The sequence below is a fragment of the Streptomyces sp. R44 genome, from assembly GCF_041053105.1.
Taxonomy (GTDB): domain Bacteria; phylum Actinomycetota; class Actinomycetes; order Streptomycetales; family Streptomycetaceae; genus Streptomyces.
In genome coordinates, this window is the sequence record NZ_CP163444.1 from 7,027,429 (window position 1) to 7,083,044 (window position 55,616).

The following is a 55,616-nucleotide window of genomic DNA, read 5'->3' on the forward strand; positions in this document are numbered from 1 at the left end:
GGCAGCTGACACCGACCGGTACCGACGCCCGCTTCCGGGGCCTCGCGCCGGTCGACCGCAGGACCGCGTGGGCCGCGGGCTCGAAGGGCACGGTGCTGCGCACCACCGACGGCGGCCGCAGCTGGCGAAACGTATCGCCGGCCGGGGCGGGCGACCTGGAGTTCCGCGACGTCGAGGCCTTCGACGCCCGCCGGGCCGTCGTCCTCGCCATCGGGGAGGGCGAGGCCTCCCGGGTGCTGCGCACCGAGGACGGCGGCGCCACCTGGACCGAGTCCTTCCGCAACACCGACGCGCGGGCCTTCTACGACTGCATGACCTTCTTCGACCACCGGCACGGACTCGCCATGAGCGACCCTGTCGACGGCAAGTACCGGATCCTCTCCACCCGCGACGGCGGCCGCTCGTGGGAGGTGCTGCCGAGCGCCGGGATGCCGGACGCGCTCCCCGGCGAGGCCGGCTTCGCCGCGAGCGGCCAGTGCCTCGTGTCGGCCGGACCGCGCGACGTGTGGCTCGCGACGGGCGGCGGCGCCACCGCGCGCGTCCTCCACTCCGCGGACCGCGGACTGACCTGGACCGCGACGGAGACCCCGATCCCGGCCGGCGACCCGGCCCGCGGCGTCTTCGGGCTCGCCTTCCGCGACCGTGCCCACGGCATCGCCGTCGGCGGCGACTACCGCAAGGACCAGCCGTCCCCGCAGGCCGGAGCGGTCTCCGCCGACGGCGGCCGCAGCTGGCTCGCCTCGGCCACGCCGCCGCCCGCCTACCGTTCCGGCGTCGCCTGGCTCCCGCACAGCAGGACCGCCGCGCTCGCCGTCGGACCGACCGGCACCGATCTCACCACCGACGGCGGCCGCACCTGGCGCACGGTCGACACCGGCTCGTACGACACCGTCGACTGCACCCCGGACGGCTCCTGCTGGGCCTCGGGGGAGAAGGGCCGCATCGCCCGGCTGACCAACCACGACTAGGAGGGCGGCTGCTCCCGGTACGCGGCGATCCCGTCGGCCGTCTTGGTCGCGTAGAACTCCGTGATCCGGTACGCGCACACGCCCTCGACGCTGAACGGGTCGGCCGCCGCGATCCTCTCGATCTCCGCGCGGTCGACCCCGGCGGCCAGGATCACCCCGCCGTCCCGCGGGTTCTTCCGCCCCGACGCCAGGAACACGCCCTCGGCGTACTGCGCGTCCAGCCACTCGACGTGCGCGTCGAGCAGCGCGTCCACCCGCTCGACGGGCGCGGTGTAGGTCAATTCCAGTACGAACATGATCGCCAGGCTACCCGCCGCCGCCCCGGGCGCCCGGGGGGCCCGGGTCTCCCTCAGCGAAGACCGCGCTTCTCGCGTTCGGCCTCGACCAGCTCCTCCATGAGGGCCTCCGGGTCCACGGTGTACGCGGTGTCGTCGAGGGCGTCGTGGTCCCGGGTGCCCAGCGGCAGGCCGAGCGCGGCGAGGTCGGCGGCGAGCCGTCCGAACGCGTCGCGCTCGTCCTGGTGGCTCGCCCGATCGGCGGCGGCCCCCTCGGTCAGCGTGCGGCCGGCCATGGGCCAGAAGGTGAACTCGGTGTCCAGCTCTATGAGGCGCCAGGCCCGCTCCGAGGGTTCGTCGGGGTGCAGCCAGTAGCCGATCCACCCCTTTCCGCCCTTCGCCACGAGCTTGACGTGCCGGGCCATCTCCGCGGCCCCGGCGTTCACGGCCCGCATCTCCGGGTCCGCGCCGCCTCGACGTAACAGCGGTGTCCGACAAGGGGCCGGGCAGGCCGGTGACCGCGGGCCTCGCCGTGATGCGGGACCGGACGAGGTCCTAGGGTGGCCCGCATCATGACGATCATCGAGATTCCGGCGGGCTGGCCCGCAGACGAGGGCGCCGCACGGGCCGTCCAGCAGGAGCTGCGCGGGCGGCTCGTGCGCGACGAGGAGGGGCCCGCGGTCGGCGAGGGCCACGTCACCGGCCTCGACGTGGCCTACGACGACGAGCGGGACCTCGTCGCCGCCGCGGCCGTCGTGCTCGACGCGCGGACCCTGGACGTGGTGGAGGAGGCCACCGCGGTCGGCAGGGTCTCGTTCCCGTACGTCCCCGGGCTCCTCGCCTTCCGCGAGATCCCGACCGTGCTGGCCGCGCTCGACGCCCTCACCGCCGACCCGGGCCTCCTGGTCTGCGACGGGTACGGCCTCGCCCACCCCCGCCGCTTCGGGCTCGCCAGCCACCTCGGGGTGCTCACCGGACGGGCGTCCGTCGGCGTCGCCAAGAACCCCTTCACCTTCACCTACGAGCAGCCCGGCCCCGCGCGCGGCGACGCCGCCCCGCTCCTGGCCGGGGGCGAGGAGGTGGGCCGGGCCCTGCGGACCCAGGCCGGGGTGAAGCCGGTGTTCGTCTCGGTCGGCCACCGCGTCTCCCTCGCCAACGCCTGCGCGCACACCCTCCAGCTCTCGCCGCGCTACCGGATCCCGGAGACCACCCGGCGCGCCGACTCGCTCTGCCGCCGGGCACTCAAGGAGGCACTCGGGTCCGTCTGAGTACGCGTACGGATACCGGTCCGCCGCCCGGACCGGCAGAGTGGAGTTCATGACAACTCCCCTTTCCGCTCCGCCGCGTTCGACCGGGCGCGGCCTGACCCTGGTCCTCGCCACCGCCGGAGTGCTCGCCCTGGCCTGGACCTGCGCCATCCTGTACGTCCTCACCAGCTGGACGCTCGGGTGATCGGGCGGCTGCGGTGTGTCGTCCTCGACTGCCCCGATGCCCGCGAACTCGCCGAGTTCTACCGGATGTTGATCGGGGGCGAGGTCGAGAGCCCCGATCCCCGCTGGGCCGTCGGCGAAGGCTCCGCCGTCCTGTTGGGCGCGGACGGCCCGGTCCTCGCCTTCCAGGGCGTCGCCGACCACCGTCCGCCCGTGTGGGGCGCGCCCGAGCAGCAGTTCCTCCTCGACGTGCGGGTCGACGACCTGGCCGCCGCGCACGAGGCCGTCGTCGCCCTCGGAGCCGTACCGCTCGACGGGGAGACCGGCGAGGCCCTCTGGCGTGTGTACGCGGACCCGGCCGGCCACCCTTTCCGGCTCGTACGGCCCTGACCGCCGGGACCGGTGGCGAGGGAACGCCCTCGCGCCGCCGGCCGTTGGGCGGGCATGGTGATGATGGTCGGCCTGATGGTCATGGCGGTGGTCGTCCTGGTGCCGTTCCTGCTCGGCGCTGCCCGGCACGTGGTCCTGCGGACCGGCCGGCCCAGGTGGGTGCGGCGCCTCCTCGCCGCCCGCGCCAAGGACACCCCGACCGGTGCCGGCCTCACCGCCACCGACGAACTGCTCGCCTTCCTGAACGCGAACAAGCGCGTCCAGATCGAGCAGCGCGAGGAGGAGCGCCTGATCCGCCACGACGTCCAGGACGGCGCCCCGCCCCGTACCGGCGTCGACCTGGACGCGGGGACCGCCGTGATCCGGTCCGGCGGATCAGGTGCGGACGGGCGCTAGGTGTTCTGTCTTGGGAGGTTGTGGACGGGTGAGCCAGGTCTCGGTGGAGGGATCTTGAACAGGTGAGGGCCTTCCGGTTCGGTGTGGATTGCGACGTCTACACCTGACCGAAAGGCCCTCGTGCCCCACCGTAATGCACCCCTGACCGAGACCGGGCGCCTGCGTCTGGCCCGCTGTGTGGTTGAGGACGGCTGGCCGCTGCGGCGTGCCGCCGAACGCTTCCAGGTCTCACCGACCACAGCCCAGCGGTGGGCTGCCCGCTACCGCCACGACGGCGAAGCGGGCATGACCGACCGATCCTCACGCCCTCGTCACAGTCCCGGGCGGACCCCGACCCGCACCGAGCGGCGAATCATCAAGGTCCGTGTCCTGCGGCGCTGGGGCCCGGCCCGCATCGCCCACCACCTGCGACTGGTGCCCTCAACCGTGCACCGGGTCCTGACCCGGTTCGGGCTGGCCCGTCTGACCCATCTGGACCGTGCAACCGGCCGGAACATACGCCGCTACGAACGCGAGAAGCCCGGCGAACTGGTGCACGTGGACATCAAGAAGCTCGGCAACATCCCCGACGGCGGCGGCCACAGGGTGCTGGGCCGCCAGGCCGGCCGCAAGACCCGCAAGAACGCCGGCTACAGCTACATCCACACCGCCGTCGACGACCACTCCCGCCTCGCCTACAGCGAGATCCACACCGACGAGAAGAAGGAGACCGCCACCGCCTTCTGGCAGCGGGCCCACGCCTATTTCACCAGCGTCGGGATCACCGTGGAACGCGTCCTGACCGACAACGGCTCCTGCTACCGCTCCCGCGACTGGCGCGACAGCCTGACGGCAGCCGGGATCACCCACAAGCGAACCCGGCCCTACCGACCCCAGACCAACGGCAAGGTCGAACGCCTCAACCGCACCCTCCTCGACGAGTGGGCCTACGCCCGCCCCTACCACTCAGAGCAGCAACGACGCGACGCATTCCCCAGCTGGCTGCACACCTACAATCACCACCGCGGACACACCGCGCTCGCAGGCAAACCACCCGCCAGCCGCGTCCCCAACCTCACAGGGCAATACAGCTAGGGCCCGTCCGGAACGTCCCGCCCGGGCCGCGACGCCCGGCGCGGTCCCAAGGCCTGGCCTCTCTTTCGGAACAGGCTGAGGGGCAGGCGCTAGCCCCGGTGCGCCACCCGGAAGCGGATGCCCGCCGCCCGCAGGCGGGCCGTCAGGGCGTCGCCCATCGCGACCGCCGTCGTCACCTGGCCCGCCGTCTTCGGCAGGGGGTCGAAGGCGAGGCAGAGGGCCGACTCGGCGAGCATCCTCGCCGTCTCGTCGTAGCCCGGGTCGCCGCCCGAGACCTCGGTGAAGACCCGGCGTCCGCCGCCCTCGCCGACGAACCGGACCGAGAACCAGCTGCGGGCGCGCCGCTCGGCCGACGGGCCCTCGCCCGAGGAGTAACGCCCCATCAGCCAGGAGCGGACCGGCGGCAGTTGGGCCGCCGCGACGCCCGCGCCGACGACGGCGGCGCCCCCGAGGGCCATCGGGAGGGTCTTCACGGAGGCGTAGTGCCGGTAGCGGAAGTCCGGTCCGTAGCGTTCGAGGGCCGCCGCCGAGCGGGCCACCACCTGCGGGTCGAGCGTCGGCAGCGGCAGCGCCCAGGTGCCCGTCTCCCGGCTGAACCGGGGCCCGCCGAGCGGTGCGCGGGCCCGCCGGCCCACCAAGCGCGGTTCGTGCAGCCGCCGTTCGTGCGCGGCCCGCAGGATCTCCCGGCCCCGGCCGAACGCGGTCAGCGCCGAGGCGAAGGTGCCGCCGGAGAACGCGGCCCCGGCCCGGACGAAGCCGTCGACGCGCAGCGGTACGTCCTGCGGCAGCTGGCGGACGGTGAAGTAGACGCCCAGGTCGTGCGGGACGGAGTCGAAGCCGCAGGCGTGCACGATCCGGGCGCCGGTCTCGCGGGCCCGCGCGTCGTGCCGTACGAACATGAGGTCCACGAACTCGGACTCGCCCGTCAGGTCCAGATAGTCCGTGCCCGCCTCCGCGCAGGCCGCGACCAGACCCTCGCCGTACCAGACGTACGGGCCGACGGTCGTGGCCACCACCCGCGCGGATTCGGCGAGTTCGCGCAGCGCGCCGGGATCGGCCGAGTCGGCGACGACCAGCGGGAGGTCGGCGAGGTGCGGCCGGCCGGCGGCGAGCCGCTTCCGCAGGGCCTCCAGCTTGCCGAGGCTGCGTCCGGCGAGCGCCCAGCGGCACTCCGCCGGGGCGTGCTCCGCCAGGTACTCCGCGGTGAGCTCGCCCACGAAGCCGGTCGCCCCGAAGAGCACCACGTCGTACGGTCTGGCTCCGGTCTCGCGTCCCACGCCCGCCCCTGTCTCCATCAAGCCCCTCGTCTCGGCCGTACCGCGCCGCCGCGCGCGGTTGTCGTCGGCGGAGGATAGCGGAAGTCCGCCCCCGCGCATTTTCCAAGCGCTTGCTCGGCCGGGGGGCTTGTGCCGAGTGGAACACGTTCCTAGCATCTCCGGTGTTACATCATTGGTGTCACACACTCCTGGGGGCTCGATGAGCACGACGCACACCGCCCGCAACGGCCCGCTGACGGGCGTGCGCGTGGTCGAACTCGCCGGGATCGGCCCCGGCCCCTTCGCCGCCATGCTCCTCGCCGACCTCGGCGCCGACGTCGTCCGCGTCGACCGCCCCGGCGGCGCCGGCCTCGGCATCGACCCCGCCCGCGACCTCACCAACCGCAACAAGCGCTCCGTCCTCGTCGACCTCAAGGCCGAGGACGGCCCCGCCACCGTGCTCGACCTCGTCGAGCGGGCCGACATCCTGGTCGAGGGCTACCGGCCCGGCGTCGCCGAACGCCTCGGCGTCGGCCCCGAGGCCTGCCTCGCCCGCAACCCGCGCCTCGTCTACGGCCGGATGACCGGCTGGGGCCAGGACGGGCCGCTCGCCGCCACCGCGGGACACGACATCGGGTACATCGCGATCACCGGCGCCCTCGGCATGATCGGCCCCGACCCGGACGGCCCGCCGACGATCCCCGCCAACCTCGTCGGCGACTACGCGGGCGGCTCCCTCTACCTCGTCATCGGCGTCCTCGCCGCCCTCCAGCACGCCCGGACGCACGGCGAGGGCCAGGTCGTCGACGCCGCCATCGTCGACGGCACCGCACACCTCACCACCATGATCCACGGCATGCTCGCGGCCGGCGGCTGGCAGGACCGCCGGGGCGTGAACCTGCTCGACGGCGGCTGCCCCTTCTACGGCGTGTACGAGACCTCCGACGGCGGCCACATGGCGGTCGGCGCGCTGGAGGAGCAGTTCTACGCGGAGTTCGTCCGCCTCCTCGGCGTCGAGGACGTCGCCCCGGCCCGCCGTGACCTCGCCCGCTGGCCCGAGCTGCGCAAGGCCGTCGCCGACCGCTTCCGGAGCCGTACCCGCGAGGAGTGGACGGCCGTCTTCGAGGGGACGGACGCCTGCGTCGCTCCCGTCCTCTCCCTGCGCGAGGCACCGGCCCATCCGCACCTCGCCGCCCGCGCCACCTTCGCCGAGCGGGACGGGATCGCCCAGCCCGCCCCGGCGCCCCGTTTCTCCGTCACTCCCGGCACCCTCCGCACGGGCCCCGCCCTGCCCGGTGCCGACACCGCAGAGGTCGCCCGCGACTGGGCCGTACCCAGCCTGAAGACTCAGGAGCCCGAAGCATGAAGCGTCAGCTCTACACCGAGGACCACGAGGCCTTCCGGGCGGTCGTCCGCACCTTCCTGGAGAAGGAGGTGCTGCCTCACTACGCCCAGTGGGAGAAGGACGGCATCGTCTCCCGCGAGGCCTGGCTCGCCGCCGGCCGGCAGGGGCTCCTCGGGCTCGCCGTCGACGAGGAGCACGGCGGCGGCGGCAACCGCGACTTCCGGTACGCCTCCGTCCTCGCCGAGGAGTTCACCAGGGCGGCCGCCCCCGGACTCGCCATCGGCCTGCACAACGACATCATCGGCCCCTACCTCACCAAGCTCGCCACCGACGAGCAGCGCCGCCGCTGGCTGCCGGGCTTCTGCTCCGGCGAGATCATCACCGCCATCGCCATGACCGAGCCCGGCGCCGGCTCCGACCTCCAGGGCATCCGCACCACCGCCGAGGACCACGGCGACCACTGGATCCTCAACGGCTCCAAGACCTTCATCTCCAACGGCATCCTCGCCGACCTGGTGATCGTCGTCGCGAAGACCACCCCCGAGGGCGGCGCCCACGGCCTCTCCCTCCTCGTCGTCGAGCGCGGCATGGAGGGCTTCGAGCGCGGCCGCAACCTCGACAAGATCGGCCAGAAGTCCCAGGACACCGCCGAACTCTTCTTCACGGACGTCCGCGTCCCCAAGGAGAACCTGCTCGGCGAGCTCAACGGCGCCTTCGTCCACCTCATGACCAACCTCGCCCAGGAGCGCCTCGCCATCGCCGTCGCCGGCATCGCCGGGGCCGAGCACCTCCTGGAGCTCACGACGCGGTACGTGAAGGAGCGCGAGGCCTTCGGCCGGCCGCTCGCCAAGCTCCAGCACGTGCGGTTCGAGATCGCCGAGATGGCCACCGAGTGCGCCGTCACCCGCACCTTCGTGGACCGCTGCATCGCCGAGCACGCCGACCCGACCGGCCTCGGACTCGACCCCGTCAACGCCTCCATGGCCAAGTGGTGGGCGACCGAGCTCCAGAAGCGGGTCGCCGACCGCTGTCTGCAACTGCACGGCGGGTACGGCTACATGAGCGAATTCCCGGTCGCCCGTGCCTTCACCGACGGCCGGATCCAGACCATCTACGGCGGGACGACCGAGATCATGAAGGAGATCATCGGCCGCTCCCTCCTCGGCTGACCCCGTCCCGCACCCCTCGAAGAACCCTCATCGCGAAAGGCTTTCCGTGAGCACCGAAGCGTACGTGTACGACGCGATCCGCACTCCGCGCGGACGCGGCAAGGCCAACGGCTCCCTGCACGGCACCAAGCCCATCGACCTGGTCGTCGGTCTCATCCGGGAGATCCAGGCCCGCCACCCCGGACTCGACCCGGCCGCCATCGACGACATCGTCCTCGGCGTCGTCGGCCCGGTCGGCGACCAGGGCTCGGACATCGCCCGCATCGCCGCCATCGCCGCCGGACTCCCCGACACCGTCGCCGGCGTCCAGGAGAACCGCTTCTGCGCCTCCGGCCTCGAAGCGGTCAACATGGCCGCCATGAAGGTCCGCTCCGGCTGGGAGGACCTCGTCCTCGCCGGCGGCGTCGAGTCCATGTCCCGCGTCCCGATGGCCTCCGACGGCGGCGCCTGGTTCGCCGACCCGATGACCAACCTGGCGACCAACTTCGTCCCCCAGGGCATCGGCGCCGACCTCATCGCCACCATCGAGGGCTTCAGCCGCCGCGACGTCGACGAGTACGCCGCCCTCTCCCAGGAGCGCGCGGCCGCCGCCGTCAAGGACGGCCGCTTCGCCCGCTCGATCGTCCCCGTCAAGGACCGCGCCGGACTCACCGTCCTCGACCACGACGAGTTCCTGCGCCCCGGCACCACCGCCGACACCCTCGCCCGCCTCAAGCCCTCCTTCAAGGACATCGGCGAGCTCGGCGGCTTCGACGCGGTCGCCCTGCAGAAGTACCACTGGGTCGAGGAGATCGACCACGTCCACCACGCGGGCAACTCCTCCGGCATCGTCGACGGCGCCTCCCTCGTCGCCATCGGCTCCAAGGAGGTCGGCGAGCGGTACGGGCTCACGCCCCGCGCCCGGATCGTCTCGGCCGCCGTCTCCGGCTCCGAGCCGACCATCATGCTCACCGGCCCGGCCCCCGCCACCCGCAAGGCCCTCGCCAAGGCCGGCCTCACCATCGACGACATCGACCTGGTCGAGATCAACGAGGCCTTCGCCGCCGTCGTCCTCCGCTTCGTCAAGGACATGGGCATCTCCCTGGACAAGGTCAACGTCAACGGCGGCGCCATCGCCCTCGGCCACCCGCTCGGCGCCACCGGCGCGATGATCCTCGGCACCCTCGTCGACGAGCTGGAGCGGCAGGACAAGCGCTACGGCCTCGCCACCCTCTGCGTGGGCGGCGGCATGGGCATCGCCACCGTCGTCGAGCGCGTCTGACCGTCCCGTCCGCACCCCTCTTACGGAGAAGCAGCAGTCATGAGCGAGAGCACCACCATCCGCTGGGAGCAGGACGAGACCGGGATCGTCACCCTCGTCCTCGACGACCCCAACCAGTCCGCCAACACGATGAACCAGGCCTTCCGGGCCTCGATCAAGGCGATCGCCGACCGCGTGGAGGCCGAGAAGGACTCCATCCGCGGCATCATCTACACCTCCGCGAAGAAGACCTTCTTCGCCGGCGGCGACCTCAAGGACATGATCAAGGCGGGCCCCGAGCACGCCCAGGACATCTTCGACAGCGCCATCGAGATCAAGAATGCGCTGCGCCGGATCGAGACCCTCGGCAAGCCCGTCGTCGCCGCGATCAACGGCGCCGCGCTCGGCGGCGGCTACGAGATCGCCCTCGCCTCCCACCACCGCGTCGCCCTCGACGCCCCCGGCTCCAAGATCGGCCTGCCCGAGGTCACCCTCGGCCTGCTGCCGGGCGGGGGCGGCGTCGCCCGCACCGTCCGCCTCATGGGCATCACCGACGCCCTCCTCAAGGTGCTGCTGCAGGGCACCCAGTACGCCCCGAAGCGCGCCCTGGAGAACGGCCTCGTGCACGAGGTGGCCGCCACCGCCGAGGAGATGATGGCCAAGGCCATCGCCTTCATCGACGCGCACCCCGAGTCCCACCAGCCCTGGGACGTCCCGGGCTACAGGATCCCCGGCGGCACCCCGTCGAACCCGAAGTTCGCCGCCAACCTGCCCGCGTTCCCGGCCAACCTGCGCAAGCAGCTGAACGGCGCGCCCTACCCGGCGCCGAAGGCCATCATGGCCGCAGCCGTCGAGGGCTCACAGGTCGACTTCGAGACCGCGATCACCATCGAGTCCCGCTACTTCACCGAGCTGGTCATCGGCCAGACCGCGAAGAACATGATCCAGGCGTTCTTCTTCGACCTCCAGGCGGTGAACTCGGGCGCGAGCCGCCCGAAGGGCGTGGAGAAGAAGCAGGTCCGCAAGGTCGCCGTCCTCGGCGCCGGCATGATGGGCGCCGGCATCGCGTACTCCTGCGCCCGCGCCGGCATCGAGGTCGTCCTCAAGGACGTCTCCGCCGAGTCCGCCGCGAAGGGCAAGGCGTACTCCGAGAAGCTCTGCGCCAAGGCCGTCTCCCGCGGCCGTACGACGCAGGAGAAGGCCGACGCCCTGCTCGCCCGCATCACGCCCACCGCCGAGGTGGCGGACCTGGCCGGCTGCGACGCGGTCATCGAGGCGGTCTTCGAGGACACGGCTCTCAAGCACAAGGTCTTCCAGGAGATCCAGCACGTCGTCGCCCCCGACGCCCTGCTCTGCTCCAACACCTCGACCCTGCCGATCTCCGTCCTCGCCGAGGGCGTCGAGCGCCAGGCCGACTTCATCGGCCTGCACTTCTTCTCGCCCGTCGACAAGATGCCGCTCGTCGAGATCATCAGGGGCGAGCGGACCGGCGACGAGGCGCTGGCCCGCGCGTTCGACCTGGTCCGCCAGATCAACAAGACGCCGATCGTCGTCAACGACTCGCGCGGCTTCTTCACCTCCCGGGTGATCGGCCACTTCATCAACGAGGGCGTCGCCATGGTCGGCGAGGGCATCGAGCCCGCCTCGATCGAGCAGGCCGCCGCCCAGGCCGGCTACCCGGCGAAGGTCCTCTCCCTCATGGACGAGCTGACCCTCACCCTCCCGCGCAAGATCCGCAACGAGACGAAGAAGGCGGTCGAGGAGGAGGGCGGCACCTGGGTCACGCACCCGGGCGAGTCCGTCATCGACCGCATGGTCGACGAGTTCGGCCGCCCCGGCCGCAGCGGCGGCGCGGGCTTCTACGAGTACGGCGAGGACGGCAGGCGCGGCAAGCTCTGGCCGGGGCTGCGCGAGCACTTCACCAAGCCCGGGTACGAGATCCCGTTCCGCGACATGCAGGAGCGGATGCTGTTCTCCGAGGCCCTGGACACCGTCCGGCTCCTGGAGGAGGGCGTCCTCACCTCGGTCGCCGACGCCAACATCGGCTCCATCATGGGCATCGGCTTCCCGGCCTGGACCGGCGGCATCCTGCAGTACATCAACGGCTACGAGGGCGGGGTCGCCGGCTTCGTGGCCCGCGCGCGCGAGCTGGCGGAGACGTACGGCGAGCGGTTCGCCCCGCCGGCCCTCCTGGTGGAGAAGGCCGACCGGGGCGAGACCTTCACCGACTCCTGAAGGCCGTCCGCAGCTCCTCGCTCAGCGAGCGCTGAAAAGCGGTGAGGAGGGCCTGGACCACCATCGGCTGCATGTGCGCCGAGAGCGACTTCATCGCGCTCAGGTGGTCCGGGTCCTCCCCGCTCTCCCGGTACGGGCTCCACACCTCGTCCCGGAAGAGCCGGGAGAGCTCCTGGGCGGCCGCGCGCGCGTGCTCCAGGAGCACCGTCCGGGAGGCGAGGATCGTCTCGTGCTCGATCGGCACGTCGAGCAGCTCGACCCCGAGCCGCAGCAGCGCCCCGTCGAGCCGGTACGTGTCGGCCTCGTCGGTCCGGTCGAGCACGCCCATCGCGGCCAGCCGGTCCACGTCCCGCTCGGCCAGCGCCCGCCCGGCCCGCCGCTCCAGCTCGCGCAGGGTGATCGTCTCCGCGGACTCGGGCGCCCAGGAGGCCACGAGGGCCCGGTGGATCGCGAGGTCCTGCGCGCTGAGATCGGCCGGCAACTGCTCCAGATACCGCTCGATCGCGGCCAGCGTCATCCCCTGCCGCTGCAACTCCTCGATGAGCGCGAGCCGCGACAGATGGCCGGCGTCGTAGCGCCCGACCCGCCGCGGCCCGATGACGGGCGGCGGCAGCAGCCCCCGGGTCCCGTAGAACCGCACGGTCCGCACCGTGACCCCCGCCCGAGCGGCCAGCTCGTCCACGGTGTAGCCGGGCACCAGGTCCTCGTCGCTCGCGTCGTCCTCCATGGTTCAACAGTATTGCTGTCTCACCATCGCTGTAAAAGACCTTGGCGGGTCCGGATCAGCAGGGCGTGGGGGAGGACAGGGCCGTGTCGACGGAGGCGTAGGTGACGCCGTGGTCGGCCAGCGCCTCGGCGACGACGCCGCCGAGGACGGTGAGGGCGAGCAGGAGGTGCTCGTCGCCGATCTCGCGGTCCTTGCGGGCCAGGGCCAGGCGGAGCGACTTCTCCAGGACGGTCTTCGCCTCGCGGGAGAAGCCGAGGCGGCCCGACCACCACCCGCTGTCCTTGCGGTCGCCGGCCAGCGCGCCCGCGCCGTGGCTCTCCTCGACGCGCTCGACGATCGCGCCGACGTCGATGCCGAGGCCGGCCAGGGCCTCCGCGTCCGCCCGGGACAGTCCGGCCCGGCGCCGCGCGTCCGAGAGCGCGGAGACCAGGGACGGGCGGCGCTCCGGCGGGCACAGCCGGCCGAGCACCGCCGCCGCGCGGGTGTCCTCGCGGTCGAGCAGGGCCAGGAGCAGGTGCTCCGGGGTGACGGCGGCCGCGCCGCCGCGCTCCGCGTACGCGGCCGCCCCCCTCACCGTGGCGCGCGCGGCCTTCGTGAACCGTTCGAACATCACTGCCTCCCGTACTTCTTGTGGACGGCCTGCCGGCTGACACCCAGCTCGGTCGCGATCTCCTGCCACGACCATCCGTGGTTGCGCGCGCTGCGCACCTGGACGGCCTCCAGCTGTTCCAGCAGTCGCCGCAGTGCGGAGACGGCCCGCAGTCCGACCCGGGGGTCGCGGTCGCCGGCCCGTGCGGCGAGATCGGTCGCATCGGTCATGCTGTCAATGTAGGTTGACGCCGGGAGGGATGTCAACCCTGGTTGACATCCGGTGTGCGGCCCCCTGTCAGTGCCGCCTCCTACGGTGATCCCATGACCGTGATCGAGTACGTACGAGGGGACGCCACCGCACCCCGGGGCAAGGGCGTCCGGATCGTCGCCCACGTCTGCGACGACCTGGTGCGGACAAGGCCGTCGAGCTGGGGGCCTCGGTCCACAGGCCCCGGATCGGCTGCGGACTCGCGGGCGGCAGGTGGGACCGGGTGGAGCCGTCGGTCCGGGAGCGGCTGACGGCGCGGGGGATACCGGTCACCGTGTACGACTTCGGTGGGTAACGGGCGCGGGGGCGGGGTGTCGTAGGAGTGTTCGACCCGGCGGGCTAGAGTCGGCGGCTGTTCACAGTCGGGGGCACAGGAGTGCAGGGGGAGAGATGTACGCGCAACTCAGGGAGACGGCCGACGAGTTGGCCGGGGTCCTGTGGCGGGAGCACACCGTCTACCGGGAGCGGGGCGGCGGTGTGGTGATCCGCGGCGAGCACGTGCGCCGCTGGATCAGCCTCGCCCCGACCGGGGGCAAGGACCGGGCGCTGCTGCGGGCCGGGCGGATCCTGGACGGCGGGACGACCGCCCCGGCCCGTACGGAGGTGGTCGTCGACCTGACCGCCGGGACGGCGGAGCTCGCGGCCGTCTGCCGCCGGCTGCTCGCCGAGGTCGCCGCGGCCGCCGCGCCCGCCGAGCCGGTGCGGGAAGAGGGAAGGGACAGGAAGGCGGGGCGGGCGGCTCGCGCCGACCGCCCCGCCCGGCCGCCCCGCAGGGAGCGGCACACGAGTCTCGGTTCCTTCTTCGTCCTGCTCTGCGTCGCCGGAGTGCTCGGTGTCTGGCTGTACGGCGTCTTCGGCGGCTACGGGTACTGACCCGGGTCAGTACGCCGTGACGGGGTAGTGGTCCGAGAGGTTCGTGTAGGTGTACTGCGTGCCCCAGCTGGACACCGTCCACGGCGCGCTCCGCTCCGGGACCACGTTGTTGGTCCAGCCGGCGGGCCGGGCGTTCCCGGAGCGGTAGAGGACGTAGTCGAGGTCCTCGCGCGGGTCGTCCGGGTAGCGGTAGGACGCGATCGAGTTCAGCTCGGTGTCGAAGGAGTACGGGTGGCCGGTGCGGGCGTCGGCCGGCGCCAGGTCCGCGTCGGCGAGCATCGTGCCGTACTCGGGGCTGTGCGAGTCGACGTTCATGTCACCGGCGACGATGACCTGCTCGTTCGCCGGGATGTTCTTGGCGTCGAGGAAGGCGTCGATCGTCTTGAACTGCCGGCTGCGCATCTGCGCCGCCTCGCCCGCCGAGCAGCCCGGGTCGGTGGACTGGGCGTGCGTGCCGACGACGTGGACGCGGGTGCCGTTCACGTCGAGCACCGTGTAGGCGAAGCCCTTGTTCGAGTACCAGTCGGCACCGCAGGCGTCCTTGTAGACGTACTGCTCCTTGCGGACGATCGGCCACTTGCTGAGGATCGTCACGCCGCCGTCCTCGGGCGTGGTCGAGGAGTAGGACCCGCCGGTGGCGTCCCAGCCGGTCTTGCTGCGGCCGACGACGGGCGTCTGGTACGGGTACTGCGCGGCGGCGTTCGCCTTGAGGGCGTCCGAGGCGGAGTTGTCGAAGATCTCCTGGAGCACCACGACGTCCTGCCCCTGGAAGAAGGGGGCGGCGGGGATCGCCTTGGCCCGGTGGTCCTGGCCCCAGTTCGGGTACAGGGTCTTGGAGAACAGGAACGTGTTGTACGTGAGCACCTTCAGGCGCGGGGCCTCCGTGGAGGCGGCGGACGCGGCCGGGGCGGCCGTCGCCAGGGTGGCGGCGGCGAGCGCGAGCGAAAGGGCGGCGCCGGGGGCGCGGCGGAGCGCGGCGAACGACACGTGAACTCCCATGGGTACGTGGGGGGTTGGGCTGGCGCGCACATACAATCAGCCGTGGTTACCTTCCGGTAGCCTCCGGGTGCCGGGAATCTTGCCGAGCCCGCAAGATCACGCCAACTCTCCTCACGGTGTCCGATTTGACGTGATTTGGAGCAGGTAGAATGCGCGCATGACCCTCGCTACGAACTCCACTGTCTTCAAGATGGACCTCGGTCCGCTCAACCCCGTCTGGGCCGAGCTCATCCTCGGTCTGGTGTTGTTCGGGATCACCTTCCTGATCCTGGCGAAGGGCATCCTTCCGAAGATCAAGCGCACCCTCGACGAGCGCGACGACGCCATCGAGGGCGGCACCGGCCGCGCCGACGACCTGCGCGCCGAGGCCACCGCCATCCGCGAGCAGTACGAGGCGGAGCTCGCCGAGGCCCGCCACGAGGCCGCGCGCATCCGCTCCCAGGCCACCGAGGAGGGCTCGGCCGCCATCGCCGCCGCCCGCGCCGAGGGCCAGGTCGAGCGCGACGCGATCCTCGCCGCCGGCACCGCCAGGATCGCCGAGGAGCGCGCCGCCGCCGAGCGCGAGCTCAACGCCGACGTCGACGCCTGGGCCCACGCCCTCGCCGCCCGCATCGTCGGCGAGCCGGTCGGCGCCGACCGCGCCTGACCCCGTACTCCCCGGAAGGGGCCGTCACCCGGGCCGCAGCGCCCGCGTGACGGCCCCTTCGTCATGGGTGCAGCCTGGACAGAGGAGGAGAAGGCGATGGCCATGGACCGTGTGAAGCCGCTCGACCGGGCCCCGGCCGGTCACGAGCCCGTACCGCCGCCCGTCGGCGGAGTGCTGTGGAGCGTCGCGGGGGACGTCCGGGCGCTGCTGATGCTGCCCGCCGCCCTCACCCTCCAGGTCGCCCACCCCGCGATCGGCGCCGGCGTCGACGACCACTCCGTCTTCCGTACAGACCCCTGGGGACGCGGCGAGCGCTCCCTGCGCTCGCTCCAGCTGTGGATCTACGGCGGCGAGGAAGCCGCCAGGGAGGGCCGCCGGCTCCGGGAACTGCACCGGACCATCCAGGGCACCGACGCCCACGGCCGCCGCTACCACGCCCTCACCCCGGCCTACTACTCCTGGGTGCACGCCACCGGCTTCCCCGTCTACCGGCACGGGCTCCGCCTCCTCGCCCGCCCGCTTACCGAGGCGCAGGAACGGCAGCTGTACGCCGAGTGGCTCCAGGTCGGCCGGATCCTCGGCATCCACGACCGGGACATGCCGCAGACGATCGAGGCGTTCTGGCCGTACTACCGGAAGGTCCTCGCCGAGGAGATCGAGGCCACCACCGTCGTACGGGAGCTGCTCGACACGGATCTGCCGCTGCCCGCCCCGGACCGCGGCCCGCTGCCGCTCCGGCTCGTCCTCCGCCTCCTCTGGCCCGTCCTGCGCCGCCCCTTCCTGCGGCTGCGCGCCTTCCTCACCGTCGGCCTCATGCCGCCGGACGCCCGCGAGGCCATCGGCCTGGAGTGGACGGACGCCCAGGAACGCGCCCTGCGCCGGTTCGCCCGGATCGTCCGGGCCGTGGTCCCGGTCCTCCCCGAGCGCCTGCGCTACCTGCCCCTGGCCCGGAAGGCCCGCGAGGCCGCCCGCCGCGCCCAGCGCTGACGGACGGCCTCGCGGTGCCGGGTCCCTCGGGGTTCCTCGGGATCAGTGCCCGGCGTGGTTCCCGGGAGCCTCGTTCTCGTGGATCGTGTTCGTCTCCGCGATCTTCTTCCACGACTTCGGCTGGGCGGGCTTCGCCGGCTTCGCGGCGGAGCGGGACGACGGCGCCGCCGCCGGGGCGGACAGGCCCGCCGCCGTCGCCGAGGAGGCGGCCGGCTTCGACGGCTGGTACAGCCAGGTGTCGAAGAGACCGGCGAGCGGCTTGCCGGAGATCCGCTCCGCGTACCGCACGAAGTCCGAGACGTGCGCGTTGCCGTAGGCGTTCTCCTGCGGCCAGCCCTTCAGGATCGCGAAGAAGTCCTCGTCGCCGAGCTCGTTGCGCAGCGCCTGGAGCGCCAGCGCACCCCGGTCGTACACGGCGATGTGGAACTGGTTGTCGGCGCCCGGGTCACCCGGCTTCACCGTCCAGAACGGGTCGTCGGCCGTCCGCGTGGCGTACACGTAGTCCGCCAGCTCCTGGGCCGTGCCCTCGCCCTCCTTCTCCGACCACAGCCACTGGCTGTAGCGGGCGAAGCCCTCGTTGACCCAGATGTCCTTCCAGTCCTTGACGGACACGCTGTCGCCGTACCACTGGTGCGCCAGCTCGTGGACGACCACCGACACGTTCGCGCCGTTGGCGAACTGCCGCGGGCTGTAGAACGGACGGGTCTGCGTCTCCAGGGCGAAACCGCTGGTCACGTTCGGCACGTAGCCGCCGAGGGAGTTGAAGGGGTACGGCCCGAAGACCGACTCCAGCCACTCCGCCACCTCGGTCGTGCGCTCGATCGAGGCGCGCGCCGCGCCCGCGTTGTCGCCGAGGTCCTTGCTGTAGGCGTTGAGGACGGGCAGCCCGTTCGCGGTCTTGTCCGTCGTGATGTCGAACCTGCCGACGGCCAGCGTCGCCAGGTAGGTCGCCTGCGGCTTGTTGGAGCGCCAGTTGTAGCGGGTCCAGCCGAGCCGCGAGGACTGCGACTGCAGCACACCGTTGCTGATGGCCTGGTGGCCGTCCGGCACCAGGACCGACACGTCGAAGGTCGCCTTGTCCAGCGGGTGGTCGTTGGACGGGAACCACCAGACGGCCGAGTCCGGCTCCTGCGCGGCGACGCCGCCGTCCGGGGTGCGGGCCCAGGCCGACCAGCCGTCGATCTTGAACTCGGAGGGCTTGCCCGCGTAGCGGACGACCACCGAGATCGACGTGTTCTTCGCCAGCGGGCTCGCCGGGGTGACCTCCAGCTCGTGGTCGCCCGAGGAGGCGAACTTCGCCAGGCGCCCGTTCACCCGGATCTCACTGACCTTCAGACCGAGGTCCAGGTTGAAGCGGGACAGGTCCTGCTTGGTGGTGGCCAGGATCGTGGCCGTGCCCTCCAGCAGGTCCGTGGCCGGCTGGTACTTCAGGCGCAGGTCGTAATGGGAGACGTCGTAGCCGCCGTTGCCGCTGGCGGGGTAGTAGGAGTCGCCGATGCCCGGGGCGCCCGGGGTGAAGGAGGCGGCCGATGCCGGGATCGCCAGCAGCAGCGAGGCCGCGAGGGCGCTCGGAACGATGAGTCTGCGGTGCACGGGTGCTCCCCAAGTCATAAGAAACGTAAGACGCGCGGGTGGTCGTCGGTCCTTAGTTCGGACCCTATTCAGCCCCCCGACGCACCGTCACGTCCAGAGGACCCCCTGTCACACGATCGCCATTCGGCCGACATGTACCGTGCGCCACCCGAATCCCACCCGAATGCCTCCGGCACTCTTTTGCCCGGGAGTTGACCGGGGTACGTTCCGGCGCATGCCGATGCGAAAGCGGAGAACCCGCGGAGCCCGACTGACGTACGGAACCCTCGTGTCCGCGGCCACGGCCGCCCTGTTCGCCACCCTGGTCACCCCCGCCGGAGCCCTGCCGGAACCGGCCGCGCCCGCCGCGCCCTTCGTACGGGAGTCCCGCCCGGTCCACTCGTACGCCGACGCCATCCGTGAGTCCGTCTGGGTGGACACCGGCCTCGACGGCGACGGCGACGGACGCGCCGACCGGGTCGCCGTCGACATCGTGCGCCCCCGCGAGCCCGCCGCGGCCGGCCGGAAGATCCCGGTCATCATGGACGCCAGCCCGTACTACGCCTGCTGCGGACGCGGCAACGAGGGCCAGAAGAAGACCTACGACACCGACGGGAACCCCGTCCAGCTCCCGCTCTTCTACGACAACTACTTCGTCCCCCGCGGCTACGCCTTCGTCGCCGTCGACCTCGCCGGCACCAACCGCTCCGACGGCTGCGACGACGTCGGCGGACGCTCCGACGTCCGGTCCGCGAAGGCCGTCGTCGACTGGCTGAACGGCCGCGCCCGCGGCTACACCTCCCGCACCGGAGGGAACCCGGCCCGCGCCACCACCTGGAGCACCGGGAACGTCGGCATGATCGGCAAGAGCTGGGACGGCACCATCGCCAACGGCGTCGCCGCCACCGGCGTCGAAGGGCTGAAAACGATCGTTCCGATCGGTGCCATCTCGTCCTGGTACGACTACTTCCACTCACAGGGCGCCCCGCTCTACAACGCCAACCCGAGCTGGCTCTCCGCGTACGTGAACAGCCCCGAGGCGCAGGGCCGCTGCGGCGCCGTCCAGGACCGCGTCACCGCCGCCACCCCCTACAGCGGCGACTGGACCCCGGCCTGGACCGAGCGCGACCACGTCAAGGACGCCGGCAAGGTCAGGGCCAGCGTCTTCGTCGTCCACGGACAGCAGGACCTCAATGTCCGCGCCGGCCAGTTCGGCCAGTGGTGGGACGCGCTCGCCGCCCACGGCGTCGAGCGGAAGATCTGGCTCTCCCAGACCGGCCACGTCGACCCCTTCGACTTCCGGCGCGCCGACTGGGTCCGCACCCTGCACCGCTGGTTCGACCACTACCTCCTCGGCTACGACAACGGCGTCGACCGCGAGCCCGTCGCCGACATCGAGCGCGCCCCGGACGTCTGGACCACCGACCGGCAGTGGCCGGCGCGCGGCACCGCGACCACCACCATGCGCCCGGTGCGCACCGCCCAGCCCGGCGCGGGCGGCCTCGGCCTCACCCCCGCCGCGCCCGGCTCGACCGCCGCCTTCACCGACGACCCGGGCCTCGGCGAGCTCGACTGGGCCGCCCGGATCGACGAGGACACCCCGGAGAAGGCCGGGTTCGTGACCCGCCCGCTCTCCCGTGACCTGCGGATCTCCGGCTCCTCGAAGGTGACGGTCACCGCGACCCCCACCACCTCCACCGCGCACCTCTCCGCCGTCCTCGTCGACCTCGGGCCCGACACGATCCGGGACTACGGCGCCGCCGGCGAGGGCATCACCACCCTCACCGACCGCACCTGCTGGGGCGCGAGCACGCCGGGCGACAGCGCCTGCTTCAAGGAGACCGCGGCCCGGACGACGGACGTCGCGTACAACGTCGTCAGCCGGGGCTGGGCCGACCTCGGCACCTGGGCCGATCCGGGCAAGGAGCGCCCGCTGACCCCCGGAAGGGCGTACACCCTCACCCTGAACCTCGCCGCGACCGACCACGTCGTGCCGGCCGGCCACCGGCTCGCCCTGATCGTCGGCGGCACCGACAGGGACCTCCTCGACCCTCCGTCGACCACCCCGACCCTCACCCTCGACCTCTCCCGCACCTGGGCGAAGGTGCCGCTGGTCGGCGGCGCCGGGGCGTTCGCCCGGGCGACGACGGGCCCGGCCCCCGCCGTGCCCGCGCTCACCTCCGCCCCGTCCCTGACCAGCCCCGTCCCGCCGGCCGCCGTCAGCGGACCCCGCCTGCCGGGCCCGGTCCGTGAGGGAGCCGCCCGATGACCCCCCGTAACCGACCGGCCAGGACCGGGAGCAGCCGATGAACCCCCGTACCGGACACCGGCGTTCCCGCCGGACCCTCGCCCTCGCCGTGGGTGCCGCAGCCCTGGCCCTGCCGCTCGTCACCGTCCCCGCCAAGGCGGCGGACAGCGCGCCCGTCCAGGCCCTCCCGCGCACCGGCTTCGAGGAGAGCCGGGGCGGCCGGTGGACCACCGAGGCCGAGGAGGGGGAGTTCCTCGCGGCGGTCGACCGGGGGAGCGACCGGGTGGCGCTGCGCACGATCGGCACCACCGGGCAGGGCCGCCCGCTGCGGCTCGCCACCCTCGGCGCGGGCCCCACGACCGTGCTGCTCGTCTGCAGCCAGCACGGCGACGAGCCGGCGGGCCGGGAGGCCTGTCTGAGCACCGTGCGCGACCTCGCGTACGGCCGGGACGAGGAGACCCTGCGCGTCCTCGCCCGCACCACCCTCCTCGTCGTCCCCACCGCGAACCCCGACGGCCGCGAGGCCGACACCCGGGGCAACGGCGACGGCGTCGACGTCAACCGCGACCACCTCGCCCTGCGGACCGCCGAGGCGCGCGCGATCGCCGCCGTGATCCGCGACCGGAAGCCCGCACTCGTCTACGACCTCCACGAGTACGGCGCCACCCCCCGCTACTACGACAAGGACCTGCTCGCCCTCTGGCCCCGCAGCCTCGACGCCGACCCGCACGTCCACGACGAGTCCCGGACGCTCTCGGAGTCGTACGTCCGGCCGGCCGCCGGGCTCGCCGGCTACAGCAGCGGCATCTACGGCATCTGGACCGACCCCCTCACCGGCGAGCCGGTCAAGCAGGTCGCCGGTGACGGCCAGGAGCGGATCCTGCGCAACACGGCCGGCATCAAGCACTCCGCCGGACTGCTCGTCGAGACCCGGGTCGACGCCCTCGACCAGGCCGAGAAGGACGATCCGGCCCGCAACCACCGGCGCCGGGTCGCCACCCAGCACGCCGCCCTGGAAGGGGCGTTCGCCTACCTGGACGAGCGGCGCGGTCCGCTCACCGCGGCCACCGCCCTCGCCCGGGGCGCCGGCTTCGCCGACCGGGGCCCGGTCTACCTCGGCGGTGCCGACAACGATCCGGCCGAGCCGGCGGAGATCCTCGCCGACCCGCCCTGCGGCTACCGCCTGGACGCCGCCCAGTACGCCGAGGTGGGCGACGAACTCGCCCTGCACGGCGTGACCGTACGGAAGGAGGGAGCGGGGGTGTTCGTGCCGCTGCGCCAGTCGCAGCGCGCGCTCGTCCCACTGCTCCTGGACGCGCGGGCGGCCTATCACCTCGTCAGTGGGGGTCCTGTGGAGAGGTGTTGACGATCGGGTGCCCCCGGCACGGCGTGGCGCGATTCCGATGTTTGCCGAGGTAAAGTTACCTGCTGGTACTGACCATGCCTCGAACGGGCCGACCAGGCCCTGGAGTTGGAGAACCACCATGCGCCACATCAAGCCCGCGCGCCGTGCCCTGACGGCGCTGCTCGCCACGACGCTGCTCGCCGGGGGCGTGCTGCTCGGACAGACGGTGACGGCCGAGCCGGCCGCCGCCAAGACCATCACCTGCAACGTCAGCAAGCTGCGGGCGGACGCCCACAAGGAGCGCGACCGGGGCAACCAGCTCAAGCGCCTCGGCGCCAAGGACGAGGCCCGCAAGGCCTTCGCCCGCGCCGACGCCCTGGAGCGCAAGGCCAAGGCGTGCGCCGACGCGGACAACAACAGCAAGCCGCCGCTCTGGAAGTAGTACGTCACGCGGGGCGGTTGCCATCCGAAAGGACGGCGACCGCCCCGCGGTCGTTTCCGGACACGTCAGCCCATCGCCAGCTCCGCCGCCGCCTCCGCGCAGCCCCAGGCCACCGTCACCCCGGCGCCGCCGTGCCCGTAGTTGTGGACGAGCCGGCCGCCACCGGGCAGCGGCACCGCCTCGATCCGCACCCCGCCCACCCGCGCGGGCCGCAGGCCCACCCGGTGGCCCAGGACCCGGGCCCCCGCGATCTCCGGCCGCACCCGCGCGCACCGCGCCACGATCGCCGCCGCCGTCGCCGGATCCGGCGCGAGCCGCTCGTCGCCGTCCTCCGCCGTCCCGCCGAGCACCAGCCGGTCCTCGTGCGGGAAGTAGTAGGTGGTCTCGCCCGCCGACTCGTCCGCCGCCGTGAACCACTCCTCGATCCCCGGGTTCTCCACCAGGACCAACTGCCCCCGCACCGGCCGCAGTCCGGGATCCGGTACGAGCTCCCGCGCCGCGAGCCCCGTGCAGTCGACGACCACCGGGGCCTCCGCCGCCACCTCCTCGAAGCCGACGACCTCGCGCCGCTCGAAGGTCCCGCCCAAGGCCTCGAACCGGCCCCGCAGGAAGGCGAGATGGACCGGCATGTCGATCAGCGGCAGGCGCGCCGCGAGCCCCGTCCGGTACGGCCCCGGCACCTCCTCCGGCGCCAACTGCCGCAGCCCCTCGACCTCCCCTGCCCAGGGGCCGAGCCCGTCGAGGACCGTGCCCGCGTGGACCCCGGCCACCCACTGGACCCCGGTCCGCTCCGGACCGACGGCCATCCGCTCGTACACCCGCAGGGAGGTCAGCGCCCACGCGCCGACCTCGGCCGCGGGCTCGATCCGGTACGGCCACCACAGGGCGCCCGCCACCGCCGACGTCGTCCCCCACAGGTCGTCCCGGGACCAGATCCGCACCCGACGCCCGCGCTCCGCCAGCCGCGTCGCCGTCGCCAGGCCGACGACCCCGCCCCCCACCACGATCACGTCGTTCCTCATGCCCGGGACCGTACCGGGACCATGACATTTCCGGGACGGTGCGGCCACGGAAGCGGGAAACACTGGAGTCATGCCGGTCCCGTACACGCCCCTCGACCTCGTCTCCGCCGCCAGCCCGGTCGGCGAGCACCTCCACCACGACTTCCTCGTCGACGGCAGGCCGCTGCTCCACCGGCTCGACGAGACCGACGGCTTCGACACCGTCTCGCCCCTCGCGGCGGACCTCCCGCCGACCGTCCGCCCCGAGCACGCCCACCGTCTCCTCCTCGCCGACGGCACGCGCCAGGTGATCCACTCCTGCCCCGACTGCGAGGACCCCGGCTGCGGCACGGTCACCGCCGTCGTCGCCCGCGAGGGCTCGGACGTCGTCTGGCGCGACTTCGCGTGGCAGACCGGCCCCGCCGTCGACCTCGTACGCGAGGGCTACCCCGGCGTCGGCCCGTACCGCTTCCACGGCGCCGGCTACCGCTCCGTGCTCCTGCGGCTCCTCGAATCCTCGGCGTGTCGCCGCGTCGCCTAGGATTCGTTCCCTGATGACTGCAACCCTCGTCGCCAAGGACCTCGCCGCCGGCCACGGCGAACGCACCCTCTTCGCCGGGCTCGACCTCGTCGTCGCCCCCGGTGACGTCATCGGCCTCGTCGGCGTCAACGGCGCCGGCAAGTCGACCCTGCTGCGGCTGCTCGCCGGGCTCGACACCCCGGAGGAGGGCGAGCTGCGGCTCTCCCCGCCCACCGCCGTCGTCGGCCACCTCCCGCAGGAGCCCGAGCGGCGCCCGGGGGAGACGGTGCGCGAGTTCCTCGCCCGCCGTACCGGGGTCGCCGCCGCCCAGACCGCCATGGACGAGGCCACCCAGGGCCTCGTCGACGGCACGCCCGGCGCCGACGACGCGTACGCGATCACCCTGGAGCGCTGGCTGAACCTCGGCGGCGCCGACCTCGACGAGCGCGCCGAGGAGGTCGCCGACTCCCTCGGCCTCACCGTCGGCCTCGACCAGCCGATGACCGCCCTCTCCGGCGGCCAGGCCGCCCGCGCCGGTCTCGCCTCGCTGCTCCTCTCCCGCTACGACGTCTTCCTGCTCGACGAGCCCACGAACGACCTCGACCTCGAAGGCCTGGAGCGCCTGGAGGCCTTCGTGAAGGGGCTGCGCGCCGGGACGGTCGTCGTCAGCCACGACCGCGAGTTCCTCACCCGCACCGTCACCAAGGTCCTCGAACTCGACCTCGCCCAGCAGCAGATCACCCTGTACGGCGGCGGTTACGAGTCCTACCTGGAGGAGCGGGACACCGCCCGGCGGCACGCGCGCGAGGAGTACGAGGAGTACGCCGACAAGAAGGCCGCCCTGGAGGGGCGCGCCCTCATGCAGCGCAACTGGATGGACAAGGGCGTCCGCAACGCCCGCCGCAAGGCGTCCGACAACGACAAGATCGGCCGGAAGCTGCGCGGCGAGGCCAGCGAGAAGCAGGCCGCGAAGGCCCGGCAGACCCAGCGCATGATCGAGCGCCTCGACGTCGTCGACGAGCCCCGCAAGGAGTGGGAGCTGCGCATGGAGATCGCCGCCGCGCCGCGCTCCGGCTCGGTCGTGGCGACCCTGCGGGAGGCCGAGGTGCGCCGCGGCGACTTCTCCTTCGGTCCTGTCACCCTCCAGGTCGACTGGGCCGACCGGGTCGCCGTCACCGGGGCCAACGGCGCCGGGAAGTCGACCCTGCTCGCCGCGCTCCTCGGGCGTCTCCCGCTGGACTCCGGCGACGCGGTCCTCGGCTCGGGCGTCGTCGTGGGCGAGGTCGACCAGGCCCGGAAGCTGTTCCACGGCACGGAGACGCTCCTGGAGGCGTTCTGCGCGGCCGTGCCCGACACCGAGCCCGCCGAGGTGCGGACGCTGCTCGCCAAGTTCGGCCTGAAGGCCGTCCATGTGCTGCGGCCGGCCACCACGCTCTCCCCGGGCGAGCGGACGCGCGCCGCGCTCGCCCTGCTGCAGGGCCGGGGCGTGAACCTGCTCGTCCTGGACGAGCCGACCAACCACCTGGACCTGCCGGCCATCGAGCAGCTGGAGTCGGCCCTCGACTCGTACACCGGCACGCTGCTGCTCGTCACCCACGACCGGCGCATGCTGGACGCGGTCCGCACCACCCGCCGCATCGAGGTCGCCGACGGCAAGGTGACCGAGCTCTGATGCGGGTCTCCTTCGTGCGGGGCCCGCGGTGACGGTCTCCTTCGGCTGGGGCCCCGTCGAGGCGCGGGTCCTGGCCCCGGCGGCCGCCTGCGTGGTCGTCGTCGACGTGCTGTCCTTCACCACGGCCGTCGGCGTCGCCGTCGAGGGCGGCACCGCCGTCCTGCCGTACCGCTGGCGGGACGCCACGGCCGCCGCGTACGCCCGGGAGCACGGCGCCGCGCTCGCCGTCGGCCGGCGCGAGGCCACCGGGACGCACCCCTGGACCCTCTCCCCGGCCACCCTGCGCACGGCCACCATGCCCGACCGCCTGGTCCTGCCCTCCCCGAACGGCTCCACCATCGCGGCCGAGGCCGCCGCGGGCGGCGCGAGCGTCGTCGCCGCCTCCCTGCGCAACCACTCGGCCGTCGCCCGTCTGCTCGCCGACCGGGGCTACGGCACGGCGGACCGCCCGCTCGCCGTGATCGCCTCCGGCGAGCGGTGGCCCGACGGCTCGCTGCGCCCGGCGCTCGAAGACCTGCTGGGCGCGGGCGCGGTGCTGTCCGCCTTCGCGGGGACGCGTGCGGCGCAGACGCACACCCTGACCCCGGAGGCGACCGCGGCGGCCACGCTGTGGGACGCGACCGAGGACCCGGTCGCCGCCTTGCACGGCTGCGACTCGGGCCGTGAACTGTACGAGTACGGCTTTCCGCAGGACGTGGCCGTGGCCGCCGAGCTCGACGGCTCGACGCTCGTCCCGGTCCTGGTGGACGGCGCTTTCCAGGAGGCACGATGACCGACCTACTGACCCGGCTGACCGAGATGCTGGACGATCTGGACGCGGACGTGGACGAGACGATCGACCTCGCCGACGAGATCGCCGCATCGGGCGACACCGGTCTCCTGCCGCGCCTCCAGGCGGAGCTGGACCGCGCCCTCGCCGAGCGGAACGCCTACGCGCGGGAACTCCTCGGCGGCGTCCTCGCCGCCATCGGCGGACCGGACGTGCTCCCGGCCCTGATCCGTGCCTCCGCCGTGGACCTCGGGGACGACCAGGACGGCCTGGCCACCGAGATCGTCGAGCTCGTCCAGGCGGACCCGAAGGAGGCGCGCCGGCTCCTCCAGGCGATGACGGAGGACGACGACCTCTCGGTCGCCAACCGCGCCGACTGGGCGCTGCGCTTCCTGCCGTAGCCGCTCCGCGCGCGAAGAGGCCACAGCCCGATGGACTGTGGCCTCGTCGACGCGGGCGCGGGGCCTGCGGTCTACCAGAAGTTGCTGCAGGTCACGTTGCCGTTGTCGTTGATGCAGACGCGGTAGTAGGCGCTGCCGCTGCCCAGCATGTTGGACCAGTCGGCGCCCGCCTCGTAGGGGAACTGCACCGAGAGGCTGCGCTGGAAGTCGGTGCCGGGGCCCAGCCACTTCTCGATGGAGCCGTACCGGGGCCACCACTGGCTTCCGGAGGGGGACGTGGCGCGGACCCATCCGGCCTGACACGTGTTGGACCAGCGCAGCTCGGCCTTGAAGCCGTTGCCGTTGACCGTGCTCGCCTTGGTGACGGCGTCCTTGTCGCAGCCCTGGGAGACGGGGCCGGTGTTGTCGCAGCCGGAGCCGGAGCAGCCGGCGGCGTACGAGGTGCCCGCGAGCGGGACCAGGGCCATGGTCATGGCGGCGGCGGACACGCCCGCGATCTTTGCGAGTGCGTGCTTCATCTGTTGCGGATACCTCCGGGTGCGGACTCCGGCCCGCCGTGGAGGCCGAAGTTGATCTTGCAAGTCTGACATGTCTGCATCAGTCGGCAGGGTGGGGGCAGCCTGCGCGTCGACGCGGGGGCCGGCGGGTCTACCAGAAGGTGCTGCAGTCGATGTGGCCCGTGCCGGTGTCCTTGATGCAGGTGCGGTAGTAGTAGCCGCTGCCGCCGAGCATGTTGGACCAGTCCGAGCCCGGGTTGGGGAACTTCACCGAGAGGCTGCGCACGAAGCCGGTGCCGTAGCCCGACCACTTCTCGATGTAGCCGTACTTGTCCCACCACTGGCCACCGCTGGAGTCGGTCACGCGGACCCAGGCGGCCTGACAGGCGGGGGACCAGCGCAGCTCGGCCTTGAGGCCGCCGTCGGCGGTGGCGGTCGCCTTGGTGGTGGCGTCCTTGTCGCAGGCCTGCGAGACCGGGCCGAGGTTGTCGCAGCTGGTGCCGTAGCAGCCGGCGGCGTACGAGGTGCCGGCCAGCGGGATCAGGGCCATGGTCATCGCGGCGGCGGAAACTCCCGCCACCTTCGCGATCGCGCGCTTCATCTGTCGTCACTACCTCTGGGAGCAGGAACATGTCACGGCCTTCCGCGGAGGCCGGAGATGATCTTGGTCCCTTGTTCTGCTCGCGTCAACGGAAAAAACGGACGACCTGATTCAACATCCGGTGAACGCACGTCGTCCCCGCACACGCCCGATCGGGGTGTACGGGGACGACTCCGGCAGTCCGGTCGGAAACCGCCTCCGACCTGCGGTTCTATCGGCGCTTGCCGCCGCCTTCGCCGAGCAGGCCGGCCTTGCGGAGGGCGTCGGCCATCGCGCTGTTGGCGGGCGCGGGAGCCGTCGAGCGGTCCCGGCCGCCGCGGTCGTTCCGGTTGCCGCCCCGGTCCCCGCGGTCGTTCCTGTTCCCGCCCTCGGCCCGGCGGCCGCCGCCCTGACGCTGCTGCGGCGGACGGCCGGAGCGCTCGCCGCGGTCGCCGCGGTCGCCCCGGTCGCGCCGGGGCGCGCCGCCCTGGCCGTCGGCGCCCGGCTCGTCGTCGAGCCGCAGCGTCAGCGAGATCCGCTTGCGCGGGACGTCCACGTCCAGGACCTTCACCTTGACCACGTCGCCGGGCTTCACCACGTCGCGCGGGTCCTTGACGAAGGTCTTCGACATCGCCGACACATGGACCAGACCGTCCTGGTGCACACCGACGTCCACGAACGCGCCGAACGCGGCCACGTTGGTGACGACGCCCTCCAGGACCATCCCGGACTCCAGGTCGCCGATCTTCTCGACGCCCTCCTTGAAGGTCGCCGTGCGGAACGCCGGACGCGGGTCGCGGCCCGGCTTCTCCAGCTCGCGCAGGATGTCCGTCACCGTCGGCAGACCGAAGGTCTCGTCGACGAAGTCGTTCGCCCGCAGCGAGCGCAGCGCGCCCGTGTCGCCGATCAGGGCCGCGACCTCGCCGCCCGTCGCCTTCACCATCCGGCGCACCACCGGGTAAGCCTCCGGGTGTACCGCCGAGGCGTCGAGCGGGTCCTCGCCGCCCCGGATGCGCAGGAAGCCCGCGCACTGCTCGTACGCCTTCGGGCCGAGCCGCGCCACGTCCTTGAGCGCCTTGCGGGAGCGGAAGGGGCCGTTGGCGTCGCGGTGCGCGACGATGTTCTCGGCGAGGCCGCCGCTGATGCCCGAGACCCGCGAAAGCAGCGGCGCCGAGGCGGTGTTGACGTCCACGCCGACGCCGTTCACACAGTCCTCGACCACCGCGTCGAGCGAGCGCGAGAGCTTCACCTCGGCCAGGTCGTGCTGGTACTGGCCGACGCCGATGGACTTCGGGTCGATCTTCACCAGCTCCGCGAGCGGGTCCTGGAGCCGCCGGGCGATGGAGACGGCGCCGCGCAAGGACACGTCCAGGCCCGGGAGTTCCTGCGAGGCGAAGGCGGAGGCCGAGTAGACCGAGGCGCCGGCCTCCGAGACCATCACCTTGGTGAGCTGCAACTCGGGGTGCTTGGCGAGGAGTTCGGCCGCCAGCTTGTCGGTCTCGCGGGAGGCCGTGCCGTTGCCGATCGCGATCAGCTCGACCGCGTGCTCCTTCGCGAGCCGCGCCAGCTTCTCCAGCGCCTGGTCCCACTTGTTGGCGGGGACGTGCGGGTAGATCGTGTCGGTCGCGACGACCTTGCCGGTCGCGTCGACGACGGCGACCTTCACGCCCGTACGGAAACCGGGGTCGAGCCCGAGCGTCGCCCGGGTGCCGGCCGGGGCGGCGAGCAGCAGGTCCCGCAGGTTCGCCGCGAAGACCCGGACCGCCTCGTCCTCGGCGGCCGTCCGCAGCCGCAGCCGCAGGTCGATCCCGAGGTGCACCAGGATGCGGGTCCGCCAGGCCCAGCGGACCGTGTCCTGCAGCCACTTGTCACCGGGGCGGCCACGGTCGGCGACGCCGAAGCGGCCCGCGACGATCCCCTCGTACGAGGAAGGACCCTCCGTGGGCTCCTCCGGCTCCAGCTCCAGGCTGAGGGCGTCCTCCTTCTCGCCGCGCAGCATGGCGAGCACCCGGTGCGAGGGCAGCGCGGTGAAGGGCTCGGCGAAGTCGAAGTAGTCGGCGAACTTCGCTCCCGCCTCCTCCTGGCCCTCGCGCACCTTCGCCACCAGCCGTCCGCGGCCCCACATGCGCTCGCGCAGCTCGCCGATGAGGTCGGCGTCCTCGGAGAACTTCTCGGCGAGGATCGCCCGCGCGCCCTCCAGGGCCGCCGCGGCGTCCGCGACGCCCTTGTCGCCGTCCACGAAGGCCGCGGCGGCGGCCGCCGGCTCGACGGACGGATCGGCGAGCAGCCCCTCGGCCAGCGGCTCCAGACCGGCCTCGCGGGCGATCTGCGCCTTGGTCCGGCGCTTGGGCTTGAAGGGCAGGTAGATGTCCTCCAGGCGCGCCTTGGTGTCGGCCGCCCGCAGGGCCGCCTCCAGCTCCTCCGTCAGCTTGCCCTGCTCGCGGACCGAGTCGAGGATCGCCGACCGGCGGTCCTCCAGCTCGCGCAGATAGCGCAGCCGCTCCTCCAGGGTGCGCAGCTGCGCGTCGTCGAGCATCTCGGTCGCTTCCTTGCGGTAGCGCGCGATGAACGGCACGGTCGAACCGCCGTCGAGGAGCTCGACGGCTGCCTTCACCTGTCGCTCGCGTACGCCGAGCTCCTCGGCGATCCTTGCTTCGATGGACGTCGTCACGGTGTCCCGACTCGCCTTCTCGTGCCTCAAGCTTGCGAGTGCATTCTGCCGGGTCGGTCACCCGGACGCGGTAACCGACCCGTCCCGCGCGCGTCCCCGGCCCGGGAACTCAGCCCTTGCCGACCAGGTCCGCGGGGAAGGCGCCCGCGCCGGCCGCCGCGAACAGGAAGCCGCGGCCCAGCTCGGTGAGCCGCTCGACGCCGGCCGCGCCCAGGTGCTCGTACGGGGCGGAGTCGAGCCGGTCGGTGTGGTCCTCCAGCTCGGCGCGCAGGGCCGTGCCCGACTCCGTCAGCTCGCCGTCGGCGTCGAGCAGCCCGCGCTCGCGCAGCCGCTCCACCGCCGCGTCCCAGTCGGCCCGCCGCCAGCCGCGCGTGCCGAGGACCCAGCGCGGGGCCATGCCCTTGCCGGTGGCGGTGTGCGAGGCGAGGGCCTCGACGGGGTCGAGCCCGGCGGAGAGCAGCGCCGTGAGGTGGCCGTCGCCCCGGTGCTCGCGGAGCAGGGTGGCGGCGTACCAGTACGCGAGGTGGGGCTGCTCGGGCACCGGCAGGTCGGCGTTGGCCGAGTAGAGCGGCCGGGCGTGCCGGGTGCAGGCCTCGGTGGCGCGCAGGGCGAGCTCCGCCGCCTCGGCCATCTCCGCGGAGGCGACGGCCTCGTCGCCCAGCAGCCGGCGCAGGGTCGCGTCGGCCGTCCGCAGCCGCGCGTCGAGGACCTCGGCGGGGGAGGCGGTCTCCCAGACGGCCGGGAGGTGCCCGGAGAGGAACGCGTGGCTGTAGTTGTAGAAGGTCGCGGCGATCGTGCCCGCGCCCACCGCGCCGAGCGCGGCGCTCCGCGCGGCGAGCCGCATCGCGCTCGGGTCGGTGAATCCGAGGGCGCCGAACTCGCGGTCCAGGTCGGGCGAGAAGTACAGCGTGGAGTGGATCGGGTTGAGGGCGTTGTGGCAGCGGCGGCCCGCGCGCGGGGGAAGAGCAGTCGTCATGGAACCGAACGTTACCGACTGGTCGGTACGACGGGAACAGTCGGGCCCGGCAGGCTGCCGTCGGCAGGGCAGAAAAGGTGGGTTACCCGTCGTTGCGGACGCCACCCGCCCTGCCGAGGATGGAGACATGCCCCAGCGCCCCGTCCTCGTCGTCCTCTTCGACGACGTCCAGAGCCTCGACGTCACCGGCCCCGTCGAGGTGTTCGCCGGTGCCGCCCGCGCCGCCGGGGACCCGTCCGCCTACCCGATCCGCACCGCCTCCCTGGACGGCGGGCCGGTCCGTACGCACAGCGGTCTGCGCCTGCTCCCCGACACCGACCTCGGCACCGCGCTCGCCGACGGACCCCCGCACACCCTCGTCGTCCCCGGCGGCGAAGGCACCCGCGCACCCGACCCGGCCCTGATCGACTGGCTGCGCGTCCACGCCCCGCGGGCCGAGCGCCTGGTCTCCGTCTGCACCGGGGCGCTGCTCCTCGCCGAGGCCGGGCTCCTCGACGGACACCGGGCCACCACCCACTGGATCGCCTGCGACCACCTCGCCCGCCGCTACCCCGGGGTCGACGTGGACCCCGACCCCATCTTCGTACGGGACGGGCGGCTCGCCACCTCCGCCGGCGTCACCGCCGGCATCGACCTGGCCCTCGCCCTCGTCGAGGAGGACCTCGGCCGTGACGTCGCCCTCACCGTCGCCCGCCACCTGGTCGTCTTCCTGCGCCGCCCCGGCAACCAGGCCCAGTTCAGCGCCCAGTTGTCCGCCCAGACCGCGCGCAGGGAGCCGCTGCGGGACCTCCAGGCCTGGATCACCGAGCATCCCGAGGCGGACCTCTCCGTCGAGTCGCTGGCCGCCCGCGCCCGGCTCTCGCCCCGCCACTTCGCCCGCGCCTTCCACGCGGAGACCGGCATCCCACCCGGCCGCTATGTCGACCGGGTCCGCCTCGAACACGCCCGCCGCCTCCTGGAGGAGACCTCGCGCGGCGTCGAGGAGGTCGCCCGCACCTCCGGCTACGGCACGCCCGAGGCCATGCGCCGCGCCTTCCTGAAAACCCTGGGGACGGGCCCGGCGGAGTACCGCCGCCGCTTCCACGCGGTCCTGCCCTGACCGTCCGCCCACGCCGTCGTCGGCCTCTGCCGTCGCCAGTCGACCTGGTGTCGATCAAGCGCCGTCCGGAGATCCCTTCGTGGATCGACCCTTCGCCCGGGGACCCCCTGGTCGATCGGGCCCGCCACCGACGTTCCCACCTACCGAGAGGAACCCCGTGCAGATCGCCGTCCTGCTCTACGACCGCTTCACCACCCTCGACGCCGTCGGCCCCTACGAGCTGCTCGCCCGTCTCCCCGGTGCCGAGACCGTCTTCGTGGCCAAGGAGGCCGGGCCGGTCCGCAACGACCAGGGGAGTCTCGCGCTCGTCGCCGACCGGTCCCTCGCCGAGGTCCCGCGGCCGGACATCGTCCTGGTGCCCGGCGGCCCCGACGCGAGGGTCGCCATGGACGACCCGGAGATCCTCGACTGGCTCCGTACCGCCGACGCCACCAGCACCTGGACCACCTCCGTCTGCACCGGCTCGCTCGTCCTCGCCTCGGCGGGCCTCCTGAAGGACCGCCGGGCGACCACCCACTGGCTCGCCTTCGACGAACTGCGGGCGCTCGGCGTCGAGCCCACCGGCGAGCGGGTCGTCTTCGACGGCAAGTACGTCACGGCCGCCGGCGTCTCCTCCGGCATCGACATGGCGCTGCACCTGCTCGGCCGGATCGCCGGCGACGAGACCGCCCAGACGATCCAGCTGCTCACCGAGTACGACCCGCAGCCGCCGTACGACGCCGGCTCCCCCGAGAAGGCCCCGGCCGCGATCGTCGCGCACTGGCGCGGCCAGAAGGTGCCGGTACGGGAGGGCTGAGCCTCAGAGCCCGTAGGTGAAGCGGGGCGCGCGGCGCTCCAGGAAGGCGGCGACACCCTCGGCGGTGTCGCCGCTGCCGCGTGCCTGCTCCGCCCAGTGCTCGTCCCGGTCGAGCCGCCCGTCGGCGAACTCCTTGGCCGCCGCCTGGGTGAGCAGCGAGCGGGAGGCGAGCAGCCGGGCGAACTCGGCCACCCGCTTGTCCAGCGCGCCCGCCGGGTGCAGCTCGTCCACGAAGCCCGTCCGCAGCGCCCGCTCCGCGTCCATCAACTCACCGGAGAACAGCAGGTACTTGGCGGTCGAGGGCCCGACCAGGGCGGTGAGCCTGCGGGTCGAGGAGGACGGGTAGACGATGCCGAGCTTCGAGGGCGTGATCCCGAAGCGGGCGCCCTCCTCGGCGAAGCGCAGGTCGCAGGCGGCGGCGAGCTGGCTGCCGCCCCCGACACAGAAGCCCCGCACCGCGGCGAGGCTCGGCTTGGGGAAGGCCGCGAGCGCGTCCTCGGCCCGTACCGCGAGGGTCTGCTGCTCGTCGCCCGGCTCCCGCAGCCCCGCGATGTCCGCCCCGGCGCAGAACGTGTCGCCCTCGCCGGTGAGCACCAGGACCCGGACGGCGGGGTCGGCGGCGAGCCGCTCCAGGACGCCGGGCAGGGCACGCCACATTCCGGCGCTCATGGCGTTGCGCTTGGCGGGGTTGGCGATGACGACGGTGGCGATCCCGTCCGTGACGCTTTCCTTCAGCTGCGGCTCCATGGGCCGGATGCTATCCACCGGACCCGAACGTACGATCAGGAAGGGGTCGCTCCGAGGAGGCACCACATGGCCGAGGACGCCCGCGGGACGGATGCCGACCCGAACCCGGTCCGGGAGATGAGGCGCGAGGGGAAGAAGCTCAGCCGCAGCTTCAGCCGGCTGGCCGTGCTCGGCTTCCTGCTCGTGCTCGGCGGAGTCGTGGGTCTCGTCTACACGGCCGCCGCCACGCTGACCTCGATGCTGCTCTTCGGCTGGCTGCTGCTCATCGGCGGTGTGGTGGGTCTCCTCCAGGCCATCCAGTCGCGCGGCACCAGCTACTTCTGGCTCGCGGCGGTGGTGGCGGCGCTGAACATCGCCGCCGGTGTCGTGGTCATCCGTCACCCGGAGGGCTCGGCGGAGGCGCTGACGCTGTTCGCCGCCCTGCTGTTCCTCACCGGCGGGCTGTTCCGTCTGGTCGGCAGTGTGGTGGTGCGCGGGCCGCAGTTCGGCTGGACGCTGCTCCAGGGGGCCTTCGGTCTGCTGCTCGGTCTGCTGGTCCTGTTCGACTGGCCGCACAGCAGTCTGTACGTCCTCGGCGTCTTCTTCTCGCTGGCCCTGCTCTTCGACGGTCTGGGCCTGATCGCGATCGGGGTGGGCGGGCGGCGGATCGTCAGTATGGTGACCCCGTCGGCAGCGGCCAAGGGCCCATTTCCAGAGTCCTCAGAAACCGGACAGGAACAGTCGAACAACTGACGTTGGCATACTCAGCCGATCAGAAGGCGGCCGATAAGTGTCGACTTCTGGTCAGTAGGCCGGTCCGCCCGCGCGCATTGCCAAGACTCGATCCGTGGCGAGAATCGAGCACGAGGGTGGGAACGGGACCGTGGAGACCCACGGAGGCGTCCCCGCCCGGCAACCGTCCTACGAAGGAGTCTGGCGCTTCACCGCTGCAGCGGTCGACGTCTCCGTCCCGCAGGCCCGGCACGCCGTACGCGACCTGCTGGTCCGCCAGGGCGTCCCCGTCCATGAGGAGATCATGGACGGCCTGCTGCTGATCGTCTCCGAGCTGGTGACCAACGCCGTGCGGCACGCGGCGCTGCTCTCCCCCGAGATAGCGGTGGAGGTCGCGATCGGCCCCGAGTGGGTCAGGGTGTCCGTCGAGGACAACCACCCCTACCGCCCCAAGGCACTGGAGGCGGACTGGGGGCAGACCGGCGGCCGTGGGCTCCTCCTCGTCCGCGAGATCGCCCAGGAGGCCGGCGGCGCCTGCGACGTCGAGCACACCGCGAGCGGCGGGAAGATCATCTGGGCGGCGCTGCCCCTCGGGCCCGTGTGACGGTTCCCGGGAGGCGCACGGCGGGAAGGCCCCGGCCCCGATGGCACCGGGGCCGGGAGGCGCCTTCGGTGGTCACCAGCCGCCGGTCGGACCCGTCAGCTCCCTGATCGCCGGACGCGCCGCGTCCAGGACCGTCATGAACCAGGCCGAGAAGGGCACGGCGGCGTGCCGCGCGACCAGCTCGTCGGCGGTCACGAAGGCGGTGGACTCGATCTCCTCCGGGTCCGGCCGCGGATCGGCCTGCACCAGGCCGACGAAGAGGTGGTTGAACTCCTGCTCCACCAGGCCCGAGGCCGGGTCCGGGTGGTTGTAGCGGACGGTGCCGGCCTCCGCGAGCAGCGTCGGCGAGACGCCCAGCTCCTCGAAGGTGCGCCGGGCCGCCGCGGCGAACGGCGCCTCGCCCGGGTACGGGTGGCCGCAGCAGGTGTTCGACCAGACGCCGGGGGAGTGGTACTTGCCGAGCGCCCGCCGCTGGAGCAGCAGCCGGCCCGACTCGTCGAAGAGGAAGACGGAGAAGGCGCGGTGCAGCTGACCCGGCGCCTGGTGCGCGGCGAGCTTCTCCGCGGTGCCGATGGTCCTTCCCTCCTCGTCGACCAGTTCGAGCATGATCGGCGCCGGGACTCCGGACGGCTGGACGCCGTTCGACGCGGTCTCCGGCGAGATCTGAGCCGCGGTGGCTGGTGTGATCGGCATACCCATCCTTCGCTTCGGTCCTCGGCCCGGTGGGGCCACCACAGTCTGCCGTACAAAACCGGCTTGTCCGTACTTCAGCGGCCGGACGTGGCCGCTCCCACCGCACCGGAGTACAGCCGGTGCGGTGGGAGCGGGAGCGGCTCAATCGGGCACTACACCCCGAAAGGTGCCGGATAGGCGAGCGTGCCCGACGGAAGGGGTACGGAACCGTCCAGGACGAGCGCCATCATCGCCTCGTCCGGAACCTCGAAACCTGGCCGGATTCCATACTCGGACGCCCGTACGAACCCGAACCGTGGGTAGTACTCCGGATGGCCCAGGACGAGCACGAGCGGCTCGCCGCGCAGCCGGGCCGCGTCGAGCACCGCCCGGACGACGGCCTGCCCGGCCCCCGTCCGCTGGTGGGCGGGAGCCACCGAGACCGGGGCGAGCGCGGCCGCGGGGGCGCCGTCCACCAGACAGCGGGTGATCAGCGCGTGCGCCGCGACCGTGCCGTCCGGGGCCTCGGCCACGTACGACAGGCCCGGCAGCCAGGCCTCGTCGAGACGGAGCGCCTCGACGAGATCGGCCTCCGTCGCCGACGGCTCGGCTTCCGACCCGAAGGCCGTGGCCACGACCCGCCGGATCTCCGCCGCGTCCGCGGCGGTCTCCGGGCGGGTGCGCCAGCGTGGATCGGCGGGCCGCAGGACGAATCCGGCGTACCCGTAGTCGGCGCCGTGCTCGCGTCGCAGCGCGATCTCGGCGCGGGCTCCGGCCACCGCCTCGGCCATGCCGGGCACGGTGGTGTCCGCCGCGTCGGCGTGCGCCGCGAGGGGGACGTAGTACTCGTCCCAGTCGCTCTGGGGCTGCGGGACGGTCCCCAGGACGTGGTAGCCGGCCTCGACCGCCGCCGCCGCGTTCCCGGCGATCGTACGGAGCCGGTAGTGGTCCTCCCAGAACGCGCGGGCCGCCGGGCCCGGCTGCGCGGTGGTCCAGACGCACTCGGTGAGCACCAGGACGCCGCCGGGCGCGAGGAGCCTGCGCCATTCGGCCAGGGCCCGGTCGAAGCCGAGGACGAAGACCGAGCTCTCCGCCCAGACCAGGTCGAAGGAGCCGTCGGGGAACGGCAGCGCTCCCATGTCGGCGTTCAGGGTGTGGATCGCACCGTCGAGCCCGCGGGCGGCGGCGGTCTCCCGCAGCTCCGCGAGGAACGGTTCATGGGTGTCGACGGCGGTCACCTCGGCGCCCGCCTCGGCGGCCAGGAGCAGCGCGGAGCGGCCGGGGCCGCAGCCCAGGTCGAGCACGCGGGGGCGCTCCGGAAGCCTCCCCGCGAGCGCGAGGAGCCGACGGGTGGTGGTGTCGGAGCCGGGACCCTGCCGCGGCAGACCGTGGTGCAGGGCGAAGAAGGAGTCGTGCAGAGCGTTGTCGGACAACGTGGGAAACCCTTTGTGAAGAGGGTCCCGGCCGACGACGTGACGGACCGGTGGGAGAACCGGGATCAGGTCAGCCGGAGACCCGGAGGCTGAGGGACGACCGGGCGCTGCCGCACTGGGCAGCCTCCATCGCGACGGTCATCAACCTCAGCTCCTCTCCACACGTGTTCGTACGAACAGACTAACAGGCGGCCCTCCGGAGCGTCAGAGGCAGAGCCTCGCCTCGTGTTCCGCGTGCCCGGCCGGCTCCAGCTGGAAGGTGCAGTGCTCCACGTCGAAGTGCGAGCCCAGGCAGCCCTGGAGGGCGTGCAGCATCTTCTCGTGCCCGACCGAGTCCAGCGCGTCCTGGTCGACGACCACGTGCGCCGAGAGCACCGGCATCCCCGAGGTGATCGTCCAGGCGTGCAGGTCGTGCACGTCCTCGACGCCCGGCAGGGCCAGGATGTGCGCCCGCACCTCCGCCATGTCGACGCCCTTGGGGGCCGCCTCCAGGAGCACGTCGAGGGTCTCGCGCAGAAGCTTGAGGGTCCGCGGCACGATCATCAGACCGATCACGATCGAGGCGATCGGGTCGGCGTACTGCCAGCCCGTCGCCAGGATGATCCCGGCCGCGACGATCACGGTGACCGAACCCAGCGCGTCCGCGAGCACCTCCAGATAGGCCCCGCGCACGTTGAGGCTCTCCTTCTGGCCCCGCATGAGCAGCGACAGCGAGATGACGTTGGCCACCAGGCCGATCACCGCGAACGCGATCGCGAGCCCGCCCTTGGTCTCGGCCGGCTCGATGAACCGCTGGATCGCCTCGTACAGCACGTAACCGCCGACGACGAGCAGCAGCAGACAGTTGGCGAGCGCCGCCAGGATCTCGGCCCGGGCGTACCCGAAGGTGCGGTTCCCCGAGGGCGGCCGGTTCGCGAAGTGGATCGCGAGGAGCGCCATCGCGAGGCCGACGGCGTCGGTCGCCATGTGGGCCGCGTCGGCGATCAGCGCGAGCGAGTCGGCGGCCAGACCGCCGATGATCTCGATCACCATCACGGAGAGCGTGATGCCGAGCGCGATCCGCAGTCGGTTCCGGTACCCGGCGGCCGCCGTACCCGTCGGCGGCGGGCCGCCGTGGCTGTGCCCGTGGTCGTGTCCAGCCCCCATGACAAGGCCTCCCGGTCGTGTCTCTTGTGTGCCCCGATTCGCAAGTGAACTACGGGTGGGGGGTATGTGCAACACGGTACTGAACACCGTTGTCATATGCTCTGACCTGCGACAACACCCAAACGGAGAGTCGGGGCCGCCGGCCTGCCGGAGCGGGTTTGTGGGGCGGGCCGCCGATCGCCCATGATGATCTCCGCAGTACGCGGCGCACCCGGACGGACACGGTCGGTCCCGGGGGAGTCCGGGCGGCGAAGCCTCGGTGAACTCGATTCCGTTCATCCGATAGCCTCAGCCGACGTGTCGCCGCCCGGTGCCGGGCCACACCGCCGCGCCCGGAGCCGCCATGGCCCCGCCGGCCCCTCCGTCAGCTTCAAGGAGTGAGTTCGTCTGTCGACCGCCATCCTCACCGGCCCGCCGGTACCCGGATCCTCGCTCGACGGCGATCTGCGGTCGCTCGGCTTCGACGTCCGGATCGCCTCCGGCGCCGAGGAGACCGGTGCCCTGCTCGCCGCCGTCCCGGCGGGTGAGCGCGTCGCGCTCGTCGACCCCCGGTTCGTCGGTCATCTGCACGCGCTGCGCCTCACCCTGACCGACCCCCGTTTCCCCGCGGCCGCCGCCCCCGGCGCGCTCACCGCGCAGCGCGAGGCCCGCCCCGCGCTCGCCCGCGCCCTGGCCACCGTCTCCGCGACCTCCGGGGCCGCAGGCACCGGCACGCTCACCGACGGCCTCACCGACGCGCTCGCCGAGGCACTCGACGCCGAGAGCGTCGCCGTGCACCGGCCCCAGCTCGGCACCCTCGTCGCCACCGTGCCCACCGACGCCGAGGCCCGCCACGAGGCCCGCGCCGCCGTCGAGGCCGTCGACGACGAGGCCGTACGCCTGCGCTCCGCAGTCAAGGCGCACGACGGCTTCTTCACCACCTTCTTCATCAGCCCGTACTCGCGCTACATCGCCCGCTGGTGCGCGCGCCGCGGCCTCACCCCCAACCAGGTCACCACCGCCTCGCTGCTCACCGCGCTGATCGCGGCCGGCTGCGCGGCCACCGGCGAACGGGGCGGCTACATCGCCGCCGGCGTCCTGCTCCTGGTCTCCTTCGTCCTCGACTGCACGGACGGGCAGCTCGCCCGCTACGCGCTCAAGTACTCGACGATGGGCGCCTGGCTCGACGCCACCTTCGACCGGGCCAAGGAGTACGCCTTCTACGCGGGCCTCGCCCTCGGCGCCGCCCGCGACGGTGACGACGTATGGGCGCTCGCGCTCGGCGCGATGGTCCTCATGACCTGCCGGCACGTCGTGGACTTCTCCTTCAACGAGGCCAACCACGACGCCACGGCCAACACCAGCCCGACCGCCGCCCTCTCCAGCAAGCTGGACAGCGTCGGCTGGACGGTCTGGGCCCGCCGCATGATCATCCTGCCGATCGGCGAGCGCTGGGCGATGATCGCCGTCCTCACCGCCGCCACCAGCCCCCGGATCGTCTTCTGGGCCCTGATCATCGGCTGCGCCTTCGGCGCCTGCTACACCACGGCCGGCCGCGTCCTGCGCTCCCTGACCCGCAAGGCCAAGCGCACGGACCGCGCGGCCCAGGCCCTGGCGGACCTCGCGGACTCGGGGCCGCTGGCCGAGCTGGTGGGCCGGGTGTGGAAGCACCACCCGATGCGCCTCCCGTTCGCCGTGGCAGGAGCCGCCCTCCTGCTCGCCACCGCATGGGTGGAGCCGTTCGGCTCCTGGATCACGGTCTCCGCGGCGATCGTCTACGTCCTGACGAGCGGCAGCGCGGTCGCCAAGCCCCTGAAGGGCGCCCTCGACTGGCTCGTACCGCCCGTCTTCCGCGCCGCCGAGTACGGCACCGTGCTCATCCTCGCGGCCAAGGCGGACGCCGCCCACGCCCTCCCCGCCGCATTCGGGCTGGTCGCGGCCGTCGCCTACCATCACTACGACACGGTGTACCGCATTCGCGGCGGCACCGGCGCGCCGCCCGCCTGGCTGGTGCGCGTCACCGGCGGACACGAGGGGCGCACGCTCCTGGTGACCGTCCTCGCCGCCCTGCTGGCGGACCGCGGCGACGACTTCACCCTGGCACTGACCGCGATGGCGGTCGCCGTCGCGCTGGTGGTGCTCGTGGAGTCCATCCGCTTCTGGGTCTCCTCCGGAGCACCCGCCGTTCACGACGAAGGAGAAACAGCATGATCGGCCTCGTACTGGCAGCCGGTGCCGGACGGCGTCTGCGCCCCTACACCGACACCCTTCCGAAGGCCCTCGTGCCTGTCGACGGCGACACCACCATCCTCGACCTCACGCTGAAGAACTTCGCCGAGATCGGCCTCACCGAGGTCGCGATCGTCGTCGGCTACCGCAAGGAGGCCGTCTACGACCGCAAGGACGCCCTGGAGGCCACGTACGGCCTCAAGCTGACCCTCATCGACAACGACAAGGCCGAGGAGTGGAACAACGCCTACTCCCTGTGGTGCGCCCGTGAGGTCCTCAAGCGCGGTGTGATCCTCGCCAACGGCGACACCGTCCACCCGGTCTCCGTCGAGAAGACCCTGCTCGCCGCCCGCGGCGACGGCAAGAAGATCATCCTCGCCCTCGACACGGTGAAGAACCTCGCCGACGAGGAGATGAAGGTCATCGTCGCCGAGGGCAAGGGCGTCGAGCGCATCACCAAGCTGATGGACCCGGCCACCGCCACCGGCGAGTACATCGGTGTCACCCTCATCGAGGCCGAGGCCGCCGAGGAGCTCGCGGACGCGCTCAAGGCGACCTTCGAGCGCGACCCCGACCTCTACTACGAGGACGGCTACCAGGAGCTCGTCAACCGCGGCTTCACCGTCGACATCGAGCCCATCGGTGACGTCAAGTGGGTCGAGATCGACAACCACGACGACCTCGCGAAGGGCCGTGAGATCGCGTGCCAGTACTGACCCGGCTGATCCCTTCGCCGGTCGTCGTCGACATCCGCCGGGGAGCGCTGGACGACCTGTCCGCGCTCCTCGCGGACCAGCGGATCTCCAGCAACGGCAAGATCGCCGTCGCCATCAGCGGCGGCTCGGGCCTCAAGCTGCGTGACCACTTCGCCCCCGAGCTGCCCGGCGCCGACTGGTACCCGGTCGCGGGCGGCACGATCGACGAGGCCGTCAAGCTCGCCGACGCCATGCGCGGCAAGCGGTACGACGCCGTGGTCGCCCTCGGCGGCGGCAAGATCATCGACGTGACCAAGTACGCGGCGGCCCGGGTCGGGCTGCCGCTGGTGGCCATCGCCACCAACCTGTCGCACGACGGGATCTGCTCGCCGATCTCCACCCTGGACAACGACAACGGGCGCGGCTCCTACGGGGTGCCCACCCCGATCGCGCTGGTCATCGACCTCGACGTGATCCGGGACGCCCCGGTGCGGTACGTCCGCTCCGGCATCGGCGACGCGATCTCCAACCTGTCCGCCATCGCGGACTGGGAGCTCTCGCACCGCGAGACCGGCGAGAAGGTCGACGGCCTCGCGGCCGCCATGGCCCGCAGCGCCGGAGAGGCCGTGCTCCGCCACCCCGGCGGCGTCGGCGACGACGACTTCCTCGTCACGCTCTCCGAGGGTCTGGTGATGTCCGGCATCGCCATGTCGATCAGCGGTGACAGCCGTCCTTCCTCGGGCGCCTGCCACGAGATCAGCCACGCCTTCGACCTGCTCTTCCCGGCCCGCGCCGCCAGCCACGGCGAGCAGTGCGGTCTCGGCGCGGCCTTCGCCATGCACCTGCGCGGCGACCGCGACGCGTCCGCGCTGATGGTCGAGACCCTGCGCCGGCACGGGCTGCCCGTCCTGCCGGAGGAGATGGGCTTCACCGTGGACGAGTTCGTCCGGGCGGTGTCCTTCGCCCCGCAGACCCGGCCGGGCCGCTTCACCATCCTCGAACACCTCGACCTGTCCGACGACGAGATCAGGGACGCGTACGCCGACTATGCCAAATCCATCGGTAGCTGAGGTCCGTCCTGTGCGGAAGCCCTCGGTGGCGGAACTCCGCCCGGTCGTCCACCCGCCGGGTGTGAAGGACCGGCGGAGCGGTGAGCACTGGGGCGGCCGGCTGTACATGCGGGAGATCTCCCTCAGGATCACCCGGCAGCTCGTCGGCACCAAGGTGACGCCGAACCAGCTCACGTACGTCATGACGCTCGCGGGCGTCCTCGCCGCACCCGCCCTGCTCGTGCCCGGGATCCCGGGGGCGCTGCTCGGCGCGCTCATGGTCCAGCTCTACCTGCTGCTCGACTGCGTCGACGGCGAGGTGGCCCGCTGGAAGAAGCAGTACTCGCTGGCCGGGGTCTATCTGGACCGGGTCGGCGCCTATCTGTGCGACGCGGCCGTCCTCGTCGGCTTCGGCCTGCGCGCCGCCGACCTGTGGGGCTCGGGACGGATCGACTGGCTGTGGGCCTTCCTGGGCACGCTCGCCGCCCTCGGCGCCATCCTGATCAAGGCCGAGACCGACCTCGTCGGCGTCGCCCGCCACCAGGGCGGTCTGCCGCCGGTCAAGGAGGCCGCTTCCGAGCCGCGCTCCTCCGGCATGGCGCTCGCCCGCCGGGCCGCCGCCGCGCTCAAGTTCCACCGGCTCGTCCTCGGCATCGAGGCCTCGCTGCTCATCGTGGTCCTGGCGATCGCGGACCAGGCCAGGGGAGACCTCTTCTTCTCCCGGCTCGGTGTCGCCGTCCTCGCCGGCATCGCCCTGCTCCAGACCGTGCTGCACCTGGTGTCGATCATGGTCTCCAGCAGGCTGAAGTGAGGCCGGCCGTGAGTACGCCGCTCAGGGTGGGTGCCGTCGTCATCACGATGGGCACCCGCCCCGACGACCTGCGCGCGCTCATCGACTCGATCGCGAAGCAGGAGGGCGACCCGGTCGAGGTCGTCGTCGTCGGTCAGGGCACCCCGGTCACCGGGGTGCCCGACTGGGTCCGGACCGTCGACCTGCCCGAGAACCTCGGCATCCCCGGCGGCCGGAACGTCGGCATCGAGGCCTTCGGACCCGGCGGCACCGACGTCGACGTCCTGCTCTTCCTCGACGACGACGGGCTGCTCGCCCACACCGACACCGCCGAGCTGGTCCGGCAGGCCTTCACCGCCGACCCGCGCCTCGGCATCATCAGCTTCCGGATCGCCGATCCGGAGACCGGGGTCACCCAGCGCCGGCACGTGCCCCGGCTCCGCTCGGCCGACCCGATGCGCTCCTCGCGGGTGACCACCTTCCTCGGCGGCGCCAACGCCGTCCGCACCAAGGTCTTCGCCGAAGTCGGAGGTCTGCCGGACGAGTTCTTCTACGCGCACGAGGAGACCGACCTCGCCTGGCGCGCGCTCGACGCCGACTGGATGATCGACTACCGTTCCGACATGGTGCTGCTGCACCCCACCACAGCCCCGTCACGGCACGCCTCGTACCACTTCAACGTGGCCCGCAACCGAGTGTGGCTGGCACGTCGCAATCTGCCCGCACCCCTGGTGCCGGTCTATCTCGGCGTCTGGCTCCTGCTCACCCTGGCCCGGCGGCCCTCGCCCTCCGCGCTGAAGGCGTGGCTCGGCGGATTCCGCGCGGGCTGGACGACCCCCTGCGGACCTCGCCGCCCCATGAGGTGGCGTACGGTGTGGCGGCTGACCCGGCTGGGTCGCCCCCCGGTCGTCTGACATCGTGGTACCCGACGTGCCGCGCATCTTGAACACGAAAGTTTCGACTTGTGAGTGACACACACCAGGGCGGGGCGGTCGCGACGAGCGCGCCTCCGTCCGTCGACGAGGGCCTCCCCTCGGCCGCGCTGGCCGCGAAGTACGGCCTCTCGGTCAGCGGCGCGCGGCCCGGTCTCGGCGAGTACGTCCGCGAGCTGTGGAGCCGCCGCCACTTCATCCTGGCCTTCTCCTCCGCGAAGCTCACCGCCCAGTACAGCCAGGCGAAGCTCGGCCAGGTGTGGCAGGTGGCGACCCCGCTCCTGAACGCCCTGGTCTACTACCTGATCTTCGGGCTCATCCTGCAGGCCGGCCGGGGCATGTCCAAGGGGGTCTACATCCCCTTCCTGGTCACCGGCATCTTCGTGTTCACCTTCACCCAGAGCTCGGTCATGGCGGGCGTCCGGGCGATCTCCGGGAACCTCGGGCTCGTCCGGGCCCTGCACTTCCCGCGCGCCACCCTCCCGATCTCCTTCTCGCTCCAGCAGCTCCAGCAGCTGCTGTACTCGATGATCGTGCTCGTGGCGGTCGCCGTCTTCTTCGGCAGCTACCCCTCGCTGCGCTGGCTGCTCGTGATCCCGGCGCTCTCCCTGCAGTTCGTGTTCAACACGGGCCTCGCCATGATCGTGGCCAGGATGGGCGCGAAGACGCCCGACCTCGCCCAGCTGATGCCCTTCATCATGCGCACCTGGATGTACGCGTCGGGCGTGATGTTCTCGATCCAGACGATGCTCGCCGACAAGCCGGCCTGGATCGCCGACATCCTCATGTACAACCCGGCGGCCGTGTACATGGACCTGATGCGTTACGCCCTCATCGAGGGCTACGGCGCGCAGAACCTGCCGGACCACGTCTGGATCACCGCGCTCGCCTGGGCCCTGCTCTTCGGCATCGGCGGTTTCGTCTACTTCTGGAAGGCCGAGGAGAGGTACGGCCGTGGCTGACACGAACCAGGGCAAGGTCCCCACCGTCATCTGCGACGACGTCCACATCGTCTACCGGGTCAACGCCGGTGGCGGCGGCAAGGGCAGCGCCACGGCGGCGCTCAGCCGGATCGTCGGCCGAGGCAAGGCCGAGGTCTCCCGGGGCGTCCGCAAGGTCCACGCGGTCCGCGGCGTCACCTTCACCGCCTACCGCGGCGAGGCCATCGGCCTCATCGGCTCCAACGGCTCCGGCAAGTCCACCCTGCTGCGCGCCATCGCCGGTCTGCTCCCCACCGAGAGCGGCAGCGTCTTCACCGACGGGCAGCCCTCGCTCCTGGGCGTCAACGCGGCGCTCATGAACGACCTCACCGGCGAGCGCAACGTGATCCTGGGCGGCCTCGCCATGGGCATGAGCCGCGAGGAGGTGAAGGACCGCTACGAGGGCATCGTCGACTTCTCCGGCATCAACGAGAAGGGCGACTTCATCAGCCTTCCCATGCGGACGTACTCCTCCGGCATGGGCGCCCGGCTCCGCTTCGCCATCGCGGCGGCCAAGAACCACGACGTCCTCCTCATCGACGAGGCCCTCGCCACCGGTGACCGCAAGTTCCAGATCCGCTCCGAGGAGCGCATCCGCGAGCTCCGCAAGGAGGCCGGCACGGTCTTCCTGGTGAGCCACAGCAACAAGTCCATCCGGGACACCTGTGACCGGGTGCTCTGGCTGGAGAAGGGGCAGCTCCTGATGGACGGCCCCACGGAGGAAGTCCTCAAGGCGTACGAGCGCGAGACCGCGCGCTGAGCCCCGTCGCCCGAGAGCCCCTACCGGATTCCTTCATCCGGTAGGGGTTCTTCCGTTTTCCGCGCGTCGCGACCCCCACCCTGAATGTTCATGCGGTTAACTTCGGGCAGGATGAGCCCATGGCAGCGAGCTCGGCGGGAAAGACCTACCACCACGGCGATCTGCGCAACGCGCTGATCTGCGCGGCCGTCGACCTCGCCTGCGAAGGCGGCCCCGAGCGGGTCGTCCTGCGCGAGGCGGCCCGCCGGGTCGGCGTCTCGCCCACCGCCGCCTACCGTCACTTCGACGGGCGCGGCGAACTCCTCCGTACCGTCCGGGCCCATGCCCGCCGGGAGCTCGCCGCGTCCATGGAGCGGGCCGCCGCCCGCGAACCCGGCGCGGACGACCCCGTCCTCGCCGCCGAGCGCCGGGTCACCGCCCTCTGCCGGGGGTACGTCGGCTTCGCCGTGGAGCAGCCCGGCCTCTACCGGGCCGCGTTCTGCGTCCCCCGCCCCGGCGCGGCGGGGGAGCCCGGGCCGGACCGGCCGCCGGCCGAGCCCGAGATCCGCGCGTTCACCCTGCTCAGGGAGGCGCTCGAAGCGCTCACGGCGCTCGGCACCGCGCGGCCCGGCGCCCGCCCCGCCACCGGCGCCGCCGCGTGGTCGGCCGTGCACGGACTGTCACTCCTCCTGGTGGACGGGCCCCTTCGCCGTCTCTCCGCCCAGGGCAGGAGCGTCGTCGTCGAGGCGACCCTCGCCATGGTGGTCTCCGGGACGACCGCCGACTGAACCCGAACTCCCTTGCGGGGAAGGTCCGTTGAGGGATCGTACGGGCGAGGGGTGCGATGTCCGCCACCCCGGAATGGCGAAGGTCGTCGTACAACGTAAGCTGGACCGGTCTGTTTCGCGGCAAGTAGGGCGATACCCCGCGGCCATCGGGCCCCCGGGTGGCGGCCCTACGGGCAGGGGTCGGCGGCGTGTCCGAAATAGGATGGATTGGATCGGCAGTGTAGAACGGGAGACGTGACGGCCATGACGCAGATTCTCCAGCTCCACGAGGGTGTCGCCGTCCCTCCGTCGGGAACCGCCCAGTGACGGAGACCCGGCAGGCGCGCACCGACGCCTCCTCGCGCGCCACACTCGGCAAGGCCGCGGACGAGAACTTCCCCGTGGCCCCCTTCTTCCTGCCCCGCGCCTGGCGCGACGACCTCATGGCCGTCTACGGCTTCGCCCGGCTCGTCGACGACATCGGCGACGGCGACCTCGCGCCCGGCGGCGCCGACGCCCGCCACCTCGGCGTCGACCCCGCGGACGCGGCGGACCGGCTCGTCCTCCTCGACGCCTTCGAGGCCGACCTCCACCGGGTCTTCGACTCCACCCCGCACCACCCCCTGCTGCGCGCGCTCCAGCCGACCGTGCGCCGGCGCGGGCTCACCCCCGGGCCCTTCCTCGGCCTGATCGCCGCCAACCGGCAGGACCAGCTGGTCCGCCGCTACGAGACGTACGACGACCTCCTCGCGTACTGCGAGCTCTCCGCCAACACCGTCGGCCGGCTCGTCCTCGCGATCACCGGCACCGACACCCCCGAGCGGATCCGCCGCTCCGACGAGATCTGCACCGCCCTGCAGATCGTCGAGCACCTCCAGGACGTCGCCGAGGACCTCGCCCGCGACCGGATCTACCTGCCGGCCGAGGACCTCAAGCGCTTCCACGTCACCGAGCGCGACCTCGCCGCGCCCACCGCCGGCGCCTCCGTGCGGGCCCTGATCGCCTTCGAGGCCGAGCGGGCCCGCGCACTCCTGCACGCGGGCACCCCGCTCGTCGGCAGCGTCCACGGACGGCTCCGCCTCCTCCTCGCCGGGTTCACCGCCGGCGGACTCGCCGCGCTCGACGCCGTCACCGACGCCGGATACGACGTGCTGGCCGGCCCACCGAAGTCCACCAAGCCGAGCCTGATGCGCCAGGCGGGAGCCGTACTGCTCCGGGCGCGGAGAGAGGGGTGAGCGCGACCGTGGAGGCACAGCACCAGCCGTCCGCACCGGTCCAGGCCGCCTACAGCTACTGCGAGGCGGTCACCGGACAGCAGGCCCGCAACTTCGCCTACGGGATCCGGCTGCTCCCGGCCGAGAAGCGACAGGCGATGTCCGCGCTGTACGCCTTCTCGCGGCGCGTCGACGACATCGGCGACGGCACGCTCCCGCCCGAGGAGAAGCGGGAGCGGCTCGAAGCCACCCGGGACATCCTCGAGCGCATCCGCAAGGGCCTCGTCGAGGAGGACGACACCGACCCCGTCGCCGTCGCCCTCGCCGACTCCGCCCGCCGCTTCCCGATCCCGCTCGGCGGCCTCGACGAGCTCATCGACGGCGTCCTCATGGACGTGCGCGGCGCGACCTACGAGACCTGGGACGACCTCAAGGTCTACTGCCGCTGCGTCGCCGGCGCGATCGGCCGGCTCTCCCTCGGCGTCTTCGGCACCCAGCCCGGCGCCCAGGGCGCCGACCGGGCACCCGAGTACGCCGACACCCTGGGCCTCGCTCTCCAACTCACCAACATCCTCAGGGACGTACGCGAGGACGCCGGGAACGGGCGCACCTATCTGCCCGCCGACGACCTCGCCAAGTTCGGCTGCTCCGACGGCTTCGGCAGCGAGACGATGCCCCCCGGGGGCGACTTCGCCGGGCTCGTCCACTTCGAAGTGCGGCGCGCCCGCGCCCTGTTCGCCGAGGGCTACCGGCTCCTGCCCATGCTCGACCGGCGCAGCGGCGCGTGCGTCGCCGCCATGGCCGGCATCTACCGGCGCCTCCTCGACCGGATCGAGCGCGACCCCGAGGCCGTCCTGCGCGGCCGCGTCTCCCTGCCGGGCCGCGAGAAGGCGTACGTCGCGGTGCGCGGCCTCTCCGGCCTCGACACCCGCCACATCGCCCGCCGCACCGTCAGGAGGCGCGCCTGATGCGCCCGCGCGCCGCCGCCCGCCGGGCAACCCCGGGCGCCGTTCCGGCGTCCCTGCCCGAGGTGCCCCCGAATCCGACCACGACGACCCGAACGGAGGCCGCGTGAACCCCGAAGGAACCGAGCACGACACCCCGCCGGCCGCACCCGGCACCGGGCACGTCCCCGGCACCGGCCGGCAGCCCACCGCCGTCGTCGTCGGCGGCGGACTCGCCGGGATCACCGCCGCGCTCCAGCTCGCCGAGAGCGGCGTCCGCGTCACCCTGCTCGAAGGCCGGCCCCGGCTCGGCGGCCTCGCCTTCTCCTTCCGGCGCGGCGACCTGACCGTCGACAACGGCCAGCACGTCTACCTGCGCTGCTGCACCGCCTACCGCTGGTTCCTCGACCGGGTCGACGGCGCCCGGCTCGCACCCCTCCAGGACCGCCTCGACGTCCCCGTCCTCGACGTCGCGCACCCGCGCGGCCCCCGGCTCGGCCGGCTCCGCCGCGACAATCTCCCCGTACCGCTGCACCTCGCGCGCAGCCTCGCCACGTACCCGCACCTCTCCCTCGCCGAGCGCGCCTCCGTCGGCCGGGCCGCGCTCGCCCTGAAGAAGCTCGACCCCGCCGACCCGGCGCTCGACGGCATCGACTTCGCCACCTGGCTCGGCCGCCACGGACAGTCCCCGCGGGCCGTCGAGGCACTCTGGGACCTCGTCGGCATCCCCACCCTCAACGCCCCCGCCCCGCAGGCCTCCATGGGGCTCGCCGCGATGGTGTTCAAGACCGGACTCCTCTCCGAGCCCGGCGCCGCCGACATCGGCTGGGCCCACGTCCCGCTCGGCGAACTCCACGACACCCGCGCCGCGAAGGAGCTCGACGCCCTCGGCGTCCGCACCGCGCTGCGCACCAAGGCCGAGCGGATCTCCCGTACCGACGACGGGCGTTGGGCCGTCGACGTACCGGGGGAACGGATCGAGGCCGACGCCGTCGTCCTCGCCGTCCCGCAGCACGAGACCCACGGCCTGCTGCCCGAGGGCGCCCTCGACGACCCCGACCGGCTCCTCGACATCGACACCGCCCCCATCCTCAACCTGCACGTCGTCTACGACCGCAAGGTGCTGAGGCAGCCCTTCTTCACCACGCTCGGCTCCCCGGTGCAGTGGGTCTTCGACCGCACCGACTCCTCGGGACTACTGAGGGGCGGGGCCGAAGGGCCCTCGGACAAGGGTGGCGGTGGGCGACGGGTGGGCGGCCAGTACCTCGCGGTCTCCCAGTCCGCCGCCCAGGACGAGATCGACGAACCCGTCGCCGCCCTGCGCGAGAAGTACCTGCCCGAACTGGAGCGGCTCCTTCCCGCCGCGCGCGGCGCCGGGATCCGCGACTTCTTCGTCACCAGGGAGCGGACGGCCACGTTCGCCCCCACCCCGGGCGTCGGCCGGCTCCGGCCCGGCGCCCGGACCAGGGCCCCGGGGCTGTATCTGGCCGGGGCCTGGACCGCCACCGGCTGGCCCGCGACCATGGAGGGTGCCGTCCGCAGTGGTTTCAGCGCCGCGGGCGCCGCGCTCTCCGCCCTCGGCCGCCGCCATGACCACCCGCTGCAGGAGGCGGTATGAGTGTGAGTACCGGAACAAGAGGAGAGACCGTGCCGACAGTGCCGCCGGACAATCCGGCCGTCGACACCGCGGACGTGTCCGCACTGCTGGAGCGGGGGCGGACCCTGTCCACCCCCGTACTGCGGGCGGCCGTCGACCGCCTCGCGCCGCCCATGGACACCGTGGCCGCCTACCACTTCGGCTGGATCGACGCCCACGGCAACCCGACGGACGCCGACAGCGGCAAGGCCGTCCGTCCGGCGCTCGCCCTGCTGTCGGCCGAGGCCGCGGGTGTCGGGCCCGAGGTCGGGATCCCCGGCGCCGTCGCCGTGGAGCTCGTGCACAACTTCTCGCTGCTCCACGACGACCTGATGGACGGCGACGAGCAGCGCCGCCACCGCGACACGGTGTGGAAGGTGCACGGCCCCGCGCAGGCGATCCTCGTTGGCGACGCCCTCTTCGCCCTCGCCAACGAGATCCTGCTCGAACTCGGCACCGTCGAGGCCGGCCGCGCCACCCGCCGGCTGACCACGGCCAGCCGCAAGCTCATCGACGGGCAGGCCCAGGACATCTCCTACGAGCACCGCGAGCGGGTCACCGTCGAGGAGTGCCTGGAGATGGAGGGCAACAAGACCGGCGCCCTGCTCGCCTGCGCCGTCTCCATCGGCGCCGTCCTCGGCGGCGCCGACGACCGCACCGCCGACAAGCTGGAGGAGTACGGCTACCACCTCGGCCTCGCCTTCCAGGCCGTCGACGACCTGCTCGGCATCTGGGGCGACCCGGAGGCCACCGGCAAGCAGACCTGGAGCGACCTGCGCCAGCGCAAGAAGTCCCTCCCGGTCGTCGCCGCCCTCGCCGCGGGCGGACCGGCCTCCGAGCGGCTCGGCGAGCTGCTCGCCGCGGACGCCAAGTCCATCGACTTCGACACCTTCTCCGAGGAGGAGTTCGCCACCCGCGCGGCCCTCATCGAGGAGGCCGGAGGACGCGAGTGGACCTCCCAGGAGGCCCGCCGCCAGCACGCGATCGCGATCGCGGCGCTGAACGAGGTGGACATGCCGGCACGGGTGCGGGACCAGCTCGTCGCACTGGCCGACTTCGTGGTCGTACGGAAGAGATGATCACCATCACCCTGATATGAGTTCGCGGTCGCCGGCCGGTGCCACCCGGCGCCGGCCGACGGCAGACCCGCAGGAGCAGAAGCAACCGACTGCACAAAGGGGAAGCCATGACAGCGACGACCGACGGAAGCGCCGGGGCCGTGGGCCCCCGGGCGGCCTCGGCCAGCAAGACGAACGACACCGACGCCTTCGCGTCCGGCCTCGACGGCACCGCCGCACGGGCCGCCGAACGGGCCGTCGAGCACCTGCTCGCCCGGCAGGACCCGGCCGGCTGGTGGAAGGGCGACCTGGAGACCAACGTCACCATGGACGCCGAGGACCTCCTCCTCCGCCAGTTCCTGGGCATCCTCGACGCCGACACCACCCGCGCCGCCGCCCTCCACATCCGCCGCGAGCAGCGTGAGGACGGCGCCTGGGCCACCTTCTACGGCGGACCGGGCGAGCTCTCCGCCACCGTCGAGGCGTATGTGGCCCTGCGGCTCGCCGGAGACCCGCCCGAGGCCCCGCACATGGCCCGCGCCTCCGCCTGGGTCCGCGCCGCCGGCGGGATCGCCGCCACCCGGGTCTTCACCCGCATCTGGCTGGCCCTCTTCGGCTGGTGGCGCTGGGAGGACCTGCCCGAGCTGCCACCGGAGCTGCTCTTCCTGCCGAAGTGGTTCCCGCTCAACATCTACGACTTCGGCTGCTGGGCCCGGCAGACGATCGTGCCGCTCACCGTCGTCTCCGCGAAGCGCCCGGTCCGGCCCGCGCCCTTCCCCCTCGACGAACTGCACACCGACCCGGCGCGGCCGAACCCGCCCCGGCCGCTCGCCCCCGCCACCGGCTGGGACGGGATCTTCCAGCGGCTCGACAAGGCGCTGCACGTCTACCACCGCTTCGCCCCGCGCGGGGTGCGCACGACGGCGATGAACGTCGCCGCCCGGTGGATCGTCGAGCGGCAGGAGAACGACGGCTGCTGGGGCGGTATCCAGCCCCCCGCCGTCTACTCGGTCATCGCCCTCCACCTCCTCGGCTACGACCTCCGGCACCCGGTCATGCGGGCCGGCCTGGAATCCCTCGACCGCTTCGCCGTGTGGCGCGAGGACGGCTCGCGGATGATCGAGGCCTGCCAGTCGCCCGTCTGGGACACCTGCCTCGCCACCATCGCCCTCGCCGACGCCGGGCTCCGGCCCGACCACCCGGCGCTCGTGAAGGCCGTGGACTGGATGCTCGACGAGGAGATCACCCGCACCGGGGACTGGGCGGTGCGCCGGCCCGGACTCCCGCCGGGCGGCTGGGCGTTCGAGTTCCACAACGACAACTACCCCGACATCGACGACACCGCCGAGGTCCTGCTCGCCCTGCGCCGGGTGGACCACCCCGACCCGGCCCGGGTGGAGGCGGCCATCGCGCGCGGCACCCGCTGGACCCTCGGCATGCAGTCGAAGAACGGCGCCTGGGGAGCCTTCGACGCCGACAACACCAGCGTCTTTCCCAACAAGCTGCCGTTCTGCGACTTCGGCGAGGTGATCGACCCGCCCTCCGCCGACGTCACCGCCCACGTGGTGGAGATGCTCGCCTACGAGGGGATGGCCCAGGACCCGCGCGCCCGCCGGGGCATCGAGTGGCTGCTCGCCGAACAGGAGCCGCACGGCGCCTGGTTCGGCCGCTGGGGCGTCAACCACGTGTACGGCACGGGCTCGGTGGTCCCCGCGCTCGCCGCCGCCGGACTGCCCGCCTCCCACCCCGCGATCCGCCGGGCCGTCGACTGGCTCGGCTCCGTGCAGAACGAGGACGGCGGCTGGGGCGAGGACCTCCACTCGTACTCCGAGAAGCAGTGGATCGGGCACGGCACCTCCACCGCCTCCCAGACCGCCTGGGCCCTGATCGCCCTCCTCGCCGCGGGGGAGCGTGAATCCGAGCCCGTCCGGCGGGGCGTCGCCTGGCTGGCCGCGGCCCAGCGGGAGGACGGCTCCTGGGACGAGCCGCAGTTCACCGGCACCGGCTTCCCCTGGGACTTCTCCATCAACTACCACCTCTACCGGCAGGTGTTCCCGCTCACGGCGCTCGGGCGCTATGTGTACGGGGAGCCCTCGCCGCGCAAGGAGGACTGATGGGCCGCGAGCCCGGCCCGGGCGCCGGTCCGCCGCTGCTGATCGCCTGCGCGCTCGGCATCGAGCAGTTCGCCCTGCGCAGCGGGGACCGGGGCGGCGCGCCGGGACCCGTCACCGTGCTGCGCACCGGCATGGGACCCGAACGGGCCGGGCGGGCCGTGTCCCGCCTGCTCGGCGAGGAGCCCTGGCGGGACGCCGCGGTGATCGCCTCCGGCTTCTGCGCGGGCCTCGCCCCCGGCATGCACCCGGGCGACCTGATCGTCGCCGACGAGACCCGCGCCCCCGACGGTACGACCCTCTGCGCCGGGACCGAGCTCCTGGTGAAGGCCCTGGTCAAGGCGGTGCCCGGGCGCGCCGTCCACACCGGGCCGCTGATCGGCTCCGACCACGTGGTCCGTGGCCCCGAGCGGGCCGCGCTGCGGGCCGGCGGCGCGATCGCCGTCGACATGGAGTCCGCCGCCACGCTCCGTACCGCCCGGGCCGCCGGAGCGTTCGGGGAGGGCCCGGACGCGCGTCCGGTTGCGGCCGTCCGGGTGGTCGTGGACGCTCCGGAACATGAACTGGTCCGGATCGGCACGGTACGCGGGGGAATATCAGCCTTCCGTGTTCTTCGTGCCGTCCTTCCCGCGTTCTTCGAATGGCACCGTTCTTTGCTGCTCCCCAGGAGGTGAACGAGTTATGGCCATGCCGCTCCGTCAGTCCATCCGGGTCGGGACCTACCTCTTCGAACAGAAGCTCCGCAAGCGGGACAAGTTCCCGCTGATCGTCGAGCTGGAGCCGCTCTACGCCTGCAACCTCAAGTGCGAGGGTTGCGGAAAGATCCAGCACCCGGCGGGTGTCCTCAAGCAGCGCATGCCGGTCGCCCAGGCGGTCGGCGCGGTCCTGGAGTCCGGCGCCCCCATGGTCTCCATCGCGGGCGGCGAGCCCCTGATGCACCCTCAGATCGACGAGATCGTGCGCCAGTTGGTGGCCCGGCGGAAGTACGTCTTCCTCTGCACCAACGCCCTGCTGCTGCGCAAGAAGCTGGAGAAGTTCACCCCCTCCCCGTACTTCGCCTTCGCCGTCCACATCGACGGGCTGCGCGAGCGGCACGACGAGTCCGTCGCCAAGGAGGGCGTGTTCGACGAGGCGGTGGCGGCCATCAAGGAGGCCAAGCGGCGCGGCTTCCGGGTCACCACCAATTCGACCTTCTTCAACACCGACACCCCGCAGACCATCATCGAGGTGCTCAATTTCCTCAACGACGACCTCCAGGTCGACGAAATGATGATCTCGCCCGCCTACGCCTATGAGAAGGCTCCCGACCAGGAGCACTTCCTCGGCGTCGAGCAGACCCGCGAACTCTTCAAGAAGGCCTTCGCCGGCGGCAACCGGCGCCGCTGGCGCCTCAACCACTCGCCGCTCTTCCTGGATTTCCTGGAAGGAAAGGCGGACTTCCCCTGCACCGCCTGGGCCATTCCCAACTACTCGCTCTTCGGCTGGCAGCGCCCCTGCTATCTGATGAGCGACGGATACGTCCCCACGTACCGCGAACTCGTCGAGGACACCGACTGGGACAAGTACGGCCGGGGCAAGGACCCGCGCTGCGCCAACTGCATGGCGCACTGCGGCTACGAGCCCACCGCCGTCCTCGCCACCATGGGTTCCCTCAAGGAGTCCCTGCGCGCGATCCGTGAGACGGTCTCCGGGAACACCACGTCATGACCGGCGGGTTCGACC

The 55,616-nt window shown here is 72.6% G+C and carries 57 protein-coding genes and 1 pseudogene (2 of these 58 only partly in view); 41 read left to right on the forward strand and 17 right to left on the reverse strand.

The features are described 5' to 3' along the window. Window positions 1-968, forward strand: the 3' portion of a protein-coding gene (locus tag AB5J54_RS32845) for a WD40/YVTN/BNR-like repeat-containing protein (protein ID WP_369147546.1). The gene continues 118 nt to the left of window position 1, outside the view; only the last 968 of its 1,086 coding nucleotides appear in the window; the start codon falls outside the window, past its left edge; the stop codon is at window positions 966-968. Here AB5J54_RS32845 and AB5J54_RS32850 read toward each other — a convergent pair. Beyond that, window positions 965-1,264, reverse strand: coding sequence for a YciI family protein (locus AB5J54_RS32850; protein ID WP_369147547.1), 300 nt, complete (start codon window positions 1,262-1,264; stop codon window positions 965-967). The genes AB5J54_RS32845 and AB5J54_RS32850 overlap by 4 nt on opposite strands. Before the next feature lie 53 nt (window positions 1,265-1,317). Continuing rightward, window positions 1,318-1,689: a hypothetical protein gene (locus tag AB5J54_RS32855; RefSeq protein WP_369147548.1), complete on the reverse strand. Its 372-nt coding sequence runs from the start codon at window positions 1,687-1,689 to the stop codon at window positions 1,318-1,320. A gap of 126 nt (window positions 1,690-1,815) precedes the next feature. Between AB5J54_RS32855 and AB5J54_RS32860 the strand changes: the two genes are divergently transcribed. The 5 genes from AB5J54_RS32860 (at window position 1,816) to AB5J54_RS32880 (ending at window position 4,533) form a co-directional block, all read left to right on the forward strand. Then, window positions 1,816-2,511, forward strand: a complete 696-nt coding sequence (locus tag AB5J54_RS32860) for an endonuclease V (RefSeq protein WP_369147549.1) — start codon at window positions 1,816-1,818, stop codon at window positions 2,509-2,511. 49 nt (window positions 2,512-2,560) lie between these two features. After that, the gene (mmpA, locus tag AB5J54_RS32865) at window positions 2,561-2,695 is read left to right on the forward strand and encodes a morphogenic membrane protein MmpA (protein ID WP_281192586.1); all 135 of its coding nucleotides are present in this window, start codon (window positions 2,561-2,563) and stop codon (window positions 2,693-2,695) included. Then, window positions 2,692-3,063, forward strand: coding sequence for a VOC family protein (locus tag AB5J54_RS32870; protein WP_369147550.1), 372 nt, complete (start codon window positions 2,692-2,694; stop codon window positions 3,061-3,063). Before mmpA ends, AB5J54_RS32870 begins: the two co-directional genes overlap by 4 nt. Window positions 3,064-3,117: 54 nt before the next feature. Further along, window positions 3,118-3,459: a DUF6191 domain-containing protein gene (locus AB5J54_RS32875; RefSeq protein WP_369147551.1), complete on the forward strand. Its 342-nt coding sequence runs from the start codon at window positions 3,118-3,120 to the stop codon at window positions 3,457-3,459. A 120-nt stretch (window positions 3,460-3,579) separates the two neighbouring features. After that, window positions 3,580-4,533 (forward strand): IS481 family transposase, encoded by a 954-nt coding sequence (locus AB5J54_RS32880; protein WP_369147552.1) that lies wholly within the window; start codon window positions 3,580-3,582, stop codon window positions 4,531-4,533. 89 nt (window positions 4,534-4,622) lie between these two features. Here AB5J54_RS32880 and AB5J54_RS32885 read toward each other — a convergent pair whose 3' ends face one another. After that, entirely contained in the window at window positions 4,623-5,810 is a 1,188-nt protein-coding gene (locus AB5J54_RS32885; RefSeq protein ID WP_369147553.1) for a trans-acting enoyl reductase family protein, read from the reverse strand. Window positions 5,811-6,009: 199 nt separating this feature from the next. On the opposite strand from AB5J54_RS32885, the gene AB5J54_RS32890 reads away from it, so the two are divergent. From AB5J54_RS32890 to AB5J54_RS32905, 4 genes are read left to right on the forward strand one after another with little or no spacing between them, the layout of a single operon-like run. Then, window positions 6,010-7,155 carry a CaiB/BaiF CoA transferase family protein gene (locus AB5J54_RS32890; protein WP_369147554.1) on the forward strand — a complete coding sequence of 382 codons (1,146 nt, stop codon included), beginning with the start codon at window positions 6,010-6,012 and terminating at the stop codon, window positions 7,153-7,155. After that, the gene (locus tag AB5J54_RS32895; protein WP_369147555.1) at window positions 7,152-8,303 is read left to right on the forward strand and encodes an acyl-CoA dehydrogenase family protein; all 1,152 of its coding nucleotides are present in this window, start codon (window positions 7,152-7,154) and stop codon (window positions 8,301-8,303) included. The genes AB5J54_RS32890 and AB5J54_RS32895 overlap by 4 nt, the downstream gene beginning before the upstream one ends. Before the next feature lie 46 nt (window positions 8,304-8,349). Then, on the forward strand, window positions 8,350-9,564 hold the full coding sequence (locus AB5J54_RS32900; RefSeq protein WP_369147556.1) for an acetyl-CoA C-acetyltransferase: 1,215 nt from the start codon (window positions 8,350-8,352) through the stop codon (window positions 9,562-9,564). A 39-nt stretch (window positions 9,565-9,603) separates the two neighbouring features. Then, window positions 9,604-11,778, forward strand: a complete 2,175-nt coding sequence (locus AB5J54_RS32905; RefSeq protein ID WP_369147558.1) for a 3-hydroxyacyl-CoA dehydrogenase NAD-binding domain-containing protein — start codon at window positions 9,604-9,606, stop codon at window positions 11,776-11,778. Here AB5J54_RS32905 and AB5J54_RS32910 read toward each other — a convergent pair. From AB5J54_RS32910 to AB5J54_RS32920, 3 genes are read right to left on the reverse strand one after another with little or no spacing between them, the layout of a single operon-like run. Then, window positions 11,765-12,505, reverse strand: a complete 741-nt coding sequence (locus tag AB5J54_RS32910) for a MerR family transcriptional regulator (protein ID WP_369147559.1) — start codon at window positions 12,503-12,505, stop codon at window positions 11,765-11,767. The genes AB5J54_RS32905 and AB5J54_RS32910 overlap by 14 nt on opposite strands. 55 nt (window positions 12,506-12,560) lie before the next feature. Then, on the reverse strand, window positions 12,561-13,115 hold the full coding sequence (locus AB5J54_RS32915; RefSeq protein WP_369147560.1) for a Clp protease N-terminal domain-containing protein: 555 nt from the start codon (window positions 13,113-13,115) through the stop codon (window positions 12,561-12,563). Then, a complete protein-coding gene (locus AB5J54_RS32920; RefSeq protein WP_116165222.1) occupies window positions 13,115-13,324 on the reverse strand; it encodes an HTH domain-containing protein in 210 nt (69 codons plus the stop codon). Before AB5J54_RS32920 ends, AB5J54_RS32915 begins: the two co-directional genes overlap by 1 nt. A 93-nt stretch (window positions 13,325-13,417) precedes the next feature. On the opposite strand from AB5J54_RS32920, the pseudogene AB5J54_RS32925 reads away from it, so the two are divergent. Both AB5J54_RS32925 and AB5J54_RS32930 read left to right on the forward strand, forming a co-directional pair. Then, window positions 13,418-13,659: pseudogene (locus tag AB5J54_RS32925) on the forward strand (hypothetical protein). Between the two features lie 95 nt (window positions 13,660-13,754). After that, complete coding sequence (locus AB5J54_RS32930; protein WP_369147561.1) at window positions 13,755-14,237, forward strand: hypothetical protein; 483 nt, start codon at window positions 13,755-13,757, stop codon at window positions 14,235-14,237. A gap of 6 nt (window positions 14,238-14,243) precedes the next feature. Here AB5J54_RS32930 and sph read toward each other — a convergent pair whose 3' ends face one another. Further along, the gene (gene sph / locus AB5J54_RS32935) at window positions 14,244-15,236 is read right to left on the reverse strand and encodes a sphingomyelin phosphodiesterase (protein WP_369147562.1); all 993 of its coding nucleotides are present in this window, start codon (window positions 15,234-15,236) and stop codon (window positions 14,244-14,246) included. Between the two features lie 157 nt (window positions 15,237-15,393). Between sph and AB5J54_RS32940 the strand changes: the two genes are divergently transcribed. Then, a complete protein-coding gene (locus AB5J54_RS32940; RefSeq protein ID WP_369147563.1) occupies window positions 15,394-15,882 on the forward strand; it encodes a hypothetical protein in 489 nt (162 codons plus the stop codon). Between the two features lie 96 nt (window positions 15,883-15,978). Continuing rightward, complete coding sequence (locus AB5J54_RS32945; protein ID WP_369147564.1) at window positions 15,979-16,869, forward strand: oxygenase MpaB family protein; 891 nt, start codon at window positions 15,979-15,981, stop codon at window positions 16,867-16,869. A gap of 42 nt (window positions 16,870-16,911) precedes the next feature. On the opposite strand, the gene AB5J54_RS32950 is transcribed toward AB5J54_RS32945, so the two are convergent. Beyond that, window positions 16,912-18,462: a M1 family metallopeptidase gene (locus tag AB5J54_RS32950; RefSeq protein ID WP_369147566.1), complete on the reverse strand. Its 1,551-nt coding sequence runs from the start codon at window positions 18,460-18,462 to the stop codon at window positions 16,912-16,914. 214 nt (window positions 18,463-18,676) lie between these two features. On the opposite strand from AB5J54_RS32950, the gene AB5J54_RS32955 reads away from it, so the two are divergent. The 3 genes from AB5J54_RS32955 to AB5J54_RS32965 all read left to right on the forward strand — a co-directional run bounded on the left by AB5J54_RS32955 (window position 18,677) and on the right by AB5J54_RS32965 (window position 22,476). Further along, window positions 18,677-20,710: a Xaa-Pro dipeptidyl-peptidase gene (locus AB5J54_RS32955; protein WP_369147567.1), complete on the forward strand. Its 2,034-nt coding sequence runs from the start codon at window positions 18,677-18,679 to the stop codon at window positions 20,708-20,710. A gap of 37 nt (window positions 20,711-20,747) precedes the next feature. Further along, complete coding sequence (locus tag AB5J54_RS32960) at window positions 20,748-22,055, forward strand: M14 family metallocarboxypeptidase (RefSeq protein ID WP_369147568.1); 1,308 nt, start codon at window positions 20,748-20,750, stop codon at window positions 22,053-22,055. 118 nt (window positions 22,056-22,173) lie between these two features. Continuing rightward, window positions 22,174-22,476, forward strand: a complete 303-nt coding sequence (locus AB5J54_RS32965) for a hypothetical protein (RefSeq protein ID WP_369147569.1) — start codon at window positions 22,174-22,176, stop codon at window positions 22,474-22,476. A 65-nt stretch (window positions 22,477-22,541) separates the two neighbouring features. Here the strand turns inward: AB5J54_RS32965 and AB5J54_RS32970 are convergent, their stop codons facing one another. Next, window positions 22,542-23,498 carry an FAD-dependent oxidoreductase gene (locus tag AB5J54_RS32970; protein WP_369147570.1) on the reverse strand — a complete coding sequence of 319 codons (957 nt, stop codon included), beginning with the start codon at window positions 23,496-23,498 and terminating at the stop codon, window positions 22,542-22,544. A 70-nt stretch (window positions 23,499-23,568) separates the two neighbouring features. Here AB5J54_RS32970 and AB5J54_RS32975 point away from each other — a divergent pair, with 70 nt between their 5' ends. The 4 genes from AB5J54_RS32975 to AB5J54_RS32990 are packed head-to-tail and all read left to right on the forward strand — an operon-like array spanning window position 23,569 to window position 26,839. Further along, window positions 23,569-24,018, forward strand: coding sequence for a hypothetical protein (locus tag AB5J54_RS32975; RefSeq protein WP_369147571.1), 450 nt, complete (start codon window positions 23,569-23,571; stop codon window positions 24,016-24,018). Window positions 24,019-24,031: 13 nt separating this feature from the next. Further along, window positions 24,032-25,669, forward strand: a complete 1,638-nt coding sequence (locus AB5J54_RS32980; RefSeq protein ID WP_369147572.1) for an ABC-F family ATP-binding cassette domain-containing protein — start codon at window positions 24,032-24,034, stop codon at window positions 25,667-25,669. Window positions 25,670-25,697: 28 nt separating this feature from the next. Then, complete coding sequence (locus AB5J54_RS32985) at window positions 25,698-26,441, forward strand: 2-phosphosulfolactate phosphatase (RefSeq protein WP_369147573.1); 744 nt, start codon at window positions 25,698-25,700, stop codon at window positions 26,439-26,441. Then, window positions 26,438-26,839: a hypothetical protein gene (locus AB5J54_RS32990; protein ID WP_369147574.1), complete on the forward strand. Its 402-nt coding sequence runs from the start codon at window positions 26,438-26,440 to the stop codon at window positions 26,837-26,839. Before AB5J54_RS32985 ends, AB5J54_RS32990 begins: the two co-directional genes overlap by 4 nt. Before the next feature lie 71 nt (window positions 26,840-26,910). Here AB5J54_RS32990 and AB5J54_RS32995 read toward each other — a convergent pair whose 3' ends face one another. From AB5J54_RS32995 to AB5J54_RS33010, 4 genes are all read right to left on the reverse strand, one after another. Next, entirely contained in the window at window positions 26,911-27,357 is a 447-nt protein-coding gene (locus tag AB5J54_RS32995) for a DUF2690 domain-containing protein (RefSeq protein WP_369147575.1), read from the reverse strand. A 130-nt stretch (window positions 27,358-27,487) separates the two neighbouring features. Further along, on the reverse strand, window positions 27,488-27,937 hold the full coding sequence (locus AB5J54_RS33000; protein WP_369147576.1) for a DUF2690 domain-containing protein: 450 nt from the start codon (window positions 27,935-27,937) through the stop codon (window positions 27,488-27,490). Between the two features lie 211 nt (window positions 27,938-28,148). Then, entirely contained in the window at window positions 28,149-30,587 is a 2,439-nt protein-coding gene (locus AB5J54_RS33005; RefSeq protein WP_369147577.1) for a Tex-like N-terminal domain-containing protein, read from the reverse strand. Between the two features lie 109 nt (window positions 30,588-30,696). Continuing rightward, window positions 30,697-31,563, reverse strand: coding sequence for a hypothetical protein (locus AB5J54_RS33010; protein ID WP_369147578.1), 867 nt, complete (start codon window positions 31,561-31,563; stop codon window positions 30,697-30,699). Between the two features lie 127 nt (window positions 31,564-31,690). Here AB5J54_RS33010 and AB5J54_RS33015 point away from each other — a divergent pair, with 127 nt between their 5' ends. After that, on the forward strand, window positions 31,691-32,662 hold the full coding sequence (locus AB5J54_RS33015; protein ID WP_369147579.1) for a GlxA family transcriptional regulator: 972 nt from the start codon (window positions 31,691-31,693) through the stop codon (window positions 32,660-32,662). 157 nt (window positions 32,663-32,819) lie between these two features. Beyond that, window positions 32,820-33,458, forward strand: a complete 639-nt coding sequence (locus tag AB5J54_RS33020) for a DJ-1/PfpI family protein (protein WP_369147580.1) — start codon at window positions 32,820-32,822, stop codon at window positions 33,456-33,458. Between the two features lie 3 nt (window positions 33,459-33,461). Here the strand turns inward: AB5J54_RS33020 and AB5J54_RS33025 are convergent, their stop codons facing one another. Continuing rightward, window positions 33,462-34,205, reverse strand: a complete 744-nt coding sequence (locus AB5J54_RS33025; protein ID WP_369147581.1) for an enoyl-CoA hydratase/isomerase family protein — start codon at window positions 34,203-34,205, stop codon at window positions 33,462-33,464. 66 nt (window positions 34,206-34,271) lie between these two features. Here AB5J54_RS33025 and AB5J54_RS33030 point away from each other — a divergent pair, with 66 nt between their 5' ends. Together AB5J54_RS33030 and AB5J54_RS33035 are read left to right on the forward strand one after the other, a co-directional pair. Continuing rightward, complete coding sequence (locus tag AB5J54_RS33030) at window positions 34,272-34,937, forward strand: HdeD family acid-resistance protein (RefSeq protein WP_369147582.1); 666 nt, start codon at window positions 34,272-34,274, stop codon at window positions 34,935-34,937. A 130-nt stretch (window positions 34,938-35,067) separates the two neighbouring features. Then, a complete protein-coding gene (locus tag AB5J54_RS33035; protein WP_366042330.1) occupies window positions 35,068-35,520 on the forward strand; it encodes an ATP-binding protein in 453 nt (150 codons plus the stop codon). A gap of 72 nt (window positions 35,521-35,592) precedes the next feature. Here the strand turns inward: AB5J54_RS33035 and idi are convergent, their stop codons facing one another. The 3 genes from idi to AB5J54_RS33050 form a co-directional block, all read right to left on the reverse strand. After that, entirely contained in the window at window positions 35,593-36,213 is a 621-nt protein-coding gene (gene idi, locus AB5J54_RS33040; protein WP_369147583.1) for an isopentenyl-diphosphate Delta-isomerase, read from the reverse strand. 152 nt (window positions 36,214-36,365) lie between these two features. Further along, a complete protein-coding gene (locus AB5J54_RS33045; protein ID WP_369147584.1) occupies window positions 36,366-37,625 on the reverse strand; it encodes a GNAT family N-acetyltransferase in 1,260 nt (419 codons plus the stop codon). Window positions 37,626-37,829: 204 nt separating this feature from the next. After that, window positions 37,830-38,771: a cation diffusion facilitator family transporter gene (locus tag AB5J54_RS33050; RefSeq protein WP_369147585.1), complete on the reverse strand. Its 942-nt coding sequence runs from the start codon at window positions 38,769-38,771 to the stop codon at window positions 37,830-37,832. Between the two features lie 387 nt (window positions 38,772-39,158). Here AB5J54_RS33050 and AB5J54_RS33055 point away from each other — a divergent pair, with 387 nt between their 5' ends. From AB5J54_RS33055 to AB5J54_RS33130, 16 genes are all read left to right on the forward strand, one after another. Further along, window positions 39,159-40,961, forward strand: a complete 1,803-nt coding sequence (locus AB5J54_RS33055; RefSeq protein WP_369149535.1) for a DUF5941 domain-containing protein — start codon at window positions 39,159-39,161, stop codon at window positions 40,959-40,961. Beyond that, entirely contained in the window at window positions 40,958-41,695 is a 738-nt protein-coding gene (locus AB5J54_RS33060; protein ID WP_369147586.1) for a sugar phosphate nucleotidyltransferase, read from the forward strand. Before AB5J54_RS33055 ends, AB5J54_RS33060 begins: the two co-directional genes overlap by 4 nt. Beyond that, window positions 41,683-42,744 carry an iron-containing alcohol dehydrogenase family protein gene (locus tag AB5J54_RS33065; RefSeq protein ID WP_369147587.1) on the forward strand — a complete coding sequence of 354 codons (1,062 nt, stop codon included), beginning with the start codon at window positions 41,683-41,685 and terminating at the stop codon, window positions 42,742-42,744. The genes AB5J54_RS33060 and AB5J54_RS33065 overlap by 13 nt, the downstream gene beginning before the upstream one ends. 10 nt (window positions 42,745-42,754) lie before the next feature. After that, window positions 42,755-43,534, forward strand: a complete 780-nt coding sequence (locus AB5J54_RS33070; RefSeq protein ID WP_351186364.1) for a CDP-alcohol phosphatidyltransferase family protein — start codon at window positions 42,755-42,757, stop codon at window positions 43,532-43,534. Between the two features lie 47 nt (window positions 43,535-43,581). Continuing rightward, on the forward strand, window positions 43,582-44,427 hold the full coding sequence (locus AB5J54_RS33075) for a glycosyltransferase family 2 protein (RefSeq protein ID WP_369149537.1): 846 nt from the start codon (window positions 43,582-43,584) through the stop codon (window positions 44,425-44,427). A gap of 50 nt (window positions 44,428-44,477) precedes the next feature. Beyond that, the gene (locus tag AB5J54_RS33080) at window positions 44,478-45,407 is read left to right on the forward strand and encodes an ABC transporter permease (protein ID WP_369147588.1); all 930 of its coding nucleotides are present in this window, start codon (window positions 44,478-44,480) and stop codon (window positions 45,405-45,407) included. After that, window positions 45,400-46,185: an ABC transporter ATP-binding protein gene (locus AB5J54_RS33085; RefSeq protein WP_369147589.1), complete on the forward strand. Its 786-nt coding sequence runs from the start codon at window positions 45,400-45,402 to the stop codon at window positions 46,183-46,185. Before AB5J54_RS33080 ends, AB5J54_RS33085 begins: the two co-directional genes overlap by 8 nt. Before the next feature lie 119 nt (window positions 46,186-46,304). Next, window positions 46,305-46,952 carry a TetR/AcrR family transcriptional regulator gene (locus AB5J54_RS33090; protein ID WP_369147590.1) on the forward strand — a complete coding sequence of 216 codons (648 nt, stop codon included), beginning with the start codon at window positions 46,305-46,307 and terminating at the stop codon, window positions 46,950-46,952. A 302-nt stretch (window positions 46,953-47,254) separates the two neighbouring features. After that, window positions 47,255-48,166 (forward strand): squalene synthase HpnC, encoded by a 912-nt coding sequence (gene hpnC / locus AB5J54_RS33095; protein ID WP_369147591.1) that lies wholly within the window; start codon window positions 47,255-47,257, stop codon window positions 48,164-48,166. Then, window positions 48,163-49,113 carry a presqualene diphosphate synthase HpnD gene (gene hpnD, locus AB5J54_RS33100; RefSeq protein ID WP_369147592.1) on the forward strand — a complete coding sequence of 317 codons (951 nt, stop codon included), beginning with the start codon at window positions 48,163-48,165 and terminating at the stop codon, window positions 49,111-49,113. Before hpnC ends, hpnD begins: the two co-directional genes overlap by 4 nt. 217 nt (window positions 49,114-49,330) lie before the next feature. After that, window positions 49,331-50,707 (forward strand): hydroxysqualene dehydroxylase HpnE, encoded by a 1,377-nt coding sequence (gene hpnE, locus AB5J54_RS33105; RefSeq protein ID WP_369149539.1) that lies wholly within the window; start codon window positions 49,331-49,333, stop codon window positions 50,705-50,707. Then, on the forward strand, window positions 50,704-51,804 hold the full coding sequence (locus tag AB5J54_RS33110) for a polyprenyl synthetase family protein (RefSeq protein ID WP_369147593.1): 1,101 nt from the start codon (window positions 50,704-50,706) through the stop codon (window positions 51,802-51,804). Before hpnE ends, AB5J54_RS33110 begins: the two co-directional genes overlap by 4 nt. 107 nt (window positions 51,805-51,911) lie before the next feature. Then, entirely contained in the window at window positions 51,912-53,897 is a 1,986-nt protein-coding gene (gene shc, locus AB5J54_RS33115; RefSeq protein WP_369147594.1) for a squalene--hopene cyclase, read from the forward strand. After that, window positions 53,897-54,568, forward strand: coding sequence for a 1-hydroxy-2-methyl-2-butenyl 4-diphosphate reductase (locus AB5J54_RS33120; protein ID WP_369147595.1), 672 nt, complete (start codon window positions 53,897-53,899; stop codon window positions 54,566-54,568). Before shc ends, AB5J54_RS33120 begins: the two co-directional genes overlap by 1 nt. Window positions 54,569-54,575: 7 nt before the next feature. Then, a complete protein-coding gene (hpnH, locus tag AB5J54_RS33125; RefSeq protein WP_093873154.1) occupies window positions 54,576-55,601 on the forward strand; it encodes an adenosyl-hopene transferase HpnH in 1,026 nt (341 codons plus the stop codon). Next, a protein-coding gene (locus tag AB5J54_RS33130) for an aspartate aminotransferase family protein (protein ID WP_369147596.1) crosses the window boundary here: on the forward strand, window positions 55,598-55,616 show its 5' end (the start). It continues 1,367 nt past the right edge of the window; only the first 19 of its 1,386 coding nucleotides appear in the window; the start codon lies at window positions 55,598-55,600; its stop codon lies off the right edge, out of view. The genes hpnH and AB5J54_RS33130 overlap by 4 nt, the downstream gene beginning before the upstream one ends.

Coding starts and splice junctions, on each gene's coding strand:
- AB5J54_RS32850 (WP_369147547.1), bottom strand. CDS start 1,264: ATGTTCGTACTGGAATTGACCTACACCGCGCCCGTCGAGCGGGTGGAC.
- AB5J54_RS32860 (WP_369147549.1), top strand. CDS start 1,816: ATGACGATCATCGAGATTCCGGCGGGCTGGCCCGCAGACGAGGGCGCC.
- mmpA (WP_281192586.1), top strand. CDS start 2,561: ATGACAACTCCCCTTTCCGCTCCGCCGCGTTCGACCGGGCGCGGCCTG.
- AB5J54_RS32875 (WP_369147551.1), top strand. CDS start 3,118: ATGGTGATGATGGTCGGCCTGATGGTCATGGCGGTGGTCGTCCTGGTG.
- AB5J54_RS32890 (WP_369147554.1), top strand. CDS start 6,010: ATGAGCACGACGCACACCGCCCGCAACGGCCCGCTGACGGGCGTGCGC.
- AB5J54_RS32895 (WP_369147555.1), top strand. CDS start 7,152: ATGAAGCGTCAGCTCTACACCGAGGACCACGAGGCCTTCCGGGCGGTC.
- AB5J54_RS32905 (WP_369147558.1), top strand. CDS start 9,604: ATGAGCGAGAGCACCACCATCCGCTGGGAGCAGGACGAGACCGGGATC.
- AB5J54_RS32910 (WP_369147559.1), bottom strand. CDS start 12,505: ATGGAGGACGACGCGAGCGACGAGGACCTGGTGCCCGGCTACACCGTG.
- AB5J54_RS32915 (WP_369147560.1), bottom strand. CDS start 13,115: ATGTTCGAACGGTTCACGAAGGCCGCGCGCGCCACGGTGAGGGGGGCG.
- AB5J54_RS32920 (WP_116165222.1), bottom strand. CDS start 13,324: ATGACCGATGCGACCGATCTCGCCGCACGGGCCGGCGACCGCGACCCC.
- AB5J54_RS32930 (WP_369147561.1), top strand. CDS start 13,755: ATGTACGCGCAACTCAGGGAGACGGCCGACGAGTTGGCCGGGGTCCTG.
- sph (WP_369147562.1), bottom strand. CDS start 15,236: ATGGGAGTTCACGTGTCGTTCGCCGCGCTCCGCCGCGCCCCCGGCGCC.
- AB5J54_RS32940 (WP_369147563.1), top strand. CDS start 15,394: ATGACCCTCGCTACGAACTCCACTGTCTTCAAGATGGACCTCGGTCCG.
- AB5J54_RS32945 (WP_369147564.1), top strand. CDS start 15,979: ATGGCCATGGACCGTGTGAAGCCGCTCGACCGGGCCCCGGCCGGTCAC.
- AB5J54_RS32955 (WP_369147567.1), top strand. CDS start 18,677: ATGCCGATGCGAAAGCGGAGAACCCGCGGAGCCCGACTGACGTACGGA.
- AB5J54_RS32960 (WP_369147568.1), top strand. CDS start 20,748: ATGAACCCCCGTACCGGACACCGGCGTTCCCGCCGGACCCTCGCCCTC.
- AB5J54_RS32965 (WP_369147569.1), top strand. CDS start 22,174: ATGCGCCACATCAAGCCCGCGCGCCGTGCCCTGACGGCGCTGCTCGCC.
- AB5J54_RS32970 (WP_369147570.1), bottom strand. CDS start 23,498: ATGAGGAACGACGTGATCGTGGTGGGGGGCGGGGTCGTCGGCCTGGCG.
- AB5J54_RS32975 (WP_369147571.1), top strand. CDS start 23,569: ATGCCGGTCCCGTACACGCCCCTCGACCTCGTCTCCGCCGCCAGCCCG.
- AB5J54_RS32980 (WP_369147572.1), top strand. CDS start 24,032: ATGACTGCAACCCTCGTCGCCAAGGACCTCGCCGCCGGCCACGGCGAA.
- AB5J54_RS32990 (WP_369147574.1), top strand. CDS start 26,438: ATGACCGACCTACTGACCCGGCTGACCGAGATGCTGGACGATCTGGAC.
- AB5J54_RS32995 (WP_369147575.1), bottom strand. CDS start 27,357: ATGAAGCACGCACTCGCAAAGATCGCGGGCGTGTCCGCCGCCGCCATG.
- AB5J54_RS33000 (WP_369147576.1), bottom strand. CDS start 27,937: ATGAAGCGCGCGATCGCGAAGGTGGCGGGAGTTTCCGCCGCCGCGATG.
- AB5J54_RS33010 (WP_369147578.1), bottom strand. CDS start 31,563: ATGACGACTGCTCTTCCCCCGCGCGCGGGCCGCCGCTGCCACAACGCC.
- AB5J54_RS33015 (WP_369147579.1), top strand. CDS start 31,691: ATGCCCCAGCGCCCCGTCCTCGTCGTCCTCTTCGACGACGTCCAGAGC.
- AB5J54_RS33025 (WP_369147581.1), bottom strand. CDS start 34,205: ATGGAGCCGCAGCTGAAGGAAAGCGTCACGGACGGGATCGCCACCGTC.
- AB5J54_RS33030 (WP_369147582.1), top strand. CDS start 34,272: ATGGCCGAGGACGCCCGCGGGACGGATGCCGACCCGAACCCGGTCCGG.
- idi (WP_369147583.1), bottom strand. CDS start 36,213: ATGCCGATCACACCAGCCACCGCGGCTCAGATCTCGCCGGAGACCGCG.
- AB5J54_RS33050 (WP_369147585.1), bottom strand. CDS start 38,771: ATGGGGGCTGGACACGACCACGGGCACAGCCACGGCGGCCCGCCGCCG.
- AB5J54_RS33060 (WP_369147586.1), top strand. CDS start 40,958: ATGATCGGCCTCGTACTGGCAGCCGGTGCCGGACGGCGTCTGCGCCCC.
- AB5J54_RS33075 (WP_369149537.1), top strand. CDS start 43,582: ATGGGCACCCGCCCCGACGACCTGCGCGCGCTCATCGACTCGATCGCG.
- AB5J54_RS33090 (WP_369147590.1), top strand. CDS start 46,305: ATGGCAGCGAGCTCGGCGGGAAAGACCTACCACCACGGCGATCTGCGC.
- AB5J54_RS33110 (WP_369147593.1), top strand. CDS start 50,704: ATGAGTGTGAGTACCGGAACAAGAGGAGAGACCGTGCCGACAGTGCCG.
- shc (WP_369147594.1), top strand. CDS start 51,912: ATGACAGCGACGACCGACGGAAGCGCCGGGGCCGTGGGCCCCCGGGCG.
- AB5J54_RS33120 (WP_369147595.1), top strand. CDS start 53,897: ATGGGCCGCGAGCCCGGCCCGGGCGCCGGTCCGCCGCTGCTGATCGCC.
- hpnH (WP_093873154.1), top strand. CDS start 54,576: ATGGCCATGCCGCTCCGTCAGTCCATCCGGGTCGGGACCTACCTCTTC.